Source organism: Flavobacterium sp. YO64 (genome assembly GCF_004119505.1).
Lineage (GTDB): Bacteria > Bacteroidota > Bacteroidia > Flavobacteriales > Flavobacteriaceae > Flavobacterium > Flavobacterium oncorhynchi.
Genome location: NZ_NRQV01000017.1, coordinates 1 through 57,671, shown reverse-complemented (window position 1 = coordinate 57,671; position 57,671 = coordinate 1). Strand labels below are relative to the sequence as shown.

General features: G+C 33.4%; 49 protein-coding genes and 3 tRNA genes (1 of these 52 running past the window's edge). 29 read left to right on the top strand and 23 right to left on the bottom strand.

The features are described 5' to 3' along the window. The 4 genes from BOW57_RS13570 to nirB all read right to left on the bottom strand — a co-directional run. Positions 1-310: the 5' portion of an ATP-binding protein gene (locus BOW57_RS13570; RefSeq protein WP_129054983.1), read on the bottom strand. It extends 1,499 nt beyond the left edge of the window; the window shows 310 of its 1,809 coding nt (coding positions 1-310); it begins with the start codon at positions 308-310; its stop codon lies beyond the left edge, outside the window. A gap of 9 nt (positions 311-319) precedes the next feature. Beyond that, positions 320-904, bottom strand: a complete 585-nt coding sequence (locus tag BOW57_RS13565) for a DUF4202 domain-containing protein (RefSeq protein ID WP_129054981.1) — start codon at positions 902-904, stop codon at positions 320-322. A gap of 243 nt (positions 905-1,147) precedes the next feature. After that, a complete protein-coding gene (gene nirD / locus BOW57_RS13560; protein ID WP_129054979.1) occupies positions 1,148-1,525 on the bottom strand; it encodes a nitrite reductase small subunit NirD in 378 nt (125 codons plus the stop codon). 369 nt (positions 1,526-1,894) lie between these two features. Continuing rightward, complete coding sequence (nirB, locus tag BOW57_RS13555) at positions 1,895-4,408, bottom strand: nitrite reductase large subunit NirB (protein ID WP_129054977.1); 2,514 nt, start codon at positions 4,406-4,408, stop codon at positions 1,895-1,897. A gap of 267 nt (positions 4,409-4,675) precedes the next feature. On the opposite strand from nirB, the gene BOW57_RS13550 reads away from it, so the two are divergent. Continuing rightward, positions 4,676-5,455, top strand: coding sequence for an META domain-containing protein (locus BOW57_RS13550; protein WP_129054975.1), 780 nt, complete (start codon positions 4,676-4,678; stop codon positions 5,453-5,455). Between the two features lie 194 nt (positions 5,456-5,649). On the opposite strand, the gene BOW57_RS13545 is transcribed toward BOW57_RS13550, so the two are convergent. Together BOW57_RS13545 and BOW57_RS13540 are read right to left on the bottom strand one after the other, a co-directional pair. After that, positions 5,650-6,936, bottom strand: coding sequence for a DUF2130 domain-containing protein (locus BOW57_RS13545; RefSeq protein ID WP_129054973.1), 1,287 nt, complete (start codon positions 6,934-6,936; stop codon positions 5,650-5,652). Positions 6,937-7,293: 357 nt separating this feature from the next. Continuing rightward, positions 7,294-8,175 carry a LysR family transcriptional regulator gene (locus BOW57_RS13540; protein WP_129054971.1) on the bottom strand — a complete coding sequence of 294 codons (882 nt, stop codon included), beginning with the start codon at positions 8,173-8,175 and terminating at the stop codon, positions 7,294-7,296. 261 nt (positions 8,176-8,436) lie between these two features. On the opposite strand from BOW57_RS13540, the gene BOW57_RS13535 reads away from it, so the two are divergent. Next, positions 8,437-9,144, top strand: a complete 708-nt coding sequence (locus BOW57_RS13535) for a class I SAM-dependent methyltransferase (protein WP_129054969.1) — start codon at positions 8,437-8,439, stop codon at positions 9,142-9,144. Between the two features lie 118 nt (positions 9,145-9,262). Here BOW57_RS13535 and BOW57_RS13530 read toward each other — a convergent pair whose 3' ends face one another. The 3 genes from BOW57_RS13530 to BOW57_RS13520 form a co-directional block, all read right to left on the bottom strand. Further along, positions 9,263-9,541, bottom strand: a complete 279-nt coding sequence (locus tag BOW57_RS13530) for a putative quinol monooxygenase (RefSeq protein WP_129054967.1) — start codon at positions 9,539-9,541, stop codon at positions 9,263-9,265. A 2-nt stretch (positions 9,542-9,543) separates the two neighbouring features. Continuing rightward, entirely contained in the window at positions 9,544-10,146 is a 603-nt protein-coding gene (locus BOW57_RS13525) for an NAD(P)H-dependent oxidoreductase (protein ID WP_129054965.1), read from the bottom strand. A gap of 271 nt (positions 10,147-10,417) precedes the next feature. Beyond that, entirely contained in the window at positions 10,418-11,404 is a 987-nt protein-coding gene (locus tag BOW57_RS13520; protein ID WP_129054963.1) for an aldo/keto reductase, read from the bottom strand. 119 nt (positions 11,405-11,523) lie between these two features. Between BOW57_RS13520 and BOW57_RS13515 the strand changes: the two genes are divergently transcribed. Beyond that, positions 11,524-12,369: an AraC family transcriptional regulator gene (locus BOW57_RS13515; RefSeq protein WP_089052768.1), complete on the top strand. Its 846-nt coding sequence runs from the start codon at positions 11,524-11,526 to the stop codon at positions 12,367-12,369. 93 nt (positions 12,370-12,462) lie between these two features. Here the strand turns inward: BOW57_RS13515 and BOW57_RS13510 are convergent, their stop codons facing one another. Both BOW57_RS13510 and BOW57_RS13505 read right to left on the bottom strand, forming a co-directional pair. After that, positions 12,463-13,224: a C40 family peptidase gene (locus BOW57_RS13510; RefSeq protein ID WP_089052769.1), complete on the bottom strand. Its 762-nt coding sequence runs from the start codon at positions 13,222-13,224 to the stop codon at positions 12,463-12,465. A gap of 74 nt (positions 13,225-13,298) precedes the next feature. Continuing rightward, on the bottom strand, positions 13,299-14,477 hold the full coding sequence (locus tag BOW57_RS13505; RefSeq protein ID WP_129054961.1) for an acetyl-CoA C-acyltransferase: 1,179 nt from the start codon (positions 14,475-14,477) through the stop codon (positions 13,299-13,301). 238 nt (positions 14,478-14,715) lie between these two features. Between BOW57_RS13505 and BOW57_RS13500 the strand changes: the two genes are divergently transcribed. From BOW57_RS13500 to BOW57_RS13470, 7 genes are all read left to right on the top strand, one after another. Next, positions 14,716-14,799, top strand: a tRNA-Ser gene (locus BOW57_RS13500). Positions 14,800-14,814: 15 nt separating this feature from the next. Further along, positions 14,815-14,889 (top strand) — tRNA-Pro (locus tag BOW57_RS13495). 36 nt (positions 14,890-14,925) lie between these two features. After that, positions 14,926-14,999: transfer RNA gene (locus tag BOW57_RS13490), tRNA-Arg, on the top strand. Between the two features lie 294 nt (positions 15,000-15,293). Next, a complete protein-coding gene (gene modA / locus BOW57_RS13485) occupies positions 15,294-16,064 on the top strand; it encodes a molybdate ABC transporter substrate-binding protein (protein WP_129054959.1) in 771 nt (256 codons plus the stop codon). Further along, positions 16,064-16,468, top strand: coding sequence for a molybdopterin-binding protein (locus tag BOW57_RS13480; protein WP_129054957.1), 405 nt, complete (start codon positions 16,064-16,066; stop codon positions 16,466-16,468). Before modA ends, BOW57_RS13480 begins: the two co-directional genes overlap by 1 nt. Next, positions 16,461-17,135, top strand: a complete 675-nt coding sequence (gene modB / locus BOW57_RS13475; protein WP_089052773.1) for a molybdate ABC transporter permease subunit — start codon at positions 16,461-16,463, stop codon at positions 17,133-17,135. Before BOW57_RS13480 ends, modB begins: the two co-directional genes overlap by 8 nt. Further along, the gene (locus BOW57_RS13470; protein ID WP_129054955.1) at positions 17,135-18,010 is read left to right on the top strand and encodes an ABC transporter ATP-binding protein; all 876 of its coding nucleotides are present in this window, start codon (positions 17,135-17,137) and stop codon (positions 18,008-18,010) included. The genes modB and BOW57_RS13470 overlap by 1 nt, the downstream gene beginning before the upstream one ends. Before the next feature lie 124 nt (positions 18,011-18,134). Here BOW57_RS13470 and BOW57_RS13465 read toward each other — a convergent pair whose 3' ends face one another. Both BOW57_RS13465 and BOW57_RS13460 read right to left on the bottom strand, forming a co-directional pair. Next, a complete protein-coding gene (locus tag BOW57_RS13465) occupies positions 18,135-18,857 on the bottom strand; it encodes a LytTR family DNA-binding domain-containing protein (RefSeq protein WP_129054953.1) in 723 nt (240 codons plus the stop codon). Continuing rightward, positions 18,844-19,908, bottom strand: a complete 1,065-nt coding sequence (locus BOW57_RS13460) for a sensor histidine kinase (protein ID WP_129054950.1) — start codon at positions 19,906-19,908, stop codon at positions 18,844-18,846. Before BOW57_RS13460 ends, BOW57_RS13465 begins: the two co-directional genes overlap by 14 nt. A gap of 160 nt (positions 19,909-20,068) precedes the next feature. Between BOW57_RS13460 and BOW57_RS13455 the strand changes: the two genes are divergently transcribed. From BOW57_RS13455 to BOW57_RS13420, 7 genes are all read left to right on the top strand, one after another. Next, positions 20,069-21,922, top strand: coding sequence for an alpha-amylase family glycosyl hydrolase (locus BOW57_RS13455; RefSeq protein WP_129054948.1), 1,854 nt, complete (start codon positions 20,069-20,071; stop codon positions 21,920-21,922). A 190-nt stretch (positions 21,923-22,112) separates the two neighbouring features. After that, positions 22,113-23,018, top strand: a complete 906-nt coding sequence (locus BOW57_RS13450) for a carbohydrate kinase (protein ID WP_129054946.1) — start codon at positions 22,113-22,115, stop codon at positions 23,016-23,018. Positions 23,019-23,175: 157 nt separating this feature from the next. Next, entirely contained in the window at positions 23,176-24,279 is a 1,104-nt protein-coding gene (locus BOW57_RS13445; protein WP_129054944.1) for a fatty acid desaturase, read from the top strand. Between the two features lie 848 nt (positions 24,280-25,127). Continuing rightward, positions 25,128-26,234 carry an efflux RND transporter periplasmic adaptor subunit gene (locus tag BOW57_RS13435; protein ID WP_089052784.1) on the top strand — a complete coding sequence of 369 codons (1,107 nt, stop codon included), beginning with the start codon at positions 25,128-25,130 and terminating at the stop codon, positions 26,232-26,234. Between the two features lie 33 nt (positions 26,235-26,267). Then, positions 26,268-29,381, top strand: a complete 3,114-nt coding sequence (locus BOW57_RS13430; RefSeq protein WP_129054940.1) for an efflux RND transporter permease subunit — start codon at positions 26,268-26,270, stop codon at positions 29,379-29,381. 9 nt (positions 29,382-29,390) lie between these two features. Next, positions 29,391-30,893: a TolC family protein gene (locus tag BOW57_RS13425; protein ID WP_241687447.1), complete on the top strand. Its 1,503-nt coding sequence runs from the start codon at positions 29,391-29,393 to the stop codon at positions 30,891-30,893. 413 nt (positions 30,894-31,306) lie between these two features. Then, the gene (locus BOW57_RS13420; RefSeq protein WP_129054936.1) at positions 31,307-31,951 is read left to right on the top strand and encodes a M15 family metallopeptidase; all 645 of its coding nucleotides are present in this window, start codon (positions 31,307-31,309) and stop codon (positions 31,949-31,951) included. Between the two features lie 4 nt (positions 31,952-31,955). Here BOW57_RS13420 and BOW57_RS13415 read toward each other — a convergent pair whose 3' ends face one another. The 8 genes from BOW57_RS13415 to tsaD all read right to left on the bottom strand — a co-directional run bounded on the left by BOW57_RS13415 (position 31,956) and on the right by tsaD (position 38,919). Then, entirely contained in the window at positions 31,956-32,522 is a 567-nt protein-coding gene (locus tag BOW57_RS13415) for a hypothetical protein (protein WP_129054934.1), read from the bottom strand. A gap of 1 nt (position 32,523) precedes the next feature. Further along, on the bottom strand, positions 32,524-33,705 hold the full coding sequence (locus BOW57_RS13410) for a class I SAM-dependent methyltransferase (protein WP_129054932.1): 1,182 nt from the start codon (positions 33,703-33,705) through the stop codon (positions 32,524-32,526). A gap of 2 nt (positions 33,706-33,707) precedes the next feature. After that, on the bottom strand, positions 33,708-34,799 hold the full coding sequence (locus BOW57_RS13405) for an AI-2E family transporter (protein ID WP_129054930.1): 1,092 nt from the start codon (positions 34,797-34,799) through the stop codon (positions 33,708-33,710). A gap of 111 nt (positions 34,800-34,910) precedes the next feature. Then, positions 34,911-35,861 carry a zinc metalloprotease gene (locus tag BOW57_RS13400; protein WP_129054928.1) on the bottom strand — a complete coding sequence of 317 codons (951 nt, stop codon included), beginning with the start codon at positions 35,859-35,861 and terminating at the stop codon, positions 34,911-34,913. 158 nt (positions 35,862-36,019) lie between these two features. Continuing rightward, positions 36,020-36,514, bottom strand: coding sequence for a TrmH family RNA methyltransferase (locus BOW57_RS13395; protein ID WP_129054926.1), 495 nt, complete (start codon positions 36,512-36,514; stop codon positions 36,020-36,022). Between the two features lie 10 nt (positions 36,515-36,524). Further along, the gene (locus BOW57_RS13390) at positions 36,525-37,163 is read right to left on the bottom strand and encodes a DUF4159 domain-containing protein (protein ID WP_129054924.1); all 639 of its coding nucleotides are present in this window, start codon (positions 37,161-37,163) and stop codon (positions 36,525-36,527) included. A 16-nt stretch (positions 37,164-37,179) separates the two neighbouring features. Next, positions 37,180-37,893 (bottom strand): 16S rRNA (uracil(1498)-N(3))-methyltransferase, encoded by a 714-nt coding sequence (locus BOW57_RS13385; protein WP_129054922.1) that lies wholly within the window; start codon positions 37,891-37,893, stop codon positions 37,180-37,182. 3 nt (positions 37,894-37,896) lie between these two features. Beyond that, on the bottom strand, positions 37,897-38,919 hold the full coding sequence (gene tsaD / locus BOW57_RS13380; protein ID WP_129024644.1) for a tRNA (adenosine(37)-N6)-threonylcarbamoyltransferase complex transferase subunit TsaD: 1,023 nt from the start codon (positions 38,917-38,919) through the stop codon (positions 37,897-37,899). A 207-nt stretch (positions 38,920-39,126) separates the two neighbouring features. On the opposite strand from tsaD, the gene BOW57_RS13375 reads away from it, so the two are divergent. The 5 genes from BOW57_RS13375 to BOW57_RS13355 all read left to right on the top strand — a co-directional run bounded on the left by BOW57_RS13375 (position 39,127) and on the right by BOW57_RS13355 (position 47,393). Continuing rightward, positions 39,127-43,632 (top strand): translocation/assembly module TamB domain-containing protein, encoded by a 4,506-nt coding sequence (locus BOW57_RS13375; RefSeq protein ID WP_241687446.1) that lies wholly within the window; start codon positions 39,127-39,129, stop codon positions 43,630-43,632. Between the two features lie 306 nt (positions 43,633-43,938). After that, a complete protein-coding gene (gene pfkA / locus BOW57_RS13370) occupies positions 43,939-44,925 on the top strand; it encodes a 6-phosphofructokinase (protein ID WP_089052798.1) in 987 nt (328 codons plus the stop codon). Between the two features lie 97 nt (positions 44,926-45,022). Beyond that, positions 45,023-46,027 carry a type I glyceraldehyde-3-phosphate dehydrogenase gene (gene gap, locus BOW57_RS13365; protein WP_089052799.1) on the top strand — a complete coding sequence of 335 codons (1,005 nt, stop codon included), beginning with the start codon at positions 45,023-45,025 and terminating at the stop codon, positions 46,025-46,027. 129 nt (positions 46,028-46,156) lie between these two features. Continuing rightward, the gene (locus BOW57_RS13360; protein ID WP_089052800.1) at positions 46,157-47,008 is read left to right on the top strand and encodes an N-acetylglucosamine kinase; all 852 of its coding nucleotides are present in this window, start codon (positions 46,157-46,159) and stop codon (positions 47,006-47,008) included. A gap of 10 nt (positions 47,009-47,018) precedes the next feature. Then, positions 47,019-47,393, top strand: coding sequence for a methylglyoxal synthase (locus tag BOW57_RS13355; protein WP_089052850.1), 375 nt, complete (start codon positions 47,019-47,021; stop codon positions 47,391-47,393). Here BOW57_RS13355 and BOW57_RS13350 read toward each other — a convergent pair. Next, on the bottom strand, positions 47,374-47,754 hold the full coding sequence (locus BOW57_RS13350; protein WP_129054920.1) for a RidA family protein: 381 nt from the start codon (positions 47,752-47,754) through the stop codon (positions 47,374-47,376). The two genes, BOW57_RS13355 and BOW57_RS13350, sit on opposite strands and share 20 nt — an antisense overlap. 86 nt (positions 47,755-47,840) lie before the next feature. Next, positions 47,841-50,579 carry a putative LPS assembly protein LptD gene (locus tag BOW57_RS13345; protein WP_129054918.1) on the bottom strand — a complete coding sequence of 913 codons (2,739 nt, stop codon included), beginning with the start codon at positions 50,577-50,579 and terminating at the stop codon, positions 47,841-47,843. Between the two features lie 49 nt (positions 50,580-50,628). Here BOW57_RS13345 and BOW57_RS13340 point away from each other — a divergent pair, with 49 nt between their 5' ends. From BOW57_RS13340 to BOW57_RS13310, 7 genes are all read left to right on the top strand, one after another. After that, positions 50,629-51,756, top strand: coding sequence for an N-acetylmuramoyl-L-alanine amidase (locus BOW57_RS13340; protein WP_089052851.1), 1,128 nt, complete (start codon positions 50,629-50,631; stop codon positions 51,754-51,756). Between the two features lie 50 nt (positions 51,757-51,806). Further along, positions 51,807-52,772, top strand: a complete 966-nt coding sequence (locus BOW57_RS13335; RefSeq protein ID WP_129054916.1) for an MlaD family protein — start codon at positions 51,807-51,809, stop codon at positions 52,770-52,772. 5 nt (positions 52,773-52,777) lie between these two features. Continuing rightward, positions 52,778-54,115, top strand: a complete 1,338-nt coding sequence (locus tag BOW57_RS13330) for a (Fe-S)-binding protein (RefSeq protein ID WP_129054914.1) — start codon at positions 52,778-52,780, stop codon at positions 54,113-54,115. Between the two features lie 104 nt (positions 54,116-54,219). After that, a complete protein-coding gene (locus tag BOW57_RS13325; RefSeq protein WP_089052852.1) occupies positions 54,220-55,011 on the top strand; it encodes a (Fe-S)-binding protein in 792 nt (263 codons plus the stop codon). 85 nt (positions 55,012-55,096) lie between these two features. After that, entirely contained in the window at positions 55,097-55,579 is a 483-nt protein-coding gene (locus BOW57_RS13320; protein WP_089052805.1) for an ABC transporter ATPase, read from the top strand. Between the two features lie 376 nt (positions 55,580-55,955). After that, the gene (bshA, locus tag BOW57_RS13315; protein ID WP_089059189.1) at positions 55,956-57,092 is read left to right on the top strand and encodes an N-acetyl-alpha-D-glucosaminyl L-malate synthase BshA; all 1,137 of its coding nucleotides are present in this window, start codon (positions 55,956-55,958) and stop codon (positions 57,090-57,092) included. A gap of 25 nt (positions 57,093-57,117) precedes the next feature. Then, a complete protein-coding gene (locus BOW57_RS13310; RefSeq protein WP_129054912.1) occupies positions 57,118-57,543 on the top strand; it encodes a protease complex subunit PrcB family protein in 426 nt (141 codons plus the stop codon). Positions 57,544-57,671: the final 128 nt, after the last annotated feature.

Genomic DNA, 57,671 nt, shown 5'->3' with positions numbered 1-57,671 from the left:
CATTTTCGAGTGCATTTTGGTTTTTTTTCCAAAGTGATAAAACGTCATTTAAATGCGAAATTTGCTTTGCAGAAGCGTTATCAGAAACATATTGCAGAATCAGAACTTCTTTTACGATTTTCTGACTCAGCATTCGCTGTTTTCCTGAAAAGTTTATGATTTTAGAATCGCTTAACTGCTGATTCAGATTGTACTGCACTAAAATCTGACTGATAATTATAGTTACCGCAATAGTAAGAAGTGCAAAAAAATACAGTCGTCGTAAATTTTTGAAAGTGATTTTGTCTTCTTCCTGATTGCTTTTCTTCATAAAGTCAGTTTACAATCCTAAAGATGCTTTTATCAGATTGAGATTTTCTTCAGAATAGTTAATTTTTAAGGCTTCCTGATGTCCTTTATCCGACATTTTATCCCAGGTTTTTTTGATGATGTTTTTTAGTTTTTCTTCATCGTGTTTATGAACAAAAGGATCTAAGTAATATTCTAAAAACACAAGACAGATAACATCTTCTAATAATTGTGTTTCGTGATCTTTTTTAAGTAATTTTTTCTCTATTAAAAACGAAACGCGATCAATAAAAGTCTGGTCGTAGCCTGCTTTTTCCAAAATCTCTGCAGTTGTTTTTGCATGGAATTTTTTTAATTCTTCTCTCCATTTCAAATAACCAACACGATCCATTGGGTACGATTCTCGGGCAACTTTCCATCGGCAAATATGTTGTGCTTTTGACGCAATTTGAATTTCTTCTGACGCATTTGGTTCAAACTGCATCAGTTTTTCGTACATCCTGTTTGAATACAATAATTCTTTTGGATATTCTTTGTTTTGGTCAATTTCGATGTTTGGATCTTGTGCGTTTTCAGCATCAATCCATTCGCTTGCTTTTTGAAAAGGTGTAGTCATTTTTTGGTTTAATAATAGATTTCAAAGATACGGAATTAAGTTTTTTTTCGTCACGAATTTCACGAATTAGCACGAATTATTGTTTATGTTTTTTTGCCACAGATTAAAGGTTTTTTTGGATTTAATCTTGTGTATTTTTTTTTGCCACGAATTTCACGAATCTCCACGAATTAAATTAGTGTAATTTGTGAAATTCGTGGCGAAATAAAATCCTTTTAATCTGTGCAATCTGTGGCCTATAAATTAGTCTGCAAATCCAACAAAGACTTCGTTTTCAACTACTTTAATAGGATACGTTGCAATCTTAAAATCTTCGCCATTTAGGTTTGAACCATCGACTAATGAGAATGTTTTTTTATGCATGGGACAGGCGATTTTCGGAATATCATCAGTAGAACCTGTCATTCCTCTCGAAAGAACCATTTCCATTTTGTGAGGGCAGGCGTTTTGACAAGCGTACCATTCGTTTCGACGGGCAAAATTAAAAATCGCAATCTGTTTGTTTTTGTATTTAATACAGCCGCCGCGATTGGTTGGAAAATCTTCTACTTTACCTGCTTTGAACCAAATTGTTGCATCGCTTGCATGAACTGTTTCGTATTGATTTAAGATTTCTTCCATTTTGATTGAGTTTTGATTTCCTGTTTCTTAGCCCTCTTTTTACAATCAAGAGAGTTTGATGGCGCAGTAAAAAAGAGGGTAAGAAGGACAGCAAACGTTTAATGATTTTTTCTTTTTTTTGGAGCTTTATGGTGTTTTGCCACAAAGGCATAAAGACGCTAATTCTTTTTTAATCTTTCTAATCCTTTAATCTGTGGCTTTTATTTTAAACGCATAGAAACATAGATTTTTTTGCTTTTTGTTTGAGAAATAGAAAATTAAAAGAAACTAGTTTCTAACACATAGCTATATGTGTTTATGCAAGTTAAACGCCTTTATTAAGTTTTTAAAATCTATGTCTCTATGTGTTTAAAAATTTATGTTTTGAATTTACAACCAAGCTTTAGGCATTTTTTGATCTCTTAGCGGAACGAAAACAGCATTATCGTCTTTTTCTTCTGAGTTTATAAAGTGATTGAAACGTTTTAATAATCTTGGTTTTTCTAGAACTTGTTTCCATTCGCATTCAAAAGTGTTTACTAAAGCTTGCATTTCAGTTTCTAAAGTTTCACAGATTCCTAAACTGTCTTCAATAATTACTTCTTTCAAATATTCTAAACCACCATCTAGTTTTTCTAACCAAGTTGATGTTCGAATCAGCGGGCCAGCGGTGCGGATGTAATACATTAAGAATCTATCCATGTATTTGATTACTGTTTCTTTATCGATTTTTTCAGCTAGTAAAACGGCGTGTTTTGGGTTTGCACCGCCATTTCCAGCGATGTATAAATTCCATCCGCCTTCAACCGCGATTAATCCGAAATCTTTTCCTCGGGCTTCGGCGCATTCGCGAATACAAGCCGAAACACCACCTTTTAATTTATGCGGAGAACGAATTCCTTTGTATCTGTTTTCAAGTTCGATGGCAAATCCAGCGCTGTCGTCCATTCCGTAACGGCACCAAGCATTTCCAACGCAGCTTTTTACGGCGCGAAGTGATTTTCCGTAGGCGTGACCGCTTTCAAAACCATTTTCAATTAAGATTTTCCAGATTTTAGGTAAATCGCTTAAATGTGCTCCAAATAAATCAACTCTTTGTGCTCCAGTGATTTTAGTGTACAAATCGAATTGTTTTGCCACTTCGCCAATCACAATTAATTTTTCAGCAGTAATTTCGCCTCCGGCAACTCTGGGCACAACAGAATAAGTTCCGTTTCGTTGAATGTTAGCCAAAAATCTATCGTTTGTATCTTGAGTGGTTACGTGTTTATTTGCTGTATCATTGTAAATACTTGAAAAAATTGATGCTACAACTGGTTTACAAATTTCGCAGCCGTCTCCTTTTCCGTGGTGATCTAAAACATCGTAAAAATTCTCATATTTATTGATTTTTACTAAATCAAATAATTCCTGACGGTTATAGTTGAAATGCTCGCAGATTACTTCTTTCACTTCTTTTCCTAAAGATTTTTGAGTAGCTTTTACCAAATCTGAAACCATTGGTTTACAACCTCCGCAGCCAGAAGTAGCTTTTGTTGCTTTGACAACATCTGTTAGAGTAGCACAACTTTCGTCTAAAATTTTGCAGCATATTGCGCCTTTCGTTACATTTTCGCAAGAACAAATTACGGCTGTATCTGGCAAATCCATAACACTTCCTAAACTTGAGCCTTCAGAGCCATCGCGAGAACCTAAAATCAAATTTTCTGGATTTTTAGGTAATGCCATTGCATTGCTGTAAATCTGGAAAAGCGAATTGTAATCACTTGAATCTCCAACTAAAATGCCGCCTAAAAGCGTTTTAGAATCTTTGGTAACGTTAATTCTTTTGTAAGTACCACTTAATTTATTTTCATAAATAATGGCTGTTACATTTTCATTTTCGATAAAAGGATCACCAAAACTCGCCACTTCAACACCAATTAATTTTAATTGTGTTGACATATCGATGGTTTCTCTCATGGTTTTATCTCCATTTAAGATTTGCTCTGCGGCAACATCGGCCATTTCGTAACCTGGAGCAACAAGTCCGTAAATGTTTTGATTGTAAAGTGCCGCTTCTCCAATCGCATAAATAGAAGGATCTGATGTCTGCATTTGATTGTTTACTACAATTCCACCTCTCACGCCGACTTCAAGTCCTGAAATTCTAGCCAATTCGTCGCGAGGTTTAATTCCTGCAGAAATAACCAACATGTCTACTTTTAGTAATTCATCGTTGGCAAACATCATTCCGGTTATACTTTCTTTTCCGTCGATATATTGTGTTGCTTTGTTAAGATGAATTCCAATGTTTAATTCTTCAATTTTAGATTGAAGCATATCGCTTGCGCCTTGATCTAATTGCCTTGGCATCAAACGCGGAGCAAATTCCACCACATGCGGATTCAGTCCTAAATCTCTAACGGCTTTTGCTGCTTCAAGACCTAATAAACCACCTCCTAAAACTGCCGCTTCGGTTGCGCCTTTAATTTTTATCTTTTTGGCATAAGCCATAATTGCATCAAGATCTTCGATGGTTCTGTAGACAAAAACACCTTCCTTTTCAACTCCGTCAATCGGAGGAACAAAGGCTGATGAACCTGTAGCTAAAACTAAGTAGTCGTACGTATGTGTTTTTTCTAAATGTGTATGTATTGTTTTTTCGGTACGATTAATATCTGTAATTAACTCTGATGTATTGAGAATAATATTGTTTTCTGTGTACCAATTGCTTGTTGATAAAGATAAATCATCAGCTGTTTTACCTCCAAAGTATTCACTTAAGTGAACGCGATCGTAAGCGCGCCTTGGTTCTTCACCAAATACAGTGATTTGATACTTTTCTTGTCCTGATTTTGCAATGAATTTTTCGCAAAATTTATAACCAACCATGCCGTTTCCAACTACTATTACTCTAATCATGATTTCTTTAATTAAGTATTACTATGCAAATATAAGTATTTATACTTATGTAAATACGTAAAATATTTATTTTTTAAGTAGATATAGATTTCGTTTGCTACGTATTTTACCGTGATGTATTACGTAGTCTAGGGTTTTGGTAAATTTAAAGAATGTCAATTATTTCAAATTTGAAAAGATTCTAAATAGCGATTTCAAAAAAAAGTCGTAAATTCATAAGAATTTTATAGGTGTTTTAGCAAAAAGCACATTCCAAATAGAAATAGTATGAAAAAAATAATACCACTTTTGCTTTTACTGTCTTTGATGGTGAGCTGTAAAACTTCAGCAGGCAAAAATTCAGAGACAAAAGAAACTGCTCAACAAGGAGTAAATCAGGACGATTTGAACTATTATTTTAAAGCAACTGGAAACGAGCCATTTTGGGGAGTTAAAATAGGAAATGATAATATTGTTTTTACTTCACTAATTCCGGGTAAAGAGAGTATCACTTTTCCTGCAGTTGATGCGATCAGGGCTATGGATGCTAATGTGAAAATGTATAAGGTAAGCAATGATAATGTTTCCGGAATTATTACGATTCAACAGTTAGATTGTCAGGATTCTATGTCTGGAGCGATTTCTCCTTATAATGTAAAAGTCGAAATCAAGAATAACTCTGAATTAGAATTTAAAAAACTCAGTGGATGCGGAAAATATATTACAGATTATCGACTGTATGATATTTGGGTTTTGGAAGAACTAAATGGATATAAAGTTTTTGCTTCCGATTTTCAAAAAGAAATGCCTAGAATCGAAATTAACTCAGCAGAAAATAGATTTTCGGGCTATGGCGGCTGTAATGCTATAAGCGGACAAATTTTTTATGAAAAAGATATACTGCGATTTACAAGAGTTCTTTCGACTCTTATGGCTTGTCCTCAAGGAAATAAAGAAAGTGAGTTTACAAAAGCGCTGCAAAGCACAACTACTTATTCTATAGGTAATAATCAGTTGATTTTGTCAAATCCTTATGGGAAATTGGCTGTTTTTAAGAAGGTGGATTAGGTTTGTATTTTTGTTTTATCGCATTTTTTGTCATTTCGACGAAGGAGAAATCTCTACGAGAAGCTCTACAAAGATTTGCTTATAGGAAAGGAGCTGCTTGCGAAGATTTGCTTCGCCTGTTCACTATCACTCGGGTCTCCTTCGTCGAAATGACAATATTGTGGTGAATTCGTTGCTTTAAACGTATTTCTTAATTACTCAAACAATTCCTTAGGCTCTTCATCTTCCTGTTCTCCTTCAACAAAATCTAATTCTAAAGCTCTAACTGTTTGAACTGCATTTCCTGCAATACCACGAATCGAACCATACATTCCTAAGGTATTGTGAACTACTTTCTCGATTTGTTTTTCGCGTTGTTTCCAAATTCGCTGCATAGCTCTTTTTTCAGAATCTAAGTCGCTTTGCATTTGTGTAAAACCTTCCACAATGCCTTCAATTTGCAAACGGAATTCGTTGCTGGTTAGAAAATCATACAGCATTGACATTTTATCGCCTTTGTTTTCTTGTGCCTGAACTGCCTGACTTACCTGAATTAGTGATTGACGTAAAACAGCGGTCAAACCTTTAAATTCTTCATAAGTACAAATCCAGATTCCATCTCGCATTCCCATTCTTTCCATTCCGTTTGGCATTACTTCAGTTACCAAAACACCAATATTGGCTCTTTTGGTTCTAATGTCATTTTTGAATTTCTCAATCCAAGAAGGCTGAAAGGCTTTTGTTCTTTTGCTTTCGTAGTAAATTGAACCACAGTTTTGCAATTCACGAGTATTAACAATTTGAAGACAATCGGCACCGTTAGCACCTTTTTTAATTTCGTCGATAGTGTCAAGCGGAAAATTACTTGCCAGCCATTCTTCAATCGCTAATTCCATTACTTCGCCTTGCAATTGCATAGAACCTTGTTCTTGCTTGCGTTTCATTTCCTCGATCAGCTTTTTTTGATCGTCAGATTGTTTTTGGTATTCTTTTATTTTTAGTTCGTTTTTCTCTTCTTCCTGTTTGCGGATTTTATCGCGTTCCAGAACTAAAGTGGCGTTTAACTGCTTTTGTGCTTCGGCTTCGATTGCTTCTTTCATCTCCAGTTTTTCACGCTGAAGTTTTGCAATTTCGCCTGTCATTTTATTCAATTCACGAAGTTTTTCTGATTTTTCAGAAAGCTCTTTTTCCATCAAAAGCATGCGATCTTTATTTTCTTCTTCGAGTTTGGCTTTTAGTTTTTCAGAAATTTCTTTTTCAGCAGTCTTTTTTTCGCGCTCCAAACGTTCGGCAAAAAGTTCATTTTCTTGTTTCTTTTTGGCTTCAAAATCGGCTTTGGCTTTTTCGAATTGCTCGTTTTTTAATTCCAGTTCTTTTGCCTGAGTAGCAGCTTTTTGCTGAAATTCTTTACGGATACTATCTTCTAACTGATGTTTTAAGATGTCGTTTACGTCGATATTTTCTCCGCAGTTCGGGCACTGAATTGAAGATTGCTCAGCCATTTTTGTATTGATTTTATTTGGTAGAATTATAATTTGCTAAGGTATTTAAAAGTTCTCTTTTTATTGTTGGGAATGCTGTGATAAATTGTAACGATTTTTTATAGCCACGAATTGCATTAATTTTCACGAATTGTTTTTGAATTAATCTCGCAAAGTCACGGAGACGGAAAGTTTTTATTTAGAGTTTTTCCGAATAGTTTATCATTTCGACGAAGGAGAAACCTCCACGAGAAGCTCCACAAAGATTGGCTTGTAGGAACGGAGCTACTTGCGAAGATTTCTCCTTCGTTGAAATGACAAAAATGAGAGATAATCCTCTTAATGTTTTTAATCTGTGGCTTGAAAAAACTTAGCGTCTTAGCGACTTTGTGCCAACAAAAATTCAACAGCAGATCTCGTGATCTCAGAATCATCTTCTTTTGAAGTGATAATAGAAACATTTGTAAAAAGATTCACTTTTTTTAATTCAAGAAAACCAATTTCAGGATCTTGATTGTTTTTTGCAATATTAGAAGGAACAATCGAAATTCCTAAGCCATTTTTGACTAATTGTACTATAGAATTTATGTTGTTGGCTTCGTGAATAATTTTTGGTGTAAAGCCATAAAAAGCGCAAAGTTCTAGTAAAACTTCATGATAATGCGGCGCATAATCTTTATTGAAGAACACGAAAGTTTCATCTTTTAAGTTCAATATCTCTTTTTCAGATTTCAGTTGAATGTTATTTTTATTAAAAACAATTGAAAACCCATCCTGAAACCATAAATGAGATTGGATTTTTGGTGATTTTATTGGTGAACGAATAATTCCCATTTCGATTTTTCCTTGTTCTAAAGCGTCGATTTGTTTGGTTGTGGATACTTCAAAAAGTTTAAAATTTACATAAGGGAATTGTAGTTTTAAATGTTTTATTAATTCTGAAATAACAGATGAGTAAATCGAGCTGATGTAGGCGATTCTGAATTCACCCGAGACATTCGTGGCAATCTTTTTTGTTTTTATAGAAATACGTTCCAAATTCTGAAAAAGGACTTTTACTTCTTTTTCGAAATATTTCCCAGCTTCGGTTAGTTCTACTTTTTTATTGTTCCGAATGAAAAGCTTCGCTTGAAGTTCTTCTTCAAGTTCAATAATTTGGCGACTTAATGGCGGCTGTGAAATAAAAAGTTTCTCAGAAGCTTTGGTAAAATTCAGTTCTTCGGCTACAGCCAAAAAGTATTTTAAGTGACGTAATTCCATGATACTTTTAAAGTATTGATGATTGATAAAAATAGTATTTTTAAAGTATTTATGAAAGAGATAATTTTGAAAAGAGAAAAAAGAGCTCTCTCGCAGATGTTCTTTGCTAATTCGCTATCGCTTGGGCCGCAGATTGAGTAGATTATTAGTTTAGATAAAATCATCTTAACTACAATATTCCGATCAATAATAGCAAAAAGATTCGCTTAATCTGCTCCCGATAGCTATCGAGACTGCGGGAGATTAAAAAAAACATAGACTATGAAAAAATCAACTATTGCAGAAATCAAAGAACGATTTGATAACGATGTCGAAAGATTTTCAAATTTAGAAACGGGACAATTGTCTACAATTGATGCTAAAATTTCGTTGGAATTAATTACGGAAGCTTCTAAAAGAATTATTCCAAATGCCACTCATGTTTTGGATATTGGCTGCGGCGCAGGAAATTATACTTTAATGATGTTGTCTAAATTGCCAGATTTAAATTGCACTTTGGTTGATTTGAGTTTGCCAATGTTAGATAAAGCTTTTGAAAGAGTATCAGCAGAAACGAAAGGGAAAGTAGAAATCAAACAAGGTGATATTCGCGAAGTTGATTTAAATGAAAATAGTTTTGATATTATTTTGGCGGGAGCAGTTTTGCATCATTTAAGAGATGATCAGGATTGGGAAACTACTTTTAGTAAAATATTCAGATTATTAAAGCCCGGCGGCTGTTTTATGATTTCGGATTTGATTACACAAGACACGGAATTGTTGAACGAATACACCTGGCAGCGTTATAGAGAATATTTGGAAGGAATAGGAGGGGCGGAATATCGTAAAAATGTATTTGATTATATCGCAAAAGAAGATACGCCAAGATCAATGAATTATCAATTGGATTTGATGAAAAAAGTGGGTTTTAAAAGCGTCGAAATTTTACATAAAAATATGTGTTTTGGTGCTTTTGGAGGGATTAAGTAGTTTTTTATTGCCTCGAATTGCTTCGCCTGTTCGCTATCGCTCGAGTCACGAATCTATTCTTTAAAATTTATGCACAAAGCAATTAAAATAATTCGTGAATTCGAGGCAAAAAAATATCTTATAAAACCTGTGCAGTTTTGTAAACCTGAATTGGAGCGGCAACAAAAGTTTCGCTTTTAGTGATGAAATCTTGTAAATGAGATTGGTTGTTATGAAGATCTAAGCCGGTTTGATCTTTCCATTCTTCCCAAATAATAAAAACATTTTCGGCATGATGAAGATCGTAGCGTATGCATGCAGCTTCTTTTCTAGTTTCGGTAACTAAGTCATTCAATAAGCTGTGAAGCTGTTGAGTGTTTTCTTTCTTGCTTTTTATAATGGCAGTTATAGATATCATGGTTATATGGTTTTGAAAATTTGTGCTAAATGGTTTGTGTATTCAGATTTAAAGATACTAATATTTTCAGATGTAGCACCTTTTTCGACATCATGAAAATGAAATCCTTCGAGTTTTTGCATTCCCACAAATTTGTTCATTTTATGAAAACCAAACATAGCGCCATCATCTACGGAAGTTTCTTCGAAAAATTCTCCCGGAAGTGTAAAAGCAGTTGCAGGCGCATTCCAACTTGTGGTTAACATATATTTACGCCCATGTAAAAGTCCTCCGGTTCCGTAATTAATGTCTGGATTTGTTCTGGTTCTTCCGTCGCTTTTGTAAATTCCTTTATTGTGTCCAGCAGTGAAAACATCGTCGATGTATTTTTTGAAAAGATTTGGTAATTGAAACCACCAAACAGGAGTGTGATATACTACAACATCTGCCCAAACGAATTTTTCTACTTCTTCTTCAAGATCGATTTCTTGTTTGATGTCGGTTGTTTTTATTTCGTAGTTTTTATTTTTTAAAAATTCGATTGTCCAATCTGTAACGGTTTCATTGAATTTTCCGCCTGAATGAGCGAAGTTTTGACTTCCGTTGATAATAAATATTTTTTTCATTTTTATATGATTGTTTCTTTTGAAAATGGATGCGTGAGGGATTGAGGCGGTATCCTTTTGTGAAGTGAAACGGAACAAAAGATATAGCCGAAAGCCCGATTCGCCGCGGCGAACACGCCCAAATTCTAATTATTTAAATTTTGAGATTTTTTTAAACACATAGAAACATAACTCTCAAAGTTTGTCATTCCTCGGAATAACAATATCGTGCTGACTATGTTTATTAATGCAAGTGAAACGCCTTAAAACTATGTTCCTATGTGTTTAAATATTATTTTAATTTTGAAATTGCCTGATTAATAAAATCTAGTTCTGAAGCAGATAAATCAAAATCCATTGCTTTTGCGTTTGAAATGGCTTGTTCTGCGTTTCTTGCGCCAGCCAAAACAATTGAGATTCCTTTTTGTAAAGTAGTCCAGCGTAAAACCAACTGTGAGATCGAAATATGTTTTGAATTGGCTAAAGAACTTAGTTCTTCTACTAAAGTTTTTACTTGTTGAAGATCAAATTTTCCAAAATAACCATTGCGATGGTCGTTTTCTTTTAATTTACCGTCTGTAAAATATTTCCCTGTAAGTAAGCCTCTTTCCATTGGGCTGTATGCTATGATTCCGATATTTTCTGCAATTGTAAATGGAAGTAAATCTGTTTCAATGCTTTTGTTCAGCATACTGTACGCAACTTGATTGGATGCAATCTGAACTGTTTTTTGTGCTTCCTGAATTTGAGAAACGTTATAATTACTTACTCCAAATGCCCTGATTTTTCCTTGCTGAATTAAGGTTTCAACGGCTTCCATTGTTTCTGTAATTGGTGTGGTTGAATCTGGCCAATGAATTTGCAATAAGTCGATATAATCTGTTTGAAGATGTTTTAGGCTTTCTTCAATTTCTTTTATGACGTTTTCTTTTGATGAATATTTGAAAACAGGCACTTTTTTGCCATTATCATCGGCATCAAAAAAGAAATCGCCTTTTCCGTTATTACTTCCGTCCCAAACCAAGCCAAATTTGGTTAGCAATTGTACTTTTGAGCGATCGTAAGATTTTATTGCTTCACCAATCATTTCTTCGCTTAAGCCAAATCCGTAAAAAGGAGCGGTGTCAATTGTTGTTACTCCGTGGTCGATAGAAGCGCGAACAGAGTCGATTGAATCTTTCTTTTCGTTTCCGCCCCACATGTTTCCGCCAATTGCAAATGCGCCGTATGTTATGGTTGATAATTCTAGTTGAGAGTTGCCTAATTTTCTATATTCCATGATATTAAATATTACGTTTTACAAATTTTTGACAAAATTATACCATTTTTATGAGTGTAAAATTGTATAATTTTGTCTTTTTTAGGTACATTTGCAACTTCAATAGATTCTTTAAGATTATGAAAAAAGAAAATTTATATGAGCCGTTTACGGTTTCTTTTGAAACATTGGATGAATATCCAGATGTTGGAGATCGTCATAATTTCTTTGAATTGGTTTACATTTTGAGCGGAACAGGAAGGCAGTGTATCAATAAAAATATCTTTGAATATGATGCTGGACATATGTTTTTATTGACACCTGAGGATTGTCATAATTTTACTATTGAAACGAAAACGAAATTTTTCTTTTTGAGATTTAATGATATTTATTTGAAGAATTCGAGTCTTCAAAATGAAAATATTCAGCGTTTAGAATATATTCTGCAAAATGCAAATCATCAGCCGGGTTGTATTTTAAAGAATGATGCTGATAAGTGTTTGGTTAAGGTAATGATCGAAGCGATTTGCCGAGAACATAATGATAAAGATGTTTATAATCAGGAATTGATTCAACAATTGGTAAATACTTTAATCATTATTGTTGCCAGAAATATTGCGAAATATCTGCCAGAGCAGGTTAATGTGGGAACTGAAGCCAAAGCAATGGATATTTTACAATATATTCAAACGAATATTTATTATCCTGAGAAAATAAAAGCGGAGTCTATAAGTGATTATTTTGGAATTTCGAATACATATTTAGGACGTTATTTTAAGAAACATGCCGATGAAACGATGCAGCAATATATTAGCAATTATAAAACGAAATTGATTGAACATCGTTTGCAATTTAGTGATAAACGTATTAACGAAATTGCATATGAATTTGGCTTTACGGATGAAAGTCACTTTAATAAATTCTTCAAAAAGCAAAAAGGCAATAGTCCGTCAGAGTTTAGAAAGACAATTCGATTGAGTGCTTAAACAAGGATTACACGAATTTATACCATTTTTTTGCCACCGATTACACTGATTAAAAGGATTTTTAATTTTTGATAATTAGTGCAATTCGTGTTTTTAAATGATTTTTTTAATCACTCGTAATTTATGCGTGTGTTTGTTTATTTCGGGATTGTAAATTCCGGTATGATCTAAACGATCGATGCGGACTTTTCCACTTGCGTGAATGATATAGTTGTTTTCCATAATGATTCCCACATGAGTAATGTTTCCTTCATCATTGTCAAAAAAAGCTAAATCTCCCGGTTCGCTTTCTTCAATAAAGCTTAGAGGTTCGCCTTCCAGCGCTTGTTGAGAAGCGTCGCGATGAATTTTGTATCCGTTTAGTTTGTAAACCATTTGTGTAAAACCAGAACAATCTACTCCAAAAGGTGTTTTTCCGCCCCATAAATAAGGTGCGTTTAGATACATAAAAGCGGTGTTTATAAGTGCGCTTTTTGGTTTTATGCCGCTGGTTTTTGTTCCTTCAAAATCAAAATTGGAAGTGTTGATTTCGTTATTGTTTAGAAAAGTTAACGAAGCACCAAGCGGAATTGGCAATAATAAATTGTTTGGAGAAGTGATATAATCAATTAAATCAGCGTTTAGAATAATGGCTTCTTTGCTTAATTGATTGTAGTTTTCTTCAGAAATTACCTGATATTGTTTTGAATCTACCCAGCCTTCATAATCATCGAACTGAATTTTTATGCGCGCCCATTGCTTTTGGCGTTCTAAAATTTCGATATGTTCGCCAAACAAAAGTTGTGTAACGATTTCACTTCTGTCGCTAGGCTCAGATCGAACGGGTACTATGGCAAGATTGCAAATTCCGAACATTTAGGGTAATTTATAAGTTTAAAAAAATTAGGAGTCAAAAGTAGTTAATAACTCCTAATTTAAAGTATTATTATTTAAGCTCTTTCGATAACAATTGCTGATGCGCCACCGCCGCCATTGCAAATTGCAGCAGCTCCGATTTTAGCATTGTTTTGTTCTAAAACATTAATTAAAGTTACAATAACACGTGCTCCAGAGCAGCCAAGAGGATGTCCTAGTGAAACAGCTCCGCCGTTTACGTTTACTTTATCGTTATCAAGATTTAAGATTTTTGCATTGGCTAAACCAACTACAGAAAAGGCTTCATTGAATTCGAAATAATCAACATCTGAAATTGAAATTCCAGCTTTATTTAAAGCTTTTGGTAATGCTTTTGCCGGGCTTGTTGTAAACCATTTTGGTTCTTGCGCTGCATCTGCATACCCTTTTATGTAAGCTAAAGGTTTTAAACCTAAAGCAATCGCTTTTTCTTCAGACATTAAAACTAAAGCAGCGGCACCATCGTTTATAGTTGAAGCGTTTGCAGCAGTTACAGTTCCGTCTTTTGTGAAAACAGGGCTTAAAGATGGAATTTTATCTAATTTTACATTAGTGTATTCTTCATCTTTAGAGAATATAATTGGTTCGCCGCGTCTTTGTGGAACTTCTACGGGAACAACTTCATTATCAAATTTTCCAGCATCCCAAGCTTTTGCACTTCTTTTATAAGATTGAATTGCAAAGTTATCTTGTTCTTCACGGCTGATTTTGTATTCAGATGCGCATAAGTCAGCGCAAACTCCCATTGCGTTGTTATCGTAAGCATCTGTTAAACCATCTTTTTGCATTCCGTCCAGCATTGTTGCAGGACCAAATTTGTTTCCAGTACGCATTTGCACGTAATGTGGAATCAAACTCATGCTTTCCATTCCACCGGCAACTACGATTTCGGCATCACCGCAAGCGATTGCCTGCGCACCAAACATTACCGCTTTCATTCCAGAGGCACAGACTTTGTTAACTGTTGTGGCAGCAACTTCTTCTGATAATCCTGCAAAAAGGGCAGCTTGACGAGCTGGAGCTTGTCCAACACCAGCTTGGATTACGTTCCCCATGAAAACTTCATCAACTAATTTTGGGTCTAGGTTAATTTTTGAAAGTGCGCCTTTAATAGCGGCAGCGCCTAATTTTGGTGCGGGCACGGTAGATAACCCACCCATGAAACTTCCGATAGGTGTTCTAACGGCAGAAACAATCACAACTCTTTTGTTCATTTTCTGTTAATATTAGTTATCTAGCAAATTTACTGTTTATTTGAATAAATTCAAATTTTGCGTGAATTCGATTGGATTTTAAATTTAAGATGAAATTTTTGTTAATTCTATTCGTTTGATTGTGAAGTGTTTTAGAAAAAAGATTAAAAAAACTTTAAAAAAAGCGCAAAAATAGTTGTGAGATATGGAATGTTGTCTTACATTTGCAACCGCAAAACAGAACACGTTTCTTGAGCTTGGAGAGGTGCCAGAGCGGTAATGGAGCAGATTGCTAATCTGTCGACGGGTAACCGTCGCCAGGGTTCGAGTCCCTGTCTCTCCGCTTAAATTTTGCCTTCGGGGTGTAGCGTAGCCCGGTTATCGCGCCTGCTTTGGGAGCAGGAGGCCGCAGGTTCGAATCCTGCCACCCCGACTTTTTTTGAGAGTTTTTTTATAAAAATCTTATTTTGGTTCCATAGCTCAGCTGGATAGAGCAACGCACTTCTAATGCGTAGGTCGAAGGTTCGAATCCTTCTGGGATCACAACAAAAGCCACTCAATTTGAGTGGCTTTTTTGTTTTGTAGCATTTATCAAAACCTGAAAATTGTTCTTTTAGAGATCAACACTAAAACCTGTGGACTAGCAATTAATTAAGTATATGTATTAGTTATTCTGAAAAGAGAATATTCTATATTTCTACCTGAGATAATGGGGTTGTTGAAAATTACAAGAAGATTTTAATTACTTGAACTGATAATTTTACTTTTAAAACAAATTAGATTTTTCTACTCTGCCTTAGAATACTTACTTTTACAATACTAACAGAACAGACAGGAATGAAAGCTCGAAAAAGACATTTGTTTATTGTAACAGCATTTTTAGTATTGACATTTGGAACTGTACAAGGACAGGAAAAAATTACAATTGTAGCGGCAGCCAATTTAAAAATTGCTCTGGACTCGATAAATACCGTTTTTAAAATTCAAAATCCAGGTATAAATACACAGATTACCTATGGCGCTTCAGGAAAGTTCTTTGAGCAGATTTCCAACAGTGCTCCGTTTGATTTATTTTTCTCGGCAGATATGGATTTTCCCAAAAAGTTGGAAGAGAAAAAATTGACCGGTTCTAAAGTTAAAATGTATGCAACCGGAAAATTGGTGATTTGGAGCAAAAAAACAGATCCGAATAAAAGTAAAATAAACAGTCTTCTAAGCGCAGATATTCGCAAAATAGCCATTGGAAATCCTGCAACTGCGCCTTATGGAGAAAAAGCAGTTGAAAGCTTGAAATTTTATAAAATTTATGACAAAGTAAAAAGCAAACTCGTTTTTGGCGAAAATATTACCCAAGCCACTCAATTTATCACAACTGGAAATGCCGATATTGGAATCACTGCTTTATCGCTTGTTCTGACTCCAAACATGAAAAGAGAAGGAGGAAAGTACTATATTATTCCGCAAAAGAGCCATACACCGCTAGAGCAGGGCTGCGTAATTTTGAAAAATGCAAAAGGAAAGGCCAGTGCGGTCAAATTTTATAATTTCATATCTTCAAAGAAAGCAATTGCTATTTTAAAGTATTATGGATATGATACAAAAGCATAATGAATATACTAAACGGAATCATATCACAAATTCAATCTCATGAAGGTATTTCGCTTGTGGGAGTACAGTCAAATGACGTTACTTTTTCTACAATTGTTCTCGATACGCCAGAAACTTCTGATTACTTAAAAATAGAGAATCCTGTCAAAATTATTTTTAAAGAAACTGAAGTCGTGATTTCTAAAGATTTAAATCCAAATATTAGTACGCAGAATAAACTGTTATGCCGCATTGAATCTATTCACAAAGGAGTGATTTTGTGCCAGATTAATTTGGTCCATGAACAGCAGGTTATAAAATCTATTATAACAAGAAATGCTTGTGAACAATTAGATTTAAAAGAAAATGATATGGTATTGGCTTTAATAAAAACAAACGAAGTAAGCTTGGCTGCACATGATTAATTTAGAACCCATATGGCTTACAGCAAAATTGGCACTGATTACCACAATAATACTTTTTATTGTGGCAATTCCGCTTTGTTATTGGTTGTCTTATAGCAGGTTTCGGTTCAAAGCGGTTATTGAAGCTTTGATAAGTCTGCCTTTGGTTTTGCCGCCTTCGGTTTTAGGTTTTTATCTTTTAATAGGTTTTAGCCCAGAAAATGCCTTTGGAAAATTTTTATCTGATTATTTTGATCTTCGATTGGTGTTTACTTTTCAAGGATTAATTTTAGCTTCGGTTTTATACAGTTTGCCTTTTATGGTAAATCCTATTTTGTCAGGATTGAAAAATTTGCCGCCTGCACTTCAGGAAGCTTCTTTTACACTTGGAAAATCAAGGTTTGTAACTGTTACAAAAATTTTACTGCCCAATATACAAACATCGTTACTTACCGGAATTATAATGACTTTTGCACATACAATAGGGGAGTTTGGCGTAGTTTTAATGGTGGGAGGAAGTATTCCTGAAGAAACCAAAGTCGTTTCGATTGCCATTTACGAAGAAGTAGAATCGATGAATTATTATAACGCCAATGTCTATGCAGGAATTTTGTTTGTGTTCTCTTTTCTTATTTTGCTTACTGTTCATTTAATTAATAATAAATCAAGAAAAACTACACTTTATTAATGATACAGTTTAATGCCTATAAAATGCTTCAAACCGCTGACGGCGAACTGCCATTGGATGTTTCTTTGACTTTTGAAAAAGGTCAGTTTATTGCTATTTATGGTAATTCTGGAGCAGGTAAAACCACTATTCTTAGAATATTAGCAGGACTTACTGAAGCAGAAAAAGTGCAGATAAAAGTAGGGGATGAAGTTTGGGATGATTCTCAAAAAAAGTTTCATCTTCCAGTTCAAAAACGTTCAATAGGCTTCGTTTTTCAGGATTTTGCTTTATTTCCGAATCTTACGGTTAAAGAAAATTTGGAGTTTGCGTTATCTAAAAACGATTCAAATGAAATTGTTACTGAATTAATAGAGCTGATGGAATTGGAGTCGCTGCAAAACAGTAAACCTCAAAATTTATCAGGAGGACAAAAACAGCGTGTAGCGTTGGCAAGAGCGATTGTGCGTAAACCAGAGATTTTGTTGTTAGACGAGCCGCTTTCGGCCTTAGATGATGAAATGCGATTTAAACTTCAGGATTATATTTTAAAAATTCATCAAAAATATAAATTAACTACTTTGATGATAAGCCATTCGGCAGCCGAAATTTTTAAACTTTCTGATAAGGTAGTCGTTATTGACAAAGGTAAAATTACCAAACAAGGAACGCCAAATGAGGTATTCGCTGAAAAGAAAATAAGCAGTAAATTTCAAGTAACGGGAGAAATAATCAGCATTGTAAAAAGTGATATTATTTATGTCGTACAAGTGTCGTCAGGAAATAATATTATAAAAGTCGTCGCGACAGAAGATGAAATTGTAAATTATAAAATAGGACAAAAAGTGCTTGTGGCTTCAAAAGCCTTTAATCCAATTATTCAGATTTTATCCTAAAGAAAAAAACGCAGTTGATTAATTGGAATGAAAATGTTTATGTAAGTAATAAAGACTGCTTTTTTGCAAATCATTAATAAAGGAAGCAGTCGAAGTAGCATTGTGAACAAAAATATACTGACTTTTATTTTTGTATTAAAGAGTTCAATAAACTAGAAACGGCAGAATTATAAAAACGTCCAATTGGCAGTTGCTTATTTTGAATGTTGATATGATTTGCATTATAGCCGGATATTTTTTTTATGGCAGCCAGAAAAGAGCGATGAATTCTTAAAAACAAACCTTCGGGCAATTTATCTTCCATTTCGGTTATAGACTGGTAAGTTTTGTAGCATTCTGACAGTGTATAAATCAGTAAATAATTTCCTTGAGATTCAAAATAATAAATTTCATCAAGGAAAAGTTTAACCATTTTTCGTTCGCATTTTACAAAGATAAAAGCACGATTTGTTTCTTGACTTTTAGAATGCAAAACTATCTCGTTTGACTCTCTTATTTTCGAGTATTTGCTTATGGCTTTTGTAAAACGTTCTAATGAGATTGGTTTTAGAATATAATCTACAGCTTCAATCTCAAAACCTTCAACGGCGTATTCTGTATATGCGGTTGTAAAAATTACTGCTGTTTCTGAGGGTAAACTTTTGGCAAATTCGATTCCAGATTTTCCGGGCAGATTTATATCTAAAAAAATAAGATCTATTTTGTTTGACTTTATTGCATTTTGGGCATTTGAGACACTGGTAAATTTACTTTTGAGATCTAAAAAATCAAATTTGGCAATATGAAGTTCCAGCAAAATTGATGCAGGTAATTCATCTTCAATAATAATACAGTTAATTGCCGCCATCTTTTATTTTTATTTTTAAAGAAACAAAAAAGCTTACCGTCTCATTTTTTATTGTCAAAACATGTGTGTCTGGATACAAGAGTTCAAGTCTTCTTTTTACATTCGAAATTCCTATGCCGCTGTTTACATTTTCAGGATATAGATTAGCGTTTTCCGAAAGGCTGTTTTCAATTTTAACGACTAACCATTCATCATTAATAGTAATAGAAATGGTTATCCAGCCTTGATTGTTTTCGTCCAAACAATATTTATAGCTGTTTTCAATAAACGGCAGTATTAAAAAGGGTTCTATCGAATGGTTTTCTACAGAACCATAAACACTAAAACTCAATTGGAGCTGATTCTCAAAACGCAGTTGCTGCAGTGAAATATAATTTTTAAGGTAATCTATTTCATTTTCTAATGTGATGCTTTTGTTGTTGAGATCGTAAATAGAAAATCGCAGGATATCGGATATTTTTAAAACGATTTCAGCTGAATCATCTGATTTGCTTAGAATTTTAGAATACAAACTATTCAGGACATTAAACAAAAAATGCGGATGAAACTGATTTCGAAGAGACGAAAGTTCGGCTTGCAGTTTTTCGGATAAAATAGTTTGTACTTTGTTTTTTTCTTCCGCTAGATAATAAAATAGTTTAAAAGCTATAGGTATCGTAACTACAAATTGAAGTTTACTCACATTATACAAAAAGACAGGTGCTGATAAAAGAGGTTCAATTTTCCAGAATGTTAGATAATAACGCAGGATTATAAAATTGTCTATTAAACGCTGTAAAAAAGCAAAAAGCAGAATTAGAATAACGTAAGCGGTAATAAAAGTTATCGTTTTTTTCTTGAATAATAAACGAGGCATTAAAAACTCAACAACAATAGTTACAAAAAGAATCTTAGGTAAAATACTGTACCATTCGTTGCGCAATGCTGTAATAAAATCATTGGCAGGCAGCCCTTGAATTAAACTAAAAAGCAAAATATACCCAAGCCAGTATAAGGTATACAATCTAATTATGAGCGATCTATTTTCAAGATCATATGCCATTATCTTCATTTTACTTATTTGTTTTTCTGATACATGTAAAAATAGTGCTTTTGTTTGAAACCTAAATTGTTGTTTACAACGTAAACAACGTTGTTTGAATAAGTTGCTTTTTTAGAATACTGAAGAAAAATACCTTTCGGCAGTAATATTAATCTAAAAATAGCTTGAGATGAAAAAAACATTCTTTTTTTACTTGGTTTTAATGTGCTTCACATGTATTGTTAATGCCAAAAATATTGACGTTTATCCTACCAATTGGTGGACAGGAATGAAAACAAATTCGATACAATTGCTTATTCGAAGTACAGATGAAGTCTTTTCATCAGCTGATGTAAGTATAAATTATTCAGGAATAAAAGTTTTGAAAACACATCAATTTTCAAACAAAAAATATCTGGCTGTAGATATTACAATTTTACCGGAAGCCCTTCCAGGAACTGTTTTAATTGAAGTTGCTAAGAACGGGAAAAAACAGAAAATAAATTGGCAGCTTAATGCTCGAAGATCGGGAAATGGCACCGAATATGCGCAAGGTGTAAATTCTTCAGATTTTATAGATTTAATAATGGTAGATCGCTTTAGTAACGGCGATCCGTCAAACGATCGAATAAAAGGAATGAGAGATCAATCGTTAGACCGAAATCAAATGTATGATCGTCATGGAGGCGATTTACAAGGTGTAATTAATAATTTAGATTATCTGCAAGGTTTAGGAATAACTGCTTTATGGTTTACACCTGTGATGGAAAATGATATGATGAACCGCACAGAACATGGCTATTCGATTACAGATCATTATAAAATTGACGCTCGTTATGGCGGTGATAAAGCGTATAAAGAATTGAGCAGCCAGCTGCACAAACGCGGTATGAAACTAATATTTGATGCTGTTTACAATCATTTTGGACTGTATCATTTTTTAGAACAAGATCAGCCGGAAAATGACTGGGTGCATCGCTGGCCAGAGTATACGCAAACAATTTATAGAGAACAGCCGTTGTTTGATCCATACGGAGCAAAATCAGATCAGAAAAAAATGAGCAATGGCTGGTTCGATAAAATTATGCCGGATATTAATCAGGATAATCCATACATGGCTAATTTTTTAATTCAGAATTGTATTTGGCATATTGAAACTTTTGGTATTGATGGTGTTCGCTTAGATACGTATACTTACAATGATTTGAATTTTGCAAATAGATGTAATGAAGCCATTTTAAATGAATTTCCAAAGATGTCTATTTTTGGAGAAATCATGGTTCACGGCGTTGCCAATCAAGCTTATTTTGAACAAAATAATATAGAAACGCCTTTTAAAAGTAATCTGCCATCAGTTGTTGATTTTCAGAGTTTGTATTACGGAATTATTCCTGCGCTTACTCAGCCATTTGGCTGGACAGATGGGGTAAATAAATTATATTATACTTTAAGCAGTGATTTTTTGAGTAAAAACCCAATGCAAAAAGTACTGCTTTTAGATAATCATGACGAGCCTCGTTTTTTCTCAGTTGTGGGTGAGAATGTTGAGAAACAAAAAATGGGTTTTCAATGGCTGTTAACCTGCCGTGGAATCCCACAGTTGTATTACGGTTCTGAGGTTTTGGTTAAAGGATTTAAAGCGCCTGACGGTTTGGTGCGCAGCGATTTTCCCGGCGGATGGAGTACTGATACAAAAAATGCTTTTACAGGAAAAGGTTTAACAGATGACGAAAAATCGACTCAGGATTTAGTTCGAAAACTAGCCAATTTTAGAAAAACATCTTCGGCATTAACCACTGGAAAATTAATGCATTATGTTCCTGTTGATGGTTTGTATGTTTATTTTAGATATGATGAAAAGCAAACAATTATGTGTATTATGAATACGAGTAATGATGCTAAAGAAGTAGATTTTCAGAAATATATGGAGAGAACAGAAGGATTCAATTCAGCTAAAAACGTTGTAACAGATGAAAAGTTTTCATCGTTGAAAAAAACATCGATACCTGCGATGAAAATGTGGGTTTTGGAATTAAATAAGTAATTCAGCTTTTTTAGTGATGAAATTTTATTTTTAAGATTTAGAATTTAAGTCAGCACAAAATATTGTATTTTTAGGGTAATCTATTTTTTTCAGAATAAAATAGAACTTAATTGCTGAAAGGAAAAATACAACTTGTTTCAGTATTTTACATTATACCACTTGAATAACAATAATAGTAAACAAATTTAGAATGAGTAATATAAAAAAACTTAAGGCAGTAGCTTATGGCGAAGTGCTTTGGGATGTTTTTGTCAATGAAAGAAAAATTGGCGGTGCACCTCTTAATGTAGCAATGCGAATGAAAACGTTAGGATGCGAATCGGCAATGATTAGTTGTGTAGGAAAAGACGCAGATGGAGAAACAATTATTGATTACGTAAAAAGTTTAGGACTTGAAACTGCGGCTGTTTTTAAATCGGAGGAATTTGCAACAGGATTAGTAAACGTAACATTAAATGAGCAAGGATCGGCAAGTTATGACATAAAATATCCATCAGCTTGGGATAAAATTGTATTGAATGATTCAGCTAAAGAATTAGCCGCTGATGCAGATGTTTTAATTTACGGAAGTTTAGTTTGTCGAGACGAAGTATCAAGAAGCTCACTTAACGAATTGCTGAAATCAAATGTTTACAAAGTTTTTGATGTCAATTTAAGGAAACCTCATTATACATATGAAATTATTGAGCATCTAATGAATTCGGCTGATTTTATAAAATTTAATGACGAAGAATTGCTAGAAATTACTTCCGTAATGAATTCTCCTTTTTCAACCTTAGAAGAAAACATGCAGTTTGTTGCTGAGAGAACAAAAATAAAAGCCTTGTGTGTAACTAGAGGTAAAGACGGCGCTTTATTAATGTGGGAAGGACAATTGTATGAAAACAATGGTTATCCTATAAAAGTAGCGGATACAGTAGGAGCAGGAGATTCATTTTTGGCTGCCTTAATTACATCATTACTTACTGGTAAAGAACCTCAAAAAGCGATTGATTTTGCCTGTGCAGTTGGAGCTCTAGTTGCCGAGGCTCCAGGAGCAAATCCTGAAATTTCTCAAGCTGAAATTGAAGCTTTAATGAAAAGAGTTAGAGCGTAAAATATAAAATCTGAATATTCAAAGCCGTTCGATTGAACGGCTTTTTTGTTTTCGAATTAAAAAAGATAGTCTTTTTTTGATTTTGTAATGCTTTGTTTTCGTGTATTTTAACTTTTTTTTATTAAATTTGATGTAAGAATTTCTAGCCAAGACCATTATGGAAAAATTAAAACGCCCGGTGTATCTTAAAGCCGGTACTGATGATTTTTTTAAGAAGATGCGAACTGAAGTAAACGAAACAATTCTACAAAACTCATCCTTGTACCTGTTCAATATTATTAAATCTTTAGGTCTAGTAGTCCTTTTCTTTTTATCTTATAGTTGTATTTTACTGTTTGGAAACAGTACTCCTTTATTATTCTTTTTCTATATTTTGTGCGGTATAACTATGATCGTACTTTTTATCAATGCCTTTCATGACGCTGCGCATGGTGCCTTATTCAAAAAATCAGAACACAATGAATGGTTTATGTATATTCTGGAGCTTTTTGGCGGCAACCATTGGCTTTGGACTCGACGACATATCAATCTTCATCATGCATATCCAAATGTTCCCGATTGGGATATAGATATTAAACAAAGTGACATTATAAGGATTTTTCCAAACAGTCCGCTGTTTAATTATCATAAATATCAGCATATTTATATGTGGTTTATTTATCCGTTGTACAGCTTAAATTGGATTTATATTAGGGATTTCAAAGACTTTTTTGGAAAGAGAAATAATTATGTAAAAAAAGTGGTAGACAACATTCCACAAAAAGAAATATACAAATTGTTTTTTGCAAAGGCGCTTAACTTATTTTACCTGCTTTTTATTCCTATGATCGTATTAAAGCAGCCTTGGTATATAATTTTAGGAGGTTGGTTTTCGATGCATTTATGCGGCAGTATGCTGGGAGTGGTCGCACTCGTGTCAACACATGTCGATGAAGATGCAAATTTTCCAGAAACAGATGAAGATGGAAATTTATCAGCAACTTGGGCAATGCATCAAATGATTGTTACAAAAGATTTCAGCACCAATAGTAAATTGGCAAATTTTTTATACGGAGGCTTTACGCATCATGTTGCGCATCATCTTTTTCCGGGTATCGGGCATACTTATTATCCTTATATTACACCAATAATTATGCGTTATGCTGAGGAGTATGATCTTCCTTATACTTCGTATCCGTTTTATCATGCAGTTCGATCACACTTTAGAATGCTCAAAAATAAAGGCGTGAAAGAAAATATTATGATGACAGGCGAAATATAAAGATTCCCGAAAGTCAATCTTACAGGTATATTTTTCGATATGAATGTAGTTAAGAATGTAAATGAAAAGTTAATGATTTGTAAATACAATATACAATTAAAGGCTTATTCATTAAAAAACCGTGTTTGACTTAGGTATTTTGCTTTTTTTGGAAAAATTTAAGAATTGGTTACTTTTCAAATTACTATATTTGGCCCACCATCAAGAAAAGCACAGCCTTTTCAAACAACAAATATGTAATCCTTCGCTTTGCGTTCATGAAACAAATTAAGTTCATAAGTATTATTTTACTCTTTCTGCTCACTTTTACAAGCAGTGCAGAGTACTTTAAGCACCCTTCTGAATTTTCAGTTTGTCATGGTCAGGATTTTCTTTCTACATCAGAAATACCAGAGGTTTTACCTTCAGCACTAATTATATCCAAAGATCTGGATATACATTTTATAGTCAAAAAGAAGATGAAATCTCGTGCAGTCTCTTCAGACAGCAATATTTTAAAAAGTTTATTTTTTACCAAGTTAGTACATTTTAAGGTCTTTGAAGACAGCTTGATTTATGGTATAGCAAACATATATCAAATTCAGCGTCATACACATCTTCATTTGTACCAGCTTTTCTAGATTTCCCAATTCCCTTTTATTTTTATAGACAGAAACAAGTTTCTGCAATACCGCTTTATATCTATTTATGAAGGTATTTGCGCTATAAAAATATGCCCTAAAACGGTACTGTTCAAAAGAATAAGCAGTATACGATAAACTCCCTATTTTCAATATTTAACCCATTTACCACTCCCTATACATCAATATAGGGAGCCAGTATATTTATGTAATTTTTAAAAAACAATTATGAGCATTAGTAAAAAACAATTCCTTTTGTACGCATTCTCTGTTTTATTTCTAGCTTCTTGCGGAGATAAAGCCGAAAAAAAATCCGCAAATATAAAAACACTGCCTGTATATAAGGTAACTGTAAAAGATACCATCGTTTCAAATCGATTTGTTGCTGATGTACATGCTAAAAATAATGTCGAAATTCATGTTCGTATACCTGGATTACTAGATAAAGTTTATGTAAGCGAAGGACAAAGAGTAAAAAAAGGACAAATTCTTTTTAAGATCAGCGACGTGGAACTTCAAATACAACTTTTAAAAGCTGAAGCTGTTTATAAAAGCACATTGGCAGACCTTCGAATTGCTACAGTCGAATTGGAGCAGGCACAAACTCTTTTTAATAAAAAAGTAATTGCTGATAAAGAATTAGAATTGTCAAAAGCAAAACACGATGCAGCAAATGCTAAAGTTGCTCATGCTTCGGCAGAGAGAAAAGCGATCAAACAGCAAATTAGTTTTACAACCATAACAGCACCTTTTGACGGAACTGTAGATCGTATTCCATTTAAAGAAGGAAGTTTAGTAGAAAATGGCTCTTTGTTGACAACAGTTTCACAATTAGACGATGTATATGCCTATTTCTCGATACCTGAAAATATTTACTTTCAAATGATGGCAGATAAAAGCCTTAATACCAAAGGAGATATAAAATTAGTATTGCCAAATGGTATGGTTTACGGTCAAACAGGAGAATTAAAAACAGCCGATGGAGAAATCGACAGACAAACAGGTTCAATTCAGTACAAAGCCAAATTTCATAATCCGCAAGGTTTTATCAAACACGGAACATCTGGAAAATTGATTATTTCTGAGCCAAGAACCAATGTCGTTTTAATTCCGCAAAAAGCAGTTTTCTCTATCCAAGACAAGCAATTCGTGTTTGTGGTGGACAAAGGAGGAATTGTAAAAATGACCAATATTGTTATTGGAAGCACTCTTGATGATGTTTACATTTTGAAAAAAGGATTAAAAAAGAACGATCTTATTGTACATGAAGGAACCCAATCACTTCGAGATGGAGATAAGATTAACATTAGAGACGCACAAAGTGTAAGCTTATAAGCCATTACATAATTATTACTAAAAAAATATAAAATGATAGAGTTGTTTATCAAAAGAAAAATATTGTCACTAATCATATCTGTGATGATAGTACTTTTGGGGTTATTGGCTTTGTTTCAATTACCCATAACGCAGTTTCCAGATATTGTACCGCCGTCTGTAACCGTAACGGCAAAATATACAGGTGCCAATGCCGAAGTTTCGGCCAATGCTGTGGCACTACCTTTAGAACGAGCTATAAACGGTGTACCAGGGATGACCTATATGTCGACTGTTACCTCAAATGATGGCTTAACCTTAATTCAGGTTTTCTTTGAAGTAGGAACAGATCCTGATCTTGCCGCCGTAAACGTTCAAAACAGAGTAACAACCATACTAGACGAACTTCCGGAAGAAGTAATACGAGCCGGAGTAACCACCGAAAAGGAGGTAAATAGTATGTTGATGTACTTAAATATTACAAGTACAGATAAAACGCAGGACGAACAATTTATCTTCAACTTTACAGATATTAATATTCTTCAGGAATTAAAACGTATTGATGGAGTAGGTCGTGCTGAGATTATGGGACAGAAAGAATACTCGATGCGTGTATGGCTGGATCCGCAAAAAATGCTTTCTTATAATATTTCGGCAAACGAAGTGATAAGCTCGTTGCAAAAACAAAACATTTCTGCAGCTCCTGGTAAAGTTGGAGAGGGATCAGGACAGCTTGACAATCAGCTTCAATATGTAATTAAATACGGAGGAAAATTCTTTGAGCCTAAGCAGTATGAAGAAGTACCGCTTCGTGCCAATTCAGATGGAACAATCTTGCGATTAAAAGATGTTTCTAATATCGAATTTGGAGCAATGAGTTACGGAATGGTTTCTAAGACTGACGGAAAACCTTCGGCTTCAATCATGTTGAAACAAAGACCAGGTTCGAATGCCTCTGAAGTAATTGCCAGCGTAAAAGAAAAAATGGCAGAATTGAAAATATCGTCTTTCCCTCCAGGAATGGATTATAATATTGCTTATGATGTATCACGTTTTCTTGATGCCTCAATCGATGAAGTTTTAAAAACATTAATAGAAGCCTTTATTCTAGTAGCTTTTGTTGTTTTTATATTCCTGCAAGACTGGCGTTCTACGTTGATACCAGTATTGGCAGTACCTGTAGCCTTAATTGGTTCATTTGCCTTTATGTCGATGATGGGATTCTCTATAAACCTTCTTACCCTTTTTGCCCTAGTACTTTCCATAGGAATCGTTGTCGATAATGCCATTGTAGTTGTAGAAGCCGTCCATGTTAAAATTTCCGAAGAACATATGGCGCCTCTACCCGCAACAATTAGTGCAATGAAAGAAATTACAGGAGCCGTTATTGCGATTACCATTGTTATGGCAGCCGTATTTATACCAGTTGCATTCTTGAGCGGTCCTGTTGGGGTTTTCTACAGACAGTTTTCACTTACTATGGCTATTAGTATTGTAATTTCAGGAATTAATGCCCTTACATTAACACCAGCTTTGTGTGCCATTATGCTTAAACCGCATGATCCAAATAAAAAGAACACATCATTATTAGATCGTTTCTTTATTCGTTTTAATGCGTGGTTCGACAATATTACTTCAAAATACATCAGAGTATTGTCAAAATTTGCAGACAGAAGTTCTATGACTATCGGACTTTTAGTTTTGTTCTGTTTCCTTACTTGGGGAACTTCGAAGTTTTTACCTTCAGGATTTATACCTTCTGAAGATCAGGGAATGGTGTATGTAAACGTAACTACACCGCAAGGAGCTACCGTAGAACGTACCGAAAAAGTACTTGATGAAGTAACTCGCATCGCTAAACAAATTGATGGAGTTGACAACGTAACAACTCTTGCAGGTTACAGTATCGTTACTGAAATTGCAGGAGCTTCATACGGTATGGGAATGATAAACCTGAAAGATTGGAAAGATCGAAACATTTCTGTAAATGAATTTATTACAATGCTTACGCAGAAAACAAAAGGTATTGCCGATGCTCAAATCGAAGTTTTTGCACCGCCTACAGTTCCCGGTTTTGGTAACACCAGTGGTTTTGAATTGCGTTTACTTGACAAATCTGGAGGAACCATCAATAATACTGATGCAGTTACTAAAAACTTTATTAAAGAATTGAATGCTTCGCCAGAAATACAAAATTCATTTACCAGTTTTGATGCTACATTTCCGCAGTATTTAATACATATTGATTATGATCTTGCGGCCAAAAAAGGAATATCTGTAGACAATGCGATGTCTACCTTGCAAACCATGCTGGGATCATTTTATGCCACAAACTTTATTCGTTTTTCTCAAATGTATAAAGTAATGGTACAAGCAAGTCCGCAGTTTAGAAAAAATCCAGAAAGTATTCTAGACATGTATCTTAAAAATGATGCAGGCGAAATGGTGCCATTTTCAACATTTATAAAACTAGAACGAGTTTACGGTCCAGAAGTTTTAACCCGTTATAATATGTATATGTCAGCGATGATCAATGGTGAGCCAGCTGAAGGATTTAGTTCTGGAGAAGCCATTGCAGCAGTAGAAAAAATCGCAGCCGAAAAGCTGCCAAGCAGATTCGAACTCGAATGGTCTGGAATGACGCGTGAAGAAATTCTATCAGGAAATCAAACCATTTACATCTTTGCCTTATGTATCCTTTTTGTTTACTTATTACTTGCCGCACAATACGAGAGTTTACTGCTTCCGTTTCCAGTGCTTTTAAGTTTACCAGTAGGAGTTTTTGGTTCGTACCTCGCATTACTGGCAGTGGGCTTAGACAATAACATTTATGCTCAGGTCGCCTTAGTCATGCTTATAGGACTCCTCGCCAAGAATGCCATTTTGATTGTAGAATTTGCGATTGCCCAAAATAAGTTAGGGCAGGGAATTACCGAAGCAGCAATTGAAGGTGCAAGATTACGTTTCAGACCTATTTTGATGACCTCATTTGCTTTTATTTCTGGACTTATACCATTGTGTATTGCTTCTGGAGCTGGTGCAATTGGAAACCGATCTATTGGTACTGCAGCTGCAGGGGGAATGTTAATAGGAACCATTTTTGGACTGGTAATCATTCCGGGGCTTTACATCCTGTTTGCAAAAATTGAAAAAGCTTGGAATAAATAAATGAAAACAATGAAAAATAATTTTAGAAAATTTCTTAAACATACAGAGTCAATATATCTCATCACGAATAAATCAAAATATGTACTTGTAGTTGTGTTTTTAATGTTACTTTCTGCCTGTTCTGCCCCGAAAGAGGCAGAGCAGCAGAAGGTAAAAACACTGCCTGAAAATTTTGTCTCAAATCCAAAAACAACAGACAGCCAGCAGACATTTACACCGCTAAAAACAGAATCGTATTTTAAAGATCCAGAGCTGGAAAAATTGTTAGACATAGCAGTAGCTCAGAATCCTGATTATTTGGCAATGCAGCAGAGAATTCTCATTGCAAATTCACATCTAAAAGTGGCAAAATTAGCTTTACTGCCTTCGTTTGACATTGGTGCTGATGTTTCAGGAACACATTATGGTAAATATACTATGGATGGCGTAGGAAACTTTGATACTAATTTCTCGCAGAATATATCAGAAAAACAAAGAATTAATACAGATGTAACTCCTAATTTATTTTTAGGAGGAAAAGTATCTTGGGAAGCTGATATATGGGGAAAATTAAGTAACAGAAAAAAAGCTGCTCAACAAAGATTTCTTGCATCACAAGAAGGTGTAAGATTGTTGCAGACAAGATTATTGAGCGATGTTGCTGAGCTTTATTTTAAGCTTATTGCGCTCGATAAACAAAAAGTAATTTATGAGCGAAACTTAAAAACACAGCAGCGTGCCCTTGATATTGTTTCGGCACAGCGTGCAGTTGGTAAAGCAACAGAATTAGCTGTACAGCAATTTAATGCTCAAAACAATAGTATTTTGGCTGAAGCCGAAGAATTGAACCTTAGTATAGATCAAACGGAAAAAGCTCTGCTGACTCTTTTAGGTGAATACGGAGGTAAAGTAACCAGAAGCAAAGATTTTCTATCAGGACATCTTGAAGTACTGAATCAAAAAATGAGTGTTGATTCAATCATACATAATCGACCAGATGTGTCACAAGCTTATTTCGAATTGCTTGCAACAAAAGCAGATGCGAAATCGGCGAGAGCTGCTTTTTTTCCAACCGTAAACTTAGGAGGATATGTTGGTCTTAATTCATTTTCTTTTGCAACATTCTTCGACAGCGGATCATTTGCTTGGCAGTTATTGGGCGGAATTACAGCACCAATATTTAATAAAGGACAAATTAAACATGAATTTTTTACTGCCAATCGCAGACAGGAAATAAGCTTTTTAGAATATCAAAATTCGATCACGACTGCGTACAATGAATTGAGTGCGTTATTGTATCGCACAAAAGCGTTTGAAGATGTTTTAAAATACAAGTCAAAACAAGTTGAACATCTCGAAATTGCAGTAAATGTGTCAAATGATTTGTATTTGAGCGGTTATGCCAATTATCTGGAAATAATAAACGCACAAAAAGACATGCTGCAAGCAGAACTTGATTTTGTAGACATACAATTTAAAAATGTAAGCTCGCAAGTATTGTTGTACAAAGCTTTAGGAGGAGGAATAAACTAAAAACTTCTTTAATGCTATTTCTAATAAAATGCGTAAAGGTCTCTGACTTTTACGCATTTTTTTTGCTGTTTAAATTCATATTTATCTTGGAATTGTATTCATGTTTAATCCGTTGTGTGAAATTAATTTTAACACATAGAAACATAGATTTTGTACTCTCAAAAAAGGCGTTTCACTTATTTTAAACACACAGAGTTGGCTATGTTAAAGGAATATATTTCTCTTTTACATTTTTTGTTGTGCAAGAAAAATCTATGTTTCTATGTGTTGATTTCTTTTATCACCCATGTTAAGGGTACAGACAAAGTAATTACATCCAATGGTTCATATGTAAAATATTTTAGGAAGAAAACCGATTAAATAGGAGATTGGCGTTTTTTTGAGTAATTTCATTTTTTCAAAATTTAAAACTCATGGTACAATTAACCAAAACTCTTTTTGCAATCGCTTTTTTTTCAGTAATAACTGCAAATGCTCAAAACGAAACATATGCAAGTCCCAAAGAAGTTGCAGATACAACTTTTGTAAATTTAAAAGACTATAGCAAAGATTTTGTGTACGATATGAAATATGCGACCGAAGACAATTTTTTGAAAGCAAAAGTATACGATTGTGCAGAATGTTTACTGCGTTACAAAACGGTTAAAGCCTTGATTGCGGCCAATAAAGATTTTATCGAAAAAGGCTATAGAATTAAGCTTTTTGATTGTTACAGACCTTTATCGATTCAGAAAAAAATGTGGGAGATTGTTCCAAAACCTGAATATGTTGCAGATCCAAAAAAAGGATCAATTCATAATAGAGGAGGAGCTGTAGATATTACATTAGTTGATTCTAATGGCAAAGAGTTAGAAATGGGGACTTCTTTTGATTACTTTGGATTTGAGGCAAGCCACAGCTTTCCAACACTTCCTAAAAAAGTAAAATCGAACAGAAAATTTCTGAAAAAAATAATGATTCAGAATGGATTCAATCCGTTCGATTCAGAATGGTGGCACTATAATTTAAAAACAGGGCTCAAAGACCCTGTTTCTAATCAAAATTGGAATTGTGAATAATTAATTATTCAACACATCTTATGTTTTGCATAAAGTAAGTATTGGGTTGATACGTCTTGCCGTTCATTTCAGAAACCAACTCGCTTTTTACAATATAATCGTCTATATTAGTCAAGTACTTAATTCTCATGATTGAAACTGGTGATTTTTTCAGTTCCTCAAAGTTATCTTTCATGAACATAAAAATTCCTGTATTAACACGGTTGTCAAAACCTTTATCATCGCGAAGTAAAGTGCCGCAGTTTTCTTGATTGATATGTAGTAAAGTAACAATTTTACCATTTTCTAACTGCAAAAATATTTTTGAGTTTTTATCAAAACAGTTGGCTTTCATAAAATCTTTACTTTTTTGAATCAGCTGCATGTTCAAAGTTGGAAGACCATCCGTTTGCGCCAGTGAAAAGAAGATGTAGCTGGAAGTACCTCCAAAGTTTTTCTCGCTTACTAAATATTCATTAGTTATTTTATAAGTTCCAATAGAATCGGTAACATTAGCACTGTATTCACATGGTTTTTGTGCAAATGCAGTAAAGGTTAATAAAAAAAAGGTTAGTGTAATTAAGTGTTTCATTTTAAATTATTTTTCTGCAAATTAAAACTATTTTGTTATCATTTTTATCAGTTGTAAAAAAACAATATTTATTACCACCATTTTTTATTTTCCATTTTTTTCGAATGTTCTCTACCGTTTCAGGAAAATTTCTAGTGGTAATATTTGCCTGCTCGTTTACAAGCTCTGTTTTCATATCATTTTTACTGTACGGAATCACTTTTTCTATTTTGAAAGTACGCCCTGGAAAATCAATTAATTCGTTAGAAGTATATAAATGCGAATGCTTGTGCAGTTTGCCAATCTTAAAAATCGAGCTTACTTCATCAAATCCGCCAGATTTCATTATTGCCGAATTGGGTTCGTAAATGTACTTTTTAGGCAATTCATAAGGCATAAAATCCATTTCGTCATCCAAGACAAAATCAAAGGTTTCAATTTTATCCTTTAAAATATTAGCCGTTTTTAAAGTGATACTGCCTTTATACTGATTGTGAATTTCAAAAAGCAATTCTTTTACCTCGTTTTCGAGAGCAATTATATGAATGTTTTTTACAAATTTTAATTCAGATAAACCAGCAGAAATATCTAGTAAAGGAGCCGTTTTGATTAAAATAGAATTCGATTTTTCAAAATAAAAGTCTAATGATTCTGGAACATTTGGCAAACAGTCTTTCAGCATAAAAACCTTGCCTTTGGCATCATTTCGGCGAGAAGGATCAATATAAATCCAATCCCACTTTATTTCAGATTTTTCTAAAACATCTGCAGAATCAGCAGCGTAGAAATCACAGTTTGCAACTTTCAGCTGTTCAAAATTATGTTTTACAATATTGGATAAATCTTCATTGATTTCGCAATGGGCAACAACTTTAAACTTTTTAGAAAAGTAATAATCATCAACTCCAAAACCACCCGTAAGATCAATTAAAGATTTACCAGAAATTAAAGAAGCTTTATATTCAGCCGTTTTTTCTGATGAGGTTTGTTCGACAGAAACCTTGCTTGGATAAATAATGTTTTCAGTTGAGAACCAGGTTGGCAGTTTATCTTTAGCTTTAGTTCTGGCTTCGATTTGATTTAAAACTGCTATCCAGTCAACCTCAGGAAAAGGATTTTTCTGAAGCGCAAGTTTACTAATAGAAACACCAGTATTTTGAGTAATAAATTCTTGGATATTTTTGTTTAAAATCGAAAAGTTCAATGCTAAATTCTTTCAGTTAATACGGAGACAATTTTGTTGTCAGGGAAAAATTCTTTTAAGATTACTTTCACCATCGTAAAAAATGGAATTGCAATAATCATTCCTACGATTCCAAAAGTGATACCGCTGATTACCGTAATTAAGAATATCTCTAACGGATGCGAATTTACACTTTTTGATGAAATTATAGGCTGGCTGATATTATTATCAATGGCCTGAACAAGCAAAAAGCCTATGACTACATATATTGTCGTAGGTAAAATCTCCGATTGAAAATCTTGCCCAATTAAGCTGATCATAGTTAATAATGCCGCCAGTATAGTACCTATAATTGGTCCTATATAAGGTATGATGTTTAAAATTGCACATAAAAAAGCAATTACAAATGCATTTTTGTTGCCAAAAATAAGAAGCACAATAAAATACAAAATAAATACGACCGTTAATTGAAGTAATAAACCAATAAAATAACGGGTTAAAAAATGATTTATCTTGGCAACTGAGTTTAAAATTTTATCTTCATTAGTGTCAGGCAGAATTTTTCTTGCCGAAACTTTAAAGGCATCTTGATCTTTAATGAAGAAAAAAGTTATGAAAAATACCGAAACGAATCCCATACCCATATCTGCCATAAAACTAAAAAGAGAGTTTAAGAATCCCGTAAAATAGGTTAAATCCAACATCGAAGTTATTTTAGATTCTTTTAAAACTTTATTCAAATCTACATGCTGAATATTAAAGTAACTTTCAATACTTTTTTCTGTAGCAATAAACTGCTGCTGCAAGTTGTTAGTATCGAGCAGTGATAAATTATTGGCTTGTGAAATAATTAATGGAACAAATAGTAAAATAAAACCCACTAAGGCTAATACAAAAAGGATAAGTGTGGTAGTGGCGGCCAATGAATTGCTGAATTTTAATTTGTTTTTCAAAAACTGCACTAACGGATTTGCAATCAGACATAGTATTAAAGAAATACATAAGTAAACAATAACACTTTGAATTTCATATAAAAAATAGAGTCCCGCACCTACAAGTAAGATTGTAGTTAAAGCTCTTAAAATTCCGTTTGAAATAGTTTTTGACGTCACCATATTTAAATTTTAGATGATAAATATAGGAAAAAGCTTTTGAAAATTTTGGATAAACAAAAAAAAGCGAGATGATAACATCTCACTCTTTGTTTTGTAAATATGGTGTTTGTTTTAGATTCCAAAAGCCGCTCTTGGTCCTCCTGAAAGGAAAATAGCAGCCATTCTGCTTTTTTGTCCTTCTGAAAACATATACATGGCATTATCGTCAACATAATCCATATAATTCATTGTCATTTCTACAGGAGTTCCTGTGCATGTGCTGTAATGCGGATATGCTGGAACACCATAGTTTGCAGTATTGTGTGTTGGTGTATCAGTTACTAAGTCACTTCCACAGCTTGCATCTCCCCAAATATGGCGTAAATTCATCCAGTGACCCACTTCATGAGTTCCAGTTCTGCCAAGGTTAAATGGTGCATTTGCCGCTCCGGATAAACCAAAATATCTAGAATCAATTACAACTCCGTCAGTTGCCGCAGCACCGCCGGGAAATTGTGCATAACCCAAAATTCCGCCTCCAATTGCGCAAGACCATAAATTAAGTTTTGTGGTTGGAGAAGTTGGTGCTATGCCGCCTTGAGCCGTTTTTTTCATGGCGTCATTTGTACCCCAAGAAGTTTTAGTTGTTGATTTTCTGATTACTTGATCTAAAACAAATGTAATTCCTATATTGGCTTTAACTCCTGAAAATAAAGCAGGAACATTTCCGTAATCAGAATTTTGTGCATTAAAATCTTTGTTTAAAACATCGATTTGTGTTTGAATTTGTGCATTCGAAATATTCTGTGCTGCGGTTTTGTACAATACATTCACAACAACCGGAATTTCGATTTTGCCATTCACTAAACGATTTGTAAGTAATTTTTGATTGGTAAAGGCTTCAATTTCATTCATCCTAATGGCTAACATAGGATCTGCCTTTAATTGAGCGTCTAAAACTTCCTGTGAAGCACAAGCACGACGAGTTACGGCACTTGTATCTGAATTTGAGGATTCAGTTTGGTCGTTTTGACATGAAAACAGCACTAATGCTGTGATTGCGGTAATAATAACTTTTTTCATAATACTTGGGGTTTTTGTTATAAAAAATTAAATTTGGTTATTTATGTCGCAATTTTATAACAAAATGATGTTTTGGCCAAAAAAATATAACAATTTTTTTGTCAGAATTTTACAAGCCCTTGTATAATCTAGTTCTTACAAAAATGTTAAATATTTTTTTATGAAGTAAATTCGTATAAAGCTATGCTTGCAGCTTGCACAACATTCATGCTGCTGTTTTTTCCAAACATATTTATGTGCACAATTTGATGTGAAATTTTTAGAAGCTCATCAGAAATTCCATTAATTTCATTGCCGATAATAAGTGCAATTTTTTGGTTTTTAGGAATTTGAACTTCTTTTAAAGGTTTGCTGGTACTTGTGATTTCAAGTGAGATAATCTCGAAATTGTTTTCTTTCAGAAAAGTGATTAAGTCAGAAGTTTCTTCAATAATAGTATGAGGTACGTGAAGATGTGTGCTGCGTGAGGTTTTGTTAATTTTTCTTGGAGTCAAAGGAATATCCTTGCCTAAGAAAATAATATTTTCAACTCCTAAAGCTTCACCAATTCTAAAAAGAGAACCAATATTTTGCTGAAAATAAATATGATCGCAAACCAAAGTTATTGGAAATGTTTTTCTTTCAAATTGGTTTTCTTCGTGAGTAAGCTGCACTTTTTAGTCTTTAATTGGTAAAAATATAGTTGATGATATTAGCGCCCATTTTTAGCGCTTTATCTCGAACATTTGTGGGATCATTATGTACTTCTGCATCTTCCCATCCGTCACCTAAATCACATTCGTAAGTGTATAATAAAACTAATTTATTTTCGACGAAAATTCCAAAAGCCTGTGCGCGAGTTCCATCATGCTCATGAATTTTAGGAAGACCGTTTGGAAAAGGATAAGGTTTTTGAAAAATTGGATGATTAGCAGGAATTTCGATTAAATCATTATTTGGAAATATCTTTTTTATTTCCTTTCGAATATATTGATCCATTCCATAATTGTCATCAATATGTAAAAAACCTCCAGCAGTTAAGTAATTTCTAAGATTAGTAACATCAGAATCGCTGAAAACTACATTTCCATGACCAGTCATATGCACAAATGGATACGAAAGTAAATCAGGATTACTAGGTTCAACAGTTGATGGTTTTGCTTTTATTCTAGTATTAATGTTCGCATTGCAAAATCGTATTAAGTTTGGAAGTGATGTTGGATTTGCATACCAATCGCCGCCTCCGCTGTATTTAAGCAAAGCAATTTCTTGAGAGAAAGAAGAAATAGAAACGAATAAAAATAAAAGAAATATTTTTTTCATAGTTATTGAATAACAATTAGTTTGAAACTTCATTAAAAAATACAACACTATGACAAGCTACAACTGCAGCAGTTTCAGTTCGTAATCGAGTATTTCCTAAAGTTACTGGTTGAAAGTTATTTTCAATAGCCAACGCAATTTCCTTATCCGAAAAATCGCCTTCAGGACCAATTAATAAAGTTACATCTTCGTTTGGTTTTAAGGCATCTTTCAAAGATCTTTTGTCTGTTTCTTCACAATGCGCGATGAATTGCAAACCTTTATTTTTTTGTTTAATGAATTCTTTAAAAGAAACAGCATCATTTAGTTTTGGAAGAAAAGTTTCATTTGACTGCTTCATAGCCGATAAAATGATTTTTTCAAAACGTTCTAAATTAATCACTTTTCTTTCAGAACGATCGCATATGATTGGCGTAATTTCCTGAATTCCAATTTCGGTGGCTTTTTCTAAAAACCATTCAAAACGATCATTCATTTTAGTTGGCGCAACGGCTAAATGTAAGCGGAATTTTGGTTCTGGAGATTTTTTTATAGAAAGTACTTCAACAATGCATTTATTATCAGAAGCTAAAGTTATCTCGGTTTCAAACAATAAACCCGAACCGTTTGTAACATGAAGAATATCCGAATCTTTCTTGCGTAAAACTTTTATAATATGTTTGCTTTCTTCTTTATCAAAAGAAAAACTCTTTGTTGTTTCGTCTATATCAGGATTGTAAAATAACTGCATAATTTAAAATTGAATTCTCGCTTTTGAAACCACCGCAGAAGTTTCAAAACGTTTTGATAAGTATTTTTGATAACCTACAATTCCAATCATTGCAGCATTATCTGTGGTATATTCAAATTTTGGAACAAAAGTTTTCCAGCCGTATTTACCTTCACTTTCTTTAAGTCTGGTTCTAATACCTGAGTTTGCCGAAACACCTCCGCCAATTGCAATTTGTTTAATTCCTGTTTCTTTGACAGCAAGTTTTAATTTGTCCATCAAAATTTCAATAATAGTATATTGTATTGAAGCACAAATATCATTAAGATTCTCTTCGATAAAATTTGGATTTTCAAGTTTATTCTTCTGAATAAAATATAAAATTGCCGTTTTTAATCCTGAGAAACTAAAATCTAATCCCGGAACTTTTGGTTTGGTAAATGCAAATGCTTTTGGATTTCCTTCTTTGGCATATTTATCAATTAAAGGTCCGCCGGGATAAGGAAGACCAAGAATTTTGGCACTTTTATCAAAAGCTTCTCCTACAGCATCATCAGTTGTTTCTCCGATGATTTCCATATCAAAAAAGCCGTTTACTTTTACAATTTGAGTATGTCCGCCGCTGATTGTTAAAGCTAGAAATGGAAATTCTGGTTTATCAAAACCTTCTTCGTCTATAAAATGCGCCAAAATATGGGCATGCATATGGTTTACAGCAATTAAAGGAATTTTTAACGCTAATGCTAACGATTTACTGAAAGAACTTCCAACCAATAATGATCCCATTAAACCCGGACCTTGTGTAAAAGCGATCGCAGTTAGCTGTTCTTTTTGTACATTTGCCTTACGAAGTGCGGCATCAATTACAGGCACAATATTTTGCTGATGCGCCCTCGAAGCTAACTCAGGAACAACACCGCCATATTGGTTGTGAATTAACTGGTTCGCTACAACATTTGAGAGTACTTTGTCGTTATGTAAAACTGCGGCCGCAGTATCGTCGCATGAACTTTCGATGGCAAGAATAAAAACCTCTGGATTTTGCATATAAAGGCACAAATTTTGAATTATATTTGACAAATCAAATTTTCAATTTTCTTTGATTGTAAGGAGAAGCCAAAATTAAAGAATTTTTATCAAAACAGTCGTCCTTTGTCTGTTCAAAATAAATTAATACAAAAACAATAATAAAAAGCAGTTATCAAACGAATTAAGAAAATAGTATCCAGAACCCTGATTGGCTTAATTTTACTTTTGCTGGTACTTGCTATCACATTGTCGCTGCCTGTTGTACAAACAAAAATCGCACGATATATAACTGAAACTCTGAATACTGATTTTAAAACAAATATCAGTGTAGAGAAAACAGCAATCAATATTTTTGGCGGAGTAAAACTTAAAAAAGTCCTGATTTTAGATCATCATAAAAAGACTTTAATCTATTCTGATCTTATTACTACAGATATTTTAAGCATTAAAAGATTGCTTGACGGCGATTTAATTTTTGGAGATCTTCGTTTAACGGGTTTGATTTTTAATTTGAAAACCTATAAAAATGAGAATGAAAACAATATTAATAAATTTATTAAATTGTTTGAAACGGGAAAAAAAACGCCGAAATCTGATAAGCATTTTCTCTTAACAGCTCGAAATGCTTATATCACCAATGGTAATTTTTCGGTTATTGATGAAAATAAAAATACACCAAGATTCCTAGATTTTAAAAAGCTGAATGCTTATATCAGCGATTTTAAGTTGTATGGTCCTGATGTAAATACCACTATTCATAGATTTTCTTTTTTAGATCATCGAGGTTTATATGTTTCAAACTTTGCAGGTAAATTCAGTTATACCAAAAAACAAATAAAAGTTGAAAATTTAGCCATAAAAACAAAGAGATCGTGGATTTACGGAAAAGCAATTTTGAATTATAAAATCACCGATTTTCTTGATTTTACAGATAAAGTTCAGTTTGATGTAGCTTTAGATTCGTCTTCGATTGCTTCAAACGATATTCGTTATTTTTATGACGGACTTGGAAAAAATCAGCATTTTAGAGTTAGAACTAAAATAAAAGGGCCTTTAAATAATCTGAATTTAAATCATCTTAGACTTAGCGATTCTAATGGATCTAAAATTTTTGGAAATATTAATTTTAGAAATCTGTTAGGAAGCAAGACGCAAAAGTTTTCTATGAACGGAAAGTTCGATAAATTAATTTCGAGTTACGATAATCTAGTAGTTATACTTCCCGAGATTTTAGGCAAAAAACTGCCAAAAGAACTTAAAAAAATAGGCAAGTTCAATATTGTCGGGAAAGCCAAAGTTTCGACTACAGATTTAGAAGCTGCTTTTAAAATGGCAACAGATCTTGGTAATGGTGTTGTCGATCTGCATATGAATAATATGGATTTTATCGACAAAGCATCTTACTCAGGGAATATTGTATTAGATAATTTTAATGTAGGTGCATTATTAGACCGAAAAGATATTGGTAAAACAACATTAAATATAGATGTTGATGGTGTAGGTTTTACAGAGAAATATTTAAATACTAAGATAAAAGGTGATATTGCAAAACTAGATTACAATAAGTACACCTATAATAACATAGTGGTAAACGGGAATTTTAAATTGCCATATTATAAAGGACAGGTTTCTGTAAATGATCCAAATTTGAGTTTGACTTTTGACGGTATTGTCGATTTAAGCAAACGTGAGAGTAAATATGATTTTCACATAAATGTAGAAAATGCCGATTTAAGAAAACTTAGGTTTGTAGACGATTCAATTTCTCATTTTCAAGGAGATGCCATTGTCGAAGTTACAGGAAATTCAATTGAGAATCTTCAGGGAAATATTTTTATCAAAGATGCCGTTTATCAAAATCCAAAATCGACTTATATTTTTGATGAAGTTACTATAAATTCTGGGTTTGATGAAAATAAGCTTCGTACTATAACAATTAATTCTACCGACGTTGTTGATGGAGAAATAGTAGGTAAATTTCGTTTCGATCAGTTAGATAAATTGGTTATGAATTCTGTAGGAAGTTTATATACCAATTACAAACCTTATAAAGTAAATAAAGGACAGTTTTTACGCTTTAATTTTCATGTATATAATAAGGTAGTCGAAATGCTGTATCCGGAAATGAAAATTGACTCGAGTACTGTCGTTCGTGGTAAAATAGATGCTGATCAGAATGAGTTTAAATTTAAGTTTAATTCACAGCAAATTACAGCGGCCAAAAATACTTTTGATAATATAAGAGTCAGCGTTGATAATAAAAATGCACTGTATAATGCTTTCGTAGAATTAGACAGTATCAAAACGCCTTATTATAAAATACGCGACTTTAATTTAATTAACGTTACCGCAAAAGATACTTTGTTTGTAAGGTCTGAGTTTAAAGGAGGAGAAAAAGGAGAGGATTACTTTAATTTGGATTTGTTCCATACCATTGATAAAAACAAGAATAACATTGTTGGGATTAAGAAATCTGAAATGAAGTTCAAAGATTATCTATGGTATTTAAATGAAAATTCAGAAAAAGATAATCAGATCGTTTTTGATCAGTTTTTCAAGAATTTCACCTTTGACAATATAGTTCTGTCGCATGAAGATCAAAAAATTGATTTAAATGGGGTTATAAAAGGCAAAGACTATAAAGATCTGGTTTTGAATTTTGAAGACGTTGATATTAATAAAATTACGCCTTTAAATTCGAAGTTTGTATTTAAAGGTAATTTGAACGGTAATATAAATTACAAGCAGAATAAAGATGTTTATCAACCCACCGCAACAATTTCGATTGATAAGCTGAATCTAAATGAAATAGATTTAGGGACTTTAAAATTTGATATTGCTGGTGACGAAAGTTTTAGAAAGTTTACTATAAATTCTTCTATTGTAAATGGTTTTGCGGAGTCGTTTAGAGCAAATGGTACTTTTGCTATAGAAAATAAAGAAACGTTTTTAGATTTAAGTTTAAAGTTAGAAGGATTTAACCTTGCGACTTTAGGAAAAGTTGGCGGTGATGTTTTGTCGAATGTACGAGGTACAGTTTCAGGAAATGCAGCAGTAGTAGGAAATTTGAAGAAACCTGAAATCAACGGAAGACTTTATGTTGAAAAAGCAGGAATGACAATTCCGTACTTAAATACCGATTATGAACTTAGTGATCGAACTGTAATTGATTTAACAGATGAGAAATTCTTGTTCAGAAACAATCAATTGACGGACACTAAATTTGGAACAAAAGGATTGCTTAATGGAACAATTGAGCATCATAATTTTGGAGATTGGAAACTAGATTTAACCATAACTTCTAAACGTTTATTGGCGCTGGATACAAAAGACAGCGAAGATGCGGCGTATTTTGGAACAGCTTTTATAAACGGAACTGCAAGTATAAAAGGCCCTGTAGATGGTTTGTTTATTAAAGTAGACGCTAAATCTGAAAAAGGCACCGAAGTCAAAATTCCTATAAACAATTCGCAAAGCGTAGGAGAAAGCAGCTGGATTCATTTTGTAACGCCAAAAGAAAAGTACAATTTAGAAAATGGTATTGTCGAAAGAGTAAAAAACTACAACGGATTAGAGTTGGAGTTTGATTTTGATATTACACCAGATGCTGAAGTTGAAGTAATTCTAGATCGAAATTCCGGACATGGAATGAAAGGGAAAGGTTATGGATCGCTGTTGTTTAAGATTAATACACTTGGTAAGTTTAATATGTGGGGAGATTTCCAGGCATACGAAGGAACTTATAATTTTAAATACGGCGGTTTAATCGATAAAAAATTCTCTGTTAAAAAAGGAGGATCTATTATTTGGGAAGGAAACCCAATGAAAGCGCAGTTGAATCTTGAAGCGGTTTATAAAACATCAGCAAATCCTGCGGTATTGCTTGATAATACCTCTTCATTTAATAAAAAAGTACCAGTAGAAGTAGTTATTGGTTTAAGAGGAGATTTAGCAAGTCCAGAGCCTAATTTTGATATTCAGTTTCCATCAGTAAGTAACGTGCTAAAATCTGAAATTCAATATAAGTTAGATGATAAAGATATTCGTCAAACACAAGCGCTTTATTTATTGTCTACAGGTTCGTTTATGAGTACAGACGGATTTAGCCAAGGTGATTTATCTGGAACGTTGACAGAAACCGCTTCGAGTTTATTAGGCGGAATTATAAAATCAGACAATGATAAGGTTAATATCGATTTAAATTATATTTCTGCAGATAAAAGGCTGGGGCAAGAAGCCGATGGTCAGTTTGTAGCTAATATATCTTCTCAGATCAACGAAAGAATTACAATCAATGGTAAGTTAGGAGTGCCGGTTGGTGGTGTTAATGAATCTGCAATTGTAGGTGATATTGAAATTTTGTATCGCGTAAATGATGACGGATCAATGAATCTTCGTTTGTTTAACAAGGAGAATGATATTAATTATATCGGGCAGGGAATTGGTTATACACAAGGAGTTGGTATTTCGTACGAAGTCGATTTTGATACTTTTAGCGAATTAGTAAACAAAATGTTTAAAAATCATAAATTAGAACGAGCCATTAAAAACTCTGATGATTTTCAAGATTCTAATTTAAATCCTGACTTTGTTAATTTTACCAACAAAAAAGAATCAGAGAAGAATAAGAAAGAAGCTGAAAAAGATAAAAAGAAATCTCAAAAAGAAGAAGAGAAAAAAACACAGCCTAAAAATAACAGTGAAGGATTAATTCCAGATAACGATTTTTAGCCGATTGTTAAAAAAATGCTATTTCAACCCATTATTTATATAATGGGTTTTTTTATGCGTATTTTAGACAATTAATAATTTTTCAGCTTAATAGAGTTTATGTGTTTTTTGTAACACTTCATTTGGCTATTGTTAGTTTTAAAGAATTAATTAAAAAAAGAGAGTTTTATTATTTTAAATGAAATTTTTCCAGTCAAAAAACTTATTAACGAAAACGTTTGAATTTAACATATTTTACTAATTTATAATAAACAGAACCCGAAAAGTGGTGAATGTTTGCTAATTTTACACTTTAATACTTAAATAATGTCAAAAACAATAAAAAAAGTAGGTGTTCTTACCTCAGGAGGAGACTCACCAGGAATGAATGCTGCAATACGATCAGTTGTTCGAACATGTGCTTATCATAATATAGAATGCATAGGAATTTATAGAGGTTATCAAGGAATGATCGAAGGCGATTTTAAAGAAATGGGCCCTCGAAGCGTTAATAATATAGTAAATAAAGGAGGAACGATCTTAAAATCTGCTCGTTCTGTTGATTTTAGAACACCAGAAGGTAGAAAAAAAGCACACGAAAATTTAGTGAAAGCTGGAGTTGATGCTCTAGTAGTTATTGGAGGAGACGGAAGCTTTACCGGAGGTCTAATTTTCAATGCAGAATATGGTTTTCCTGTAATGGGAATTCCTGGTACAATTGATAATGATATTTATGGTACAAGTCATACATTAGGTTATGACACGGCATTAAATACAGTAGTAGATTGTATCGATAAAATTAGAGATACTGCAAGTTCACATAACCGTTTGTTTTTTGTAGAGGTTATGGGTAGAGATGCAGGACATATCGCTCTTAATGCCGGAATTGGTGCTGGTGCTGAGGAAATTCTTATCCCTGAAGAAGATTTAGGTTTAGATAGATTATTAGACTCTCTTCAAAAAAGTAAAGCATCAGGAAAATCATCAAGTATAGTTGTTATTGCTGAAGGAGATAAAATTGGTAAAAACGTTTTTGAATTAAAAGACTACGTTGAAGCTAATTTACCTGAGTACGATGTTAGAGTATCTGTTTTAGGACATATGCAGCGTGGTGGTTCACCATCTTGTTTTGATCGTGTACTGGCAAGTCGTCTTGGTGTAAAAGCAGTAGAATCTTTAATTGAAGGAAAATCAAACTACATGGTTGGTCTTAAAGAAGACAAAGTGTCGTTGACTCCGCTTGAACAGGCAATTAAAGGTAAATCTGAGATTGATAGAGAATTATTGAGAGTGTCAGACATCATGTCTACATAATTATAAAAGACAAAGTTTAAAAAAAGGAATGAAGTTTATTGTGAGGAAATTAGACTTTAAATTAGTGTAATAAAAACAAAAGCAAAAAATTAGTAAAATGTCAAAAGTAAAATTAGGAATAAACGGATTTGGACGTATCGGAAGAATCGTTTTTAGAGAAACTTTCAATAGAGATAATGTAGAGGTGGTAGCAATCAACGATTTGCTAGATGTAGATCACTTAGCTTACTTATTAAAATATGATTCAGTTCACGGTCGTTTCAACGGAACTGTAGAAGTTAAAGAAGGAAAATTGTATGTAAATGGAAGAAATATCCGTATTACTGCAGAAAGAAACCCAGCTGACTTAAAATGGAATGAAGTTGATGTTGATGTTGTTGCAGAATGTACTGGTATCTTTACAACTATCGAAACTGCAAATGAGCACATCAAAGGTGGTGCTAAAAAAGTAATCATTTCTGCTCCTTCAGCTGATGCTCCAATGTTTGTAATGGGAGTAAACCACGAAACTGCAAAAGCTACTGATTTAGTTGTTTCTAATGCTTCTTGTACTACAAACTGTTTAGCTCCTCTAGCTAAAGTTATTCACGATAATTTCGAAATCGTTGAAGGTTTAATGACTACTGTTCACGCAACTACTTCAACTCAAATGACTGCTGACGGACCTTCTAGAAAAGACTGGAGAGGTGGACGTGCTGCTGCAATCAATATCATTCCTTCATCTACTGGAGCTGCAAAAGCAGTTGGAAAAGTAATTCCTGCTTTGAATGGAAAATTAACTGGAATGTCTTTCCGTGTTCCTACTGCTGACGTTTCTGTAGTAGATTTAACGGTAAAAGTAGCTAAAGAAACTACTTACGAAGAAATTTTAGCTGTATTGAAAAAAGCTTCTGAAAACGAAATGAAAGGTATTTTAGGATATACTGAAGATGCAGTTGTATCTCAAGATTTCATTTCTGATAAAAGAACTTCAATCGTTGATGCTGGTGCAGGAATCGGATTAAATTCTACTTTCTTCAAATTAGTATCTTGGTATGATAATGAGTACGGATACTCAAGCAAATTGATCGATTTATCTGTACATATTGCAGGTTTAAAATAATATTATATATTTTTGCAGAATCCCGTTATGTCAAAATAACGGGATTTTCTTATTTTGTTTCGTCTTTAATTATTGTAAAAAATACACTTATAGTTTATTGAAGAAAAACTAATCCAAAAACTAAATAAAATGAAATTAATAGTTGATAGTGGATCTACTAAAGCCGATTGGATTGCAATTGATGATAATGGAAAAGTATTATTCACCACACAAACCTTAGGATTAAATCCTGAAATTCTAGACGCTCCGGAAATCATTGAAAGATTAAACGATCGTTTTGATATTTTGCAAAATAAAAAAAATGCAACCCATTTGTTCTTTTACGGAGCTGGTTGTGGAACTGACAGAATGAAAGAAGCTTTAAAGCTGATCTTTCAGGATTATTTCACTAATGCAATTATTGACGTACAAGAAGATACTTATGCTGCCGTTTATGCAACAACACCAAAAGGTGAAGAAGCAATTGTTTCTATCTTAGGAACAGGTTCTAACTGCAGTTATTTTGATGGAAAAGTATTGCATCAAAAAGTGCAGTCATTAGGGTATATCTTAATGGATGACTGCAGTGGAAATGTTTTTGGAAAAGAATTAATTAGAAAGTACTATTTTAATAAAATGCCAAAAGAATTAGCTGTAGAGCTTGAAAAAGAGTACGACGTTGATCCTGATTTTATTAAAAACAAACTATACAAAGAACCAAATCCAAATGCTTATTTGGCAACTTTTGCAAAGTTTTTAATCAAACACAAAGACACAGAATTCTGCAGAAAAATTATTTTCAAAGGAATGAAATCTTTCGTTAAAAACTATATCAAACAGTTTGATAACTGCAAAGAAGTTCCTGTGCATTTTGTAGGTTCTATTGCATTTTATCTAAAAGATGAATTACAAGAAACTTTTGATAAATATGAACTTCAATTAGGGAACGTTTTAAGAAGACCAATTGATGGATTAATTGCTTACCATGTTGCTAACCAATAGTTCTGGATTTATGGAAATTGCAATCATTGCTCACGATGGCAAGAAAGCTGATTTGATCGACTTTTTGATTAAAAATAGTGATGTATTACATCATGAGTCAATAAAACTTATTGGAACAGGAACTACTGGAGGAAAAGCTGAAGCTGCGGGATTTAAAACCCAAAGAATGCTTTCTGGACCTTTAGGCGGTGATGCGCAGATTGCAGGCAGAGTAGCGGAAGGAATTACGAAAATGGTTTTCTTTTTTAAAGATCCTTTATCCAGTCATCCGCATGAAGCAGATATTAATATGTTAATTCGCGTTTGCGACGTACATAATGTGCCGCTGGCAACAAACGAAGCAACGGCACAATTATTATTAGATGCTATTGCACTGCGATTATAGAAATCTCAACATTTACATTTTTTGGCAGACATGCTACTTGAACCGTTTCACGTGCTGGAGCGGTTTTTTCGTTAAAATAAGAACCGTAAACAGTATTTATTGCGCCAAAATTGTTCATATCCATAATAAAAATAGTCGCTTTAACTACATTTTCAAAAGTCATATCTGCAGCTTCTAGAATAGCAGCAATATTTTCCATTACTTGTTTTGTTTCATCATTGATGTTGTCAGTTACCAGTTCACCCGATGCTGGATTTATAGCAATTTGTCCAGATGCATAAAGTGTGTTTCCTGATAATACAGCTTGATTGTAAGGTCCAATTGGAGCAGGAGCCTTATCTGTAAAGATTATTTTTTTCATATGTAGATACTTATTTGTTTTTAAACAATTTTGGTATAGTAATTATTAAGATCTTCTAATTAAGATAAAACAATTAAGAAAATGGCTTATCGATTTGAAGTACTTCGCTTATTCCATTTAATATCGCTCAACATACCAGATTTAATTCCGATAAAGAAATTCCAGTTAGAGTTTGTTCCCATAGGAGACCAGTTAAAAGCCATTCTCCAGCTTAACAAGTCTCTTTCAAAACGAAATTGCGTAAAAGTAACTCCCTTTTGAACAAAATCAAATCCAGTTGAAACCCCGCCTTTCCATTTAGGTGTAATATCCATGTTCATAGAAACCATGATTGAGTTTCCGGTTATTTTATTCTCTCTGTTGGCATTCGAGTATGTCAATGAGTAAGCAAGCGTCATGTCCCAAGGTAATTTTGAACTGAAGAACTCTGTAATTACATCTTTATCGTTATCTTTTTCGTTTGCAAATTGGCTGTTTCGACTGTCATTTAAGTCTGTATTTGTACCAAATAAATCGTCATTACGACCACCATTTCGCTGACTTTGATTGTTTTTTTCTTTATTATCTCCTCCTTTATTCGAAAAAGAGTAATTCATTGTAATATTCGCACTGGTCATTCTAAATAAACTTCCTCCATTGTCAATGTTGTACATATTCATTACGTTTCCTGCATTATCAATTGCATATGGGTTTAAAACAGCTCCAAAATTGACATTCATTTTGTTTTGAAAAAGTTGTGTTCCACCGCTTACAAGAATAGGCTGAAATGCCAATGTTTCTTTACCGTTTGCGTTAAAATTATAACTTGTGCTGAAGTTTAAATTGTTTAACAGCATTATTTTTTTGGGCTCTGTTTTTGTACTGTCACGATCTCGTACTTTAGCTTCAAAAGTGTTGCTTAAAGAAAAACCAACTATGTTAGAATTGTCTTTTCCAGGTGCGCCGTAAATACCGTTTGCAAAACGAGAATATTCATCTGTAGAAATCTTTCCTGCAGCATCAACAGTATAATGATCGTAGTATCTTTCGAAGCTCGGCGTATAAGAGTAAGTAATACTTGGTCTCATAACGTGACGAATAGACTGAATTCTTTTATCGGCCCCAAAATTGAACGTACCATAAATTGTTGTACCTAAATTAGTACTGAAGTTGTAAGTTCTATAAGAGTCAAAACCGTTTACAGTCTTATCTACAACCGCACTTTTATCTACATCGTAATTCTTTTCGATTGTTTTGGTAACCCAAGTTTCTTGGTAATTTGTAGAAGCTCCAGCGCTAAAGTATTTAAATATTTTAAAGTTTGTGCTGATTGGAATAGAATGCTGCATACCAATTTTTGCATCTTTAAACATTTGCGGTTTAAAGAATAAAGAATCAGTTGTTTTAAATTCGTTCTTTCCAGTTACATTATATTGTAAGTTTATGTTTTTTATAAAACCTTTTTTTACCCCGTCTTTTCCAACAAAAGGGTAAACACGATCAATACTACCTTGAAGATTAGGCAGTGTCATAATGATGTCCTCGGTTTGTGTATTTTGCTGATGCGTAGCAGACAACGATATACGTGAACCTGGAATTGTATTAAATGTTTTGTTGTATGAAATAGACGAACTTAAAGTATTATTTAAGTTAGATCCTATGTTGGCCTGATTGATAGATCGCTTAAAGTATTTACTGCTACCCATATTTACAGAAGCAGAAAAACTCGAATTAGGATTTGATTTTGTATCCTTTGAGTGCGACCATTGAATGTTGTAGATGTTTTGTTTAGAATAATCTGGATATCCTCTTTCACTGTTTATAAGGTTTTCAAAACGAATATTAACGTTTCCTCGATATTTATATCGTGTCGCATAGGCCGATTCAAATCGCATAGCGTAACTCCCATTTGTATAGTAATCTCCTAAAACCGTTAAGTCGTAATTGTCGCTTAAAGCAAAATAGTAACCTCCGTTTTGTAAAGAGAATCCACGAGTATTTGAGTCGTTGTAACTTGGAATAATAATACCAGAAACACTTTTTTCCTGACTCATCGGAAAGTAGGCGAAAGGTAGAGCTAGAGGCGTAGGAACATCTGCGATAACCATATTGGTTAAACCGGTAATAACTTTTTTACCTGGAATAAATTTTACTTTATTAGTTTGAAAATAGTATTCAGGATTGTCAATATCTTGAGCAGTTGTAAAGCGAGCGCCTCTTAAAAAGTAAACAGAGTCATTCTCTTTTTTAGTAACAGCTGCTTTTATTTTAAATTCGCCTTGTTCTGTTCTTGAGTTGTAAATTAAGGCTTTTTTTGTTTTAAAATTAAAGCGTATAGAATCGGGTTGAACCTCGCTTGCTCCTTGTTTGAAGTTTGGATATTGAGTTAATACACCTGCAGAATCTTTTATTCGACCTGCATAAACTTCATCTTTTTCATAATTAAGTACAATTATACCCGATTTTAGTTCAACATCTTTATAATACAATTCAGCTTCATTATAAAGAGTAATGATTTTTTTCTTCTGATCTATTTTGGCGTAATCCTTTGCTTTGTATTTTACTTTCCCGTCTAAAAAAGTCTTAGTTGGCTTAATGCTGTCTACTTTAATAGTATCAATGGGTTTAATTTGAGGCTTATCTGTTTGTTTTACAGCAGGCAAAGGCTTTTTTTTGGATTTTATCTCTTGTGAATATAATTTACCACATCCTGCAGATAGGAAAAATGATAATAAAACGATATTAAATAAGTTTGTGTGCAAAGGTTTAAATGCTATTTTTGTAAAATTATGGCTTGTTTTTTGACATGTCAAACTTACATATAATTTTTTGGCAAAAATAATCAATTATAAAAATTATAGCAGTTGCGTTTTATTAAAATTAACTTTTAGATTTATGAATAGATTGAGCAAAATTAAGGTAATCTTTACTTTTTTTCTAACAATAATGTCTTTTTGTGCTTACAGTCAAGCTAACGTTTTTAAGGTGACACTTGATGCAGGACATGGAGATCATGATTTTGGCGCTGTTTACAGCGGACGGATCGAAAAAAATATCGCCTTAGCAATTGTTCTAAAAGTTGGAAAAATTTTAGAGCTTAATCCTAATGTTAATGTTATTTACACGCGAAAAACTGACGTTTTTATTGATTTAGTAGAAAGAGCCAATATCGCCAATAGAGCCAATTCAAATATTTTTGTTTCTATACACTGTAATGCTAACAAAAATACAGCGGCAGACGGAACAGAAACGTATGTAATGGGGTTGAGTAAAATTGCATCAAACTTAGAGGCTGCAAAAAAAGAGAACTCCGTAATTACTTTAGAGAAAGATTACAAACGTAAATACGAAGGCTATGATCCAAACTCTCCAGAATCTATGATTGGTATGACTTTAATGCAAGAAGAGTATTTAGATAACAGTATTTCGCTTGCAAGTAAAATCGAAGATAATTTTGAAAAACTTGGAAAAAAATTAAGACAAGGCGGAGTAAAACAGGCGCCATTTATGGTACTTCATAAAGCTTATATGCCAAGAGTTTTAGTTGAAACAGGATTTATTTCTAATACAACCGAAGGAAATATTTTGAATTCTGAAGAAGGACAAGATGAAATTGCCAAAGCAATTGCAGAAGCTATTTTGAGCTATAAAAGAGAGTATTTTGGTTCAGGAACTCCTGAAGTAATAGAGGCTCGACCAGTTAGAGATACATCTACTCCGGCAAAGAATAAAGTTGTAGAATCTGCTGCAGTGAAAAAAAATGCCCCAAAAGGCACTTTTTTTAAAGTACAGTTAATTGCCAGCATCAAAAAAACACCTTTAGAGGCTAAAAATTTTAAAGGATTGAATAATGTAACCATGTTATACGAAAACAATATTTATAAATATTTCTACCAAGAAACTTCAGATTATGAAACTGCAAAGAAATATTTGCAAGAAGCTAAGAGTAAGGGATATGGAGCTGCATTTTTAATTGCGAATCGTGATGGTGAAAAAATCAGCATTCAAGACGCCATTAAATAATAAGCCCTAGTTCGAATATTTATATTATTTTTGTACAAACACTTAGAATTTTGAAACTAACAAGAGAAATTAAAACGGCTATTTTAGTCATCGCGTCAATCTTATTATTTATTTGGGGCTACAGTTTTTTAAAAGGCAGAGACCTTTTTACAAATTACAAAACATTATATGTCGAATACGACAATGTAGAGGATTTGTCAGCATCAGCACCTGTTACCATCAATGGACTTTCTATTGGTAAAGTAAATAAAATCACAATTGATGAAATAACTGGTAAATTATTGGTTGAACTACAATTAAAAACAGATTTTCCAATTTCTAAAACCAGTACTGCAGCCTTGTATTCTCCAAGTTTGATTGGAGGGAAACAGATAAAAATTGTACCAAATCTTGCAGATAAAGATCCAGCAGAAGATGGTCAGAAATTAGTACCTGCTGTTGAATTAGGATTAACAGATTCGTTAGGCGGTAAAATTGATCCAATTACGCAAAAGTTAGATAAAATGCTTCTAAATATTGACAATCTGGTAACTGGATTGAACAATGTTTTAGATAAAAAAACGCAAGACGATTTAAAGAAAAGTTTGGCTGAGTTAAGTCAGACAATGGAGCAGTTCCATAAAGCTTCAGGAAGTATCAATAACATCTTAGATACTAATAAAGGTCAGATAAATGGAGTTGTGACAAACTTTAATAAAATGTCAAGCAACTTTAATAAAATATCAGATTCATTAAACAAAGCCGATTTAGGAAAAACAGTTAGAAACCTAAATCAAACTTTGGCTAAAGTTGATGGTATTATGGCTAATTTAAATTCTGGAAAAGGTACTATGGGTAAATTATTAAGTGATGAAGCTCTTTATAATAACCTTGCAAAAACTTCAAAGGAACTTGAATTGTTATTACAGGACGTTCGTTTATACCCAACGCGTTACGTAAACGTTTCTCTTTTTGGAAAGAAAAACAAACCTTATGTAGCTCCTGCTGAAGATGTGAATTCAACTGATAAAAAATAATTGCAATGAGTTATTTAGATAATATTTTGTTCGCCATACTTCTTATAGTAGGTTTTGGTTTTTTTACAGCGAGCGTAAAAAAGATCATCCGAAACATTAACTTGGGAGTAGATGTAAATCGAAAGGATAATTCTAAAGCGCGCTGGAAAAACATGGCAATGATTGCTCTTGGGCAGTCAAAAATGGTGAGACGCCCTGTAGCTGGAATACTTCATATTTTTGTATATGTAGGTTTCATAATTATTAATATCGAGTTACTTGAAATTATTATAGATGGGTTATTTGGAACTCATAGAATCTTTGCGCCTTATTTAGGTGTGGTTTATGATGTGTTAATAGCTTCTTTCGAAATACTGGCAATACTTGTAATTTTTGCTGTTGTAGTTTTCTGGATTAGAAGAAATGTTATTAGACTTAAGCGTTTTATAAATCCTGACTTAAACGGATTTCCTAAAAGCGATGCCAATTACATTTTGTATTTTGAAACTGTTTTGATGCTTTTGTTTTTATTGATGAATGCTTCTGATTTGCATTTGCAGAATGTTCCAGGAGGATTTTCTCATTTTCATAAAGCAGGAAGTTTTCCAGTAAGTCAGTTTATTGCTCCGATCTTTAATGGAATGTCAAACGAATTAGTTTCATTATTGTTTGAAGCTTTTTGGTGGCTGCATATTGCGGGTATTTTAGTTTTTATGAACTATTTATACTTCTCAAAACATTTACACATTCTTTTAGCTTTCCCTAATACTTATTTTGCAAATTTAAATCCAGAAGGGCAGTTTGATAATTTAGCTTCTGTTACAAAAGAAGTGAAATTGATGATGGATCCAAATGCAGATCCATTTGCAGCTGCTCCTGTTGATGAGAATGCAGCTCCAAGTAAGTTTGGAGCAAGCGATGTTCAAGATTTAAATTGGGTTCAGTTGTTGAATGCTTATACTTGTACAGAATGCGGACGTTGTACGTCATCTTGTCCGGCAAATCAAACAGGTAAAAAATTGTCTCCACGTAAAATTATGATGGATACAAGAGACCGTTTAACAGAAGTAGGAAATAATATCGACGCTAATAATGGTGTTTTTGTACCAGATAATAAAACTTTATTAAACGATTATATTACGCCAGAAGAATTGTGGGCTTGTACTTCTTGTAATGCCTGCGTAGAAGAATGTCCTGTTAATATTAGTCCGTTGTCTATTATTATGGATATGCGTCGTTATTTAGTGATGGAGCAGAGTGCTGCACCAATGTCATTGAATGCAATGATGACTAATATTGAAAATAATGGTGCTCCTTGGCAATACAGCCAGCAGGACCGTTTGAATTGGAAAAACGAAAATTAAAAATATAGTTTAATCGGTTAATCGTCAATTCGTTTAATCGTTCTTAGGATTCGATCAAGTTGCCGATTAAACAATTAAACAAATCAACGATTAAACAAAAAGAGATGTCAGAAAATTTAGTAGTGCCAACAATGGCTGAAATGCTAGCTCAGGGAATACAGCCAGAAGTTTTATTCTGGGTAGGTTGCGCTGGGAGTTTTGATGATAGAGCAAAAAAAATCACAAAAGCATTTGTACGAATATTAAACCGTACTAATGTTTCATTTGCAGTTTTGGGTGCAGAGGAAAGCTGTACAGGTGATCCTGCAAAACGTGCTGGAAATGAATTTTTGTTTCAAATGCAAGCTATGATGAATATTGAGGTTTTGAATGCATATGAAGCAAAGAAAATTGTTACCGCTTGTCCGCACTGTTTTAATACTTTAAAAAACGAGTATCCAGAATTAGGTGGAAACTATGAAGTTATTCATCATACGGAATTCTTAAAATCATTAATAGATGATGGAAGACTTACTGTAGAAGGTGGTCAATTTAAAGGAAAAAGAATAACTTTTCATGATCCTTGTTATCTAGGAAGAGCAAATAAAGTGTATGAAGCTCCAAGAGATTTAATTCAAAAGTTAGATGTTGAATTAGTCGAAATGAAGCGTTCTAAAGCAAATGGATTATGCTGCGGAGCTGGCGGCGCGCAAATGTTTAAAGATGCTGAACCAGGAAATAAAGAAGTTAACGTATTACGTACAGAAGACGCTTTAGAAGTGAAACCAGATATTATTGCTGCAGGATGTCCTTTTTGTAATACAATGTTAACAGATGGTATCAAACATCAAGAAAAAGAAGGTCAGGTAAAAGTGCTGGATATTGCAGAATTAATTGCTAATGCACAGGATTTATAACCTGAGGTTCTAAGTTATTAAGATTCTAAGGTTAAATCTTAAAAATCTAAAATCTAAAATCAACAATCTAAAATCTAAAATTAAAATGTATATACCTTTTGAAAATTTACCTGGTGAATCTAGAGTTTGGATTTACCAATCGAACAGAAAATTTTCTGAGGAAGAATTTTCTGAAATCGAAACCGATTTGAAAGCTTTTGTTGAAGAATGGGCTGCACACGGAACAAGTCTTGAAGCTTCATTTTTACTTAAATACAATCGTTTTATTATACTGGCTGTAAATCAAGAAGTGCAAGCTGCGACAGGTTGCTCGATTGATAGTTCGGTTGAGTTTATTCAAGGCTTAGAGAAAAAATACAACGTTGATTTGTTGGACAAAATGAATGTTACTTTTAAGCTTGGAGAACATATAGCACATAAACCATTAATTGATTTCAAGAAAATGGTAAAAGATAAATCAGTTTCTGAGAACACAATTGTTTTCAATAATTTGGTAAACAATATCGAAGAATTTAATGAATCATGGGAAGTTCCTGCTGCCGACAGCTGGCACAGCAGATTTTTCTAATAGTAATTTATAAACTATTTAAAAGGCATGAAATGTAGGTTTCGTGCCTTTTTTTTTATTGTTTCAAGTTTCAAGTTTCAAGTTTCAGGTTTCAGGTTTCAGGTTTTTGCAAAAGTTGGTCAAAGTTGGTTTAAGCATGTTCTTATAAAAACAAAAACGTCTAATCTAGCCCCGATGGTAGCGGTATCCTTTTTCTGGCTTTTTTAGACAGAAAAAGATAGAGCGTACAGCGGGACTGGAGTTTCTTTTGGTTGATGTAGTTCTGCTTCTAGAGAAAAAACTCACTAGAATTAATCTAATTTTGTCAAAAATCTAACAATTGAAAAGGGGAATTAAACAGTATTTTTGAGTATTTTCGTAGAATTAAATTTTATACATGAAAATAGCAATAGTTTGTTATCCAACATTTGGAGGTAGTGGTGTAGTTGCAACAGAACTAGGCCTTGAATTAGCCAGACGCGGACACGAAATACACTTTATAACATATAGTCAGCCAGTTAGGCTGGCACTTTTAAATCCGAATGTTCATTATCACGAAGTAAACGTTCCAGAATATCCACTTTTTCATTATCAACCTTACGAATTGGCTTTGTCAAGTAAATTGGTCGATATGGTAAAATTGTATAAAATTGAAGTTCTTCATGTGCATTACGCTATCCCTCACGCTTATGCGGGTTATATGGCGAAACAAATGCTGAAAAATGAAGGAATTAATCTGCCAATGATTACAACGCTTCATGGAACAGATATTACACTGGTAGGAAATCATCCGTTTTATAAACCTGCTGTAACTTTTAGTATCAATAAATCAGATTATGTGACATCAGTTTCACAGAGTTTGAAAGATGATACTTTGAAACTATTCAAAATCAAAAATAAAATTAAGGTAATCCCGAATTTTATTGAATTGGATAAAGTAAAGAAAGATCCAACAGTACCATGTCATCGTTATGTAATGGCAAAAGAAGATGAGCGAATTATAACCCACATTAGTAATTTTAGAAAGGTAAAACGTATTCCGGATATTATTAAGATTTTTTATAATATTCAGAAAGTAATGCCTGCTAAATTAATGATGGTGGGCGATGGTCCTGAGAAAGAAAAAGCAGAGGTTTTGTGTATGGAATTGGGGATTTATGATAAAGTAATCTTCTTTGGAAACAGCAACGAGATTGATAAAATTTTATGTTTTACCGATTTGTTTTTGCTTCCATCAGAAACAGAAAGTTTTGGTCTTGCTGCATTAGAAGCAATGGCTTGCGGAGTTCCTGTTATTTCAAGTAATTCTGGAGGTTTGCCTGAAGTTAATTTTGATGGGGTTTCTGGTTATTTAAGTAATGTTGGAAATGTTGAGGAAATGGCTGCCAATGCTATTAAAATTTTAAAAGATGATGAAACTCTGAATCAATTTAAATTAAATGCTTTAGAGGTTGCTAAGAAGTTTGATATTAAAAACATCTTGCCTAAGTATGAAGCTTTGTATCAAAAAGCAATAGATGATTATAAAGAGTAAAAGTTTTTAAGTAATATAAGCGTAAATGAAAAAAGTAATTTCAGTTTTAGTCCTTTTTGTTTTGATTTCCTGCGGTGTTAAAAAAACATCAGATTCAAAAGGGTTGTATGAGATTTTAACGGAGCAGTCTGACGGCGGTGGGAATATTAAGTTTTATGAGATTTTGACCGAGCCAAACGAAATCAAAATGTTAGAAAATGATCCGCTTTTAGCTGATAAAATGAAACAGACTGATATTAGTAATTCCAACTATATTATTTTAAATATGGGAGAGAAAAATACAGGAGGTTATTCTATTGGAGTTGATAAAGTAGAGGAAACAGATAAAAATATTATTATAACTGTAAAAGAAAACAGTCCTGCTAAAGATGCAATGGTTATGCAGGTTATTACATATCCGTACACAGTTGTGAAAATACATTCTAAGAAAGAAATTATTATTATTAAGTAATTAGTTCTTGCTTTGGTGATTTAAATGTCAGGTTGAGCTTAGTCGAAGCCTCTTTTACTCTTCAAACCCTTCGACTAAGCTCAGGGTGACAATAACTAAAAAGAAAAAACCTGCCGTATTAATACGGC

Coding starts and splice junctions, on each gene's coding strand:
- BOW57_RS13565 (WP_129054981.1), bottom strand. CDS start 904: ATGACTACACCTTTTCAAAAAGCAAGCGAATGGATTGATGCTGAAAAC.
- nirD (WP_129054979.1), bottom strand. CDS start 1,525: ATGGAAGAAATCTTAAATCAATACGAAACAGTTCATGCAAGCGATGCA.
- nirB (WP_129054977.1), bottom strand. CDS start 4,408: ATGATTAGAGTAATAGTAGTTGGAAACGGCATGGTTGGTTATAAATTT.
- BOW57_RS13550 (WP_129054975.1), top strand. CDS start 4,676: ATGAAAAAAATAATACCACTTTTGCTTTTACTGTCTTTGATGGTGAGC.
- BOW57_RS13545 (WP_129054973.1), bottom strand. CDS start 6,936: ATGGCTGAGCAATCTTCAATTCAGTGCCCGAACTGCGGAGAAAATATC.
- BOW57_RS13540 (WP_129054971.1), bottom strand. CDS start 8,175: ATGGAATTACGTCACTTAAAATACTTTTTGGCTGTAGCCGAAGAACTG.
- BOW57_RS13535 (WP_129054969.1), top strand. CDS start 8,437: ATGAAAAAATCAACTATTGCAGAAATCAAAGAACGATTTGATAACGAT.
- BOW57_RS13530 (WP_129054967.1), bottom strand. CDS start 9,541: ATGATATCTATAACTGCCATTATAAAAAGCAAGAAAGAAAACACTCAA.
- BOW57_RS13525 (WP_129054965.1), bottom strand. CDS start 10,146: ATGAAAAAAATATTTATTATCAACGGAAGTCAAAACTTCGCTCATTCA.
- BOW57_RS13520 (WP_129054963.1), bottom strand. CDS start 11,404: ATGGAATATAGAAAATTAGGCAACTCTCAACTAGAATTATCAACCATA.
- BOW57_RS13515 (WP_089052768.1), top strand. CDS start 11,524: ATGAAAAAAGAAAATTTATATGAGCCGTTTACGGTTTCTTTTGAAACA.
- BOW57_RS13510 (WP_089052769.1), bottom strand. CDS start 13,224: ATGTTCGGAATTTGCAATCTTGCCATAGTACCCGTTCGATCTGAGCCT.
- BOW57_RS13505 (WP_129054961.1), bottom strand. CDS start 14,477: ATGAACAAAAGAGTTGTGATTGTTTCTGCCGTTAGAACACCTATCGGA.
- modA (WP_129054959.1), top strand. CDS start 15,294: ATGAAAGCTCGAAAAAGACATTTGTTTATTGTAACAGCATTTTTAGTA.
- BOW57_RS13480 (WP_129054957.1), top strand. CDS start 16,064: ATGAATATACTAAACGGAATCATATCACAAATTCAATCTCATGAAGGT.
- modB (WP_089052773.1), top strand. CDS start 16,461: ATGATTAATTTAGAACCCATATGGCTTACAGCAAAATTGGCACTGATT.
- BOW57_RS13470 (WP_129054955.1), top strand. CDS start 17,135: ATGATACAGTTTAATGCCTATAAAATGCTTCAAACCGCTGACGGCGAA.
- BOW57_RS13465 (WP_129054953.1), bottom strand. CDS start 18,857: ATGGCGGCAATTAACTGTATTATTATTGAAGATGAATTACCTGCATCA.
- BOW57_RS13460 (WP_129054950.1), bottom strand. CDS start 19,908: ATGAAGATAATGGCATATGATCTTGAAAATAGATCGCTCATAATTAGA.
- BOW57_RS13455 (WP_129054948.1), top strand. CDS start 20,069: ATGAAAAAAACATTCTTTTTTTACTTGGTTTTAATGTGCTTCACATGT.
- BOW57_RS13450 (WP_129054946.1), top strand. CDS start 22,113: ATGAGTAATATAAAAAAACTTAAGGCAGTAGCTTATGGCGAAGTGCTT.
- BOW57_RS13445 (WP_129054944.1), top strand. CDS start 23,176: ATGGAAAAATTAAAACGCCCGGTGTATCTTAAAGCCGGTACTGATGAT.
- BOW57_RS13435 (WP_089052784.1), top strand. CDS start 25,128: ATGAGCATTAGTAAAAAACAATTCCTTTTGTACGCATTCTCTGTTTTA.
- BOW57_RS13430 (WP_129054940.1), top strand. CDS start 26,268: ATGATAGAGTTGTTTATCAAAAGAAAAATATTGTCACTAATCATATCT.
- BOW57_RS13425 (WP_241687447.1), top strand. CDS start 29,391: ATGAAAAATAATTTTAGAAAATTTCTTAAACATACAGAGTCAATATAT.
- BOW57_RS13420 (WP_129054936.1), top strand. CDS start 31,307: ATGGTACAATTAACCAAAACTCTTTTTGCAATCGCTTTTTTTTCAGTA.
- BOW57_RS13415 (WP_129054934.1), bottom strand. CDS start 32,522: ATGAAACACTTAATTACACTAACCTTTTTTTTATTAACCTTTACTGCA.
- BOW57_RS13405 (WP_129054930.1), bottom strand. CDS start 34,799: ATGGTGACGTCAAAAACTATTTCAAACGGAATTTTAAGAGCTTTAACT.
- BOW57_RS13400 (WP_129054928.1), bottom strand. CDS start 35,861: ATGAAAAAAGTTATTATTACCGCAATCACAGCATTAGTGCTGTTTTCA.
- BOW57_RS13390 (WP_129054924.1), bottom strand. CDS start 37,163: ATGAAAAAAATATTTCTTTTATTTTTATTCGTTTCTATTTCTTCTTTC.
- BOW57_RS13385 (WP_129054922.1), bottom strand. CDS start 37,893: ATGCAGTTATTTTACAATCCTGATATAGACGAAACAACAAAGAGTTTT.
- tsaD (WP_129024644.1), bottom strand. CDS start 38,919: ATGCAAAATCCAGAGGTTTTTATTCTTGCCATCGAAAGTTCATGCGAC.
- pfkA (WP_089052798.1), top strand. CDS start 43,939: ATGTCAAAAACAATAAAAAAAGTAGGTGTTCTTACCTCAGGAGGAGAC.
- gap (WP_089052799.1), top strand. CDS start 45,023: ATGTCAAAAGTAAAATTAGGAATAAACGGATTTGGACGTATCGGAAGA.
- BOW57_RS13360 (WP_089052800.1), top strand. CDS start 46,157: ATGAAATTAATAGTTGATAGTGGATCTACTAAAGCCGATTGGATTGCA.
- BOW57_RS13355 (WP_089052850.1), top strand. CDS start 47,019: ATGGAAATTGCAATCATTGCTCACGATGGCAAGAAAGCTGATTTGATC.
- BOW57_RS13350 (WP_129054920.1), bottom strand. CDS start 47,754: ATGAAAAAAATAATCTTTACAGATAAGGCTCCTGCTCCAATTGGACCT.
- BOW57_RS13340 (WP_089052851.1), top strand. CDS start 50,629: ATGAATAGATTGAGCAAAATTAAGGTAATCTTTACTTTTTTTCTAACA.
- BOW57_RS13330 (WP_129054914.1), top strand. CDS start 52,778: ATGAGTTATTTAGATAATATTTTGTTCGCCATACTTCTTATAGTAGGT.
- BOW57_RS13325 (WP_089052852.1), top strand. CDS start 54,220: ATGTCAGAAAATTTAGTAGTGCCAACAATGGCTGAAATGCTAGCTCAG.
- BOW57_RS13320 (WP_089052805.1), top strand. CDS start 55,097: ATGTATATACCTTTTGAAAATTTACCTGGTGAATCTAGAGTTTGGATT.
- bshA (WP_089059189.1), top strand. CDS start 55,956: ATGAAAATAGCAATAGTTTGTTATCCAACATTTGGAGGTAGTGGTGTA.
- BOW57_RS13310 (WP_129054912.1), top strand. CDS start 57,118: ATGAAAAAAGTAATTTCAGTTTTAGTCCTTTTTGTTTTGATTTCCTGC.